This is a genomic window from Oligoflexus sp., assembly GCF_035638955.1.
Classification (GTDB): domain Bacteria; phylum Bdellovibrionota_B; class Oligoflexia; order Oligoflexales; family Oligoflexaceae; genus Oligoflexus.
Map to the genome: position 1 here is coordinate 1 of NZ_DASQYZ010000181.1, position 52,498 is coordinate 52,498.

43 protein-coding genes and 2 tRNA genes are annotated in these 52,498 nt (G+C 52.9%); 24 read left to right on the forward strand and 21 right to left on the reverse strand.

Going from position 1 to position 52,498, the window contains the following annotated elements; genetic code table 11:
• Positions 1-125: 125 nt before the first annotated feature.
• The 5 genes from VE954_RS16855 (at position 126) to VE954_RS16875 (ending at position 4,982) form a co-directional block, all read left to right on the forward strand.
• Positions 126-1,301: a S49 family peptidase gene (locus VE954_RS16855; protein ID WP_324954820.1), complete on the forward strand. Its 1,176-nt coding sequence runs from the start codon at positions 126-128 to the stop codon at positions 1,299-1,301.
• 5 nt (positions 1,302-1,306) lie between these two features.
• Positions 1,307-1,690 carry a head decoration protein gene (locus VE954_RS16860; protein ID WP_324954822.1) on the forward strand — a complete coding sequence of 128 codons (384 nt, stop codon included), beginning with the start codon at positions 1,307-1,309 and terminating at the stop codon, positions 1,688-1,690.
• A gap of 3 nt (positions 1,691-1,693) precedes the next feature.
• Positions 1,694-2,734 carry a major capsid protein gene (locus VE954_RS16865; protein ID WP_324954824.1) on the forward strand — a complete coding sequence of 347 codons (1,041 nt, stop codon included), beginning with the start codon at positions 1,694-1,696 and terminating at the stop codon, positions 2,732-2,734.
• Positions 2,735-2,745: 11 nt separating this feature from the next.
• Entirely contained in the window at positions 2,746-3,525 is a 780-nt protein-coding gene (locus tag VE954_RS16870; protein ID WP_324954826.1) for a Rha family transcriptional regulator, read from the forward strand.
• A gap of 275 nt (positions 3,526-3,800) precedes the next feature.
• The gene (locus tag VE954_RS16875) at positions 3,801-4,982 is read left to right on the forward strand and encodes a site-specific integrase (protein WP_324954828.1); all 1,182 of its coding nucleotides are present in this window, start codon (positions 3,801-3,803) and stop codon (positions 4,980-4,982) included.
• 91 nt (positions 4,983-5,073) lie between these two features.
• On the opposite strand, the gene VE954_RS16880 is transcribed toward VE954_RS16875, so the two are convergent.
• The 3 genes from VE954_RS16880 to VE954_RS16890 all read right to left on the reverse strand — a co-directional run bounded on the left by VE954_RS16880 (position 5,074) and on the right by VE954_RS16890 (position 5,640).
• A tRNA-Leu gene (locus tag VE954_RS16880) sits at positions 5,074-5,158 on the reverse strand.
• 7 nt (positions 5,159-5,165) lie between these two features.
• Entirely contained in the window at positions 5,166-5,543 is a 378-nt protein-coding gene (gene secG / locus VE954_RS16885) for a preprotein translocase subunit SecG (protein WP_324954830.1), read from the reverse strand.
• A gap of 21 nt (positions 5,544-5,564) precedes the next feature.
• Positions 5,565-5,640: transfer RNA gene (locus VE954_RS16890), tRNA-Phe, on the reverse strand.
• Positions 5,641-5,813: 173 nt separating this feature from the next.
• Between VE954_RS16890 and kdsA the strand changes: the two genes are divergently transcribed.
• Both kdsA and VE954_RS16900 read left to right on the forward strand, forming a co-directional pair.
• Complete coding sequence (gene kdsA, locus VE954_RS16895) at positions 5,814-6,677, forward strand: 3-deoxy-8-phosphooctulonate synthase (protein WP_324954832.1); 864 nt, start codon at positions 5,814-5,816, stop codon at positions 6,675-6,677.
• 21 nt (positions 6,678-6,698) lie between these two features.
• Positions 6,699-7,397: a TVP38/TMEM64 family protein gene (locus VE954_RS16900; RefSeq protein ID WP_324954834.1), complete on the forward strand. Its 699-nt coding sequence runs from the start codon at positions 6,699-6,701 to the stop codon at positions 7,395-7,397.
• A 236-nt stretch (positions 7,398-7,633) separates the two neighbouring features.
• Here VE954_RS16900 and VE954_RS16905 read toward each other — a convergent pair whose 3' ends face one another.
• From VE954_RS16905 to VE954_RS16935, 7 genes are all read right to left on the reverse strand, one after another.
• Positions 7,634-8,896, reverse strand: coding sequence for a type II secretion system F family protein (locus VE954_RS16905; protein ID WP_324954836.1), 1,263 nt, complete (start codon positions 8,894-8,896; stop codon positions 7,634-7,636).
• A 10-nt stretch (positions 8,897-8,906) separates the two neighbouring features.
• Entirely contained in the window at positions 8,907-9,992 is a 1,086-nt protein-coding gene (locus VE954_RS16910) for a type IV pilus twitching motility protein PilT (RefSeq protein WP_324954838.1), read from the reverse strand.
• Positions 9,993-10,001: 9 nt separating this feature from the next.
• Positions 10,002-11,729: a GspE/PulE family protein gene (locus VE954_RS16915; protein ID WP_324954840.1), complete on the reverse strand. Its 1,728-nt coding sequence runs from the start codon at positions 11,727-11,729 to the stop codon at positions 10,002-10,004.
• Positions 11,730-11,800: 71 nt separating this feature from the next.
• Complete coding sequence (locus VE954_RS16920) at positions 11,801-12,499, reverse strand: hypothetical protein (protein WP_324954842.1); 699 nt, start codon at positions 12,497-12,499, stop codon at positions 11,801-11,803.
• Positions 12,478-12,942 (reverse strand): hypothetical protein, encoded by a 465-nt coding sequence (locus VE954_RS16925; protein WP_324954844.1) that lies wholly within the window; start codon positions 12,940-12,942, stop codon positions 12,478-12,480. Before VE954_RS16925 ends, VE954_RS16920 begins: the two co-directional genes overlap by 22 nt.
• A 10-nt stretch (positions 12,943-12,952) precedes the next feature.
• The gene (locus VE954_RS16930) at positions 12,953-13,552 is read right to left on the reverse strand and encodes a cob(I)yrinic acid a,c-diamide adenosyltransferase (RefSeq protein ID WP_324954846.1); all 600 of its coding nucleotides are present in this window, start codon (positions 13,550-13,552) and stop codon (positions 12,953-12,955) included.
• A 113-nt stretch (positions 13,553-13,665) separates the two neighbouring features.
• Positions 13,666-13,977, reverse strand: coding sequence for an integration host factor subunit alpha (locus VE954_RS16935; protein ID WP_141736511.1), 312 nt, complete (start codon positions 13,975-13,977; stop codon positions 13,666-13,668).
• A gap of 337 nt (positions 13,978-14,314) precedes the next feature.
• Between VE954_RS16935 and VE954_RS16940 the strand changes: the two genes are divergently transcribed.
• The 4 genes from VE954_RS16940 to VE954_RS16955 are packed head-to-tail and all read left to right on the forward strand — an operon-like array spanning position 14,315 to position 19,011.
• Positions 14,315-15,235, forward strand: a complete 921-nt coding sequence (locus VE954_RS16940; protein ID WP_324954850.1) for an ABC transporter ATP-binding protein — start codon at positions 14,315-14,317, stop codon at positions 15,233-15,235.
• 21 nt (positions 15,236-15,256) lie between these two features.
• Positions 15,257-16,021, forward strand: a complete 765-nt coding sequence (locus VE954_RS16945; protein ID WP_324954852.1) for an ABC transporter permease — start codon at positions 15,257-15,259, stop codon at positions 16,019-16,021.
• A gap of 6 nt (positions 16,022-16,027) precedes the next feature.
• The gene (locus VE954_RS16950) at positions 16,028-17,659 is read left to right on the forward strand and encodes a Gldg family protein (protein ID WP_324954854.1); all 1,632 of its coding nucleotides are present in this window, start codon (positions 16,028-16,030) and stop codon (positions 17,657-17,659) included.
• Positions 17,659-19,011, forward strand: coding sequence for a DUF4340 domain-containing protein (locus VE954_RS16955; RefSeq protein ID WP_324954856.1), 1,353 nt, complete (start codon positions 17,659-17,661; stop codon positions 19,009-19,011). The genes VE954_RS16950 and VE954_RS16955 overlap by 1 nt, the downstream gene beginning before the upstream one ends.
• Positions 19,012-19,028: 17 nt before the next feature.
• On the opposite strand, the gene VE954_RS16960 is transcribed toward VE954_RS16955, so the two are convergent.
• Entirely contained in the window at positions 19,029-20,075 is a 1,047-nt protein-coding gene (locus tag VE954_RS16960; protein ID WP_324954858.1) for an NAD(P)H-dependent glycerol-3-phosphate dehydrogenase, read from the reverse strand.
• A 179-nt stretch (positions 20,076-20,254) separates the two neighbouring features.
• Here VE954_RS16960 and VE954_RS16965 point away from each other — a divergent pair, with 179 nt between their 5' ends.
• From VE954_RS16965 to VE954_RS16975, 3 genes are all read left to right on the forward strand, one after another.
• A complete protein-coding gene (locus VE954_RS16965; RefSeq protein WP_324954860.1) occupies positions 20,255-20,509 on the forward strand; it encodes a hypothetical protein in 255 nt (84 codons plus the stop codon).
• Between the two features lie 153 nt (positions 20,510-20,662).
• Positions 20,663-21,751: a hypothetical protein gene (locus VE954_RS16970; protein ID WP_324954862.1), complete on the forward strand. Its 1,089-nt coding sequence runs from the start codon at positions 20,663-20,665 to the stop codon at positions 21,749-21,751.
• A gap of 19 nt (positions 21,752-21,770) precedes the next feature.
• Positions 21,771-22,547: a prolipoprotein diacylglyceryl transferase gene (locus VE954_RS16975; protein ID WP_324954864.1), complete on the forward strand. Its 777-nt coding sequence runs from the start codon at positions 21,771-21,773 to the stop codon at positions 22,545-22,547.
• Here VE954_RS16975 and VE954_RS16980 read toward each other — a convergent pair.
• A complete protein-coding gene (locus tag VE954_RS16980; protein ID WP_324954866.1) occupies positions 22,544-26,005 on the reverse strand; it encodes a pyruvate carboxylase in 3,462 nt (1,153 codons plus the stop codon). The genes VE954_RS16975 and VE954_RS16980 overlap by 4 nt on opposite strands.
• A 154-nt stretch (positions 26,006-26,159) precedes the next feature.
• Here VE954_RS16980 and mfd point away from each other — a divergent pair, with 154 nt between their 5' ends.
• Genes mfd through VE954_RS16995 form a run of 3 tightly spaced genes read left to right on the forward strand, consistent with a single transcriptional unit; the run spans position 26,160 to position 31,645 of the window.
• The gene (gene mfd, locus VE954_RS16985) at positions 26,160-29,684 is read left to right on the forward strand and encodes a transcription-repair coupling factor (protein WP_324954868.1); all 3,525 of its coding nucleotides are present in this window, start codon (positions 26,160-26,162) and stop codon (positions 29,682-29,684) included.
• 9 nt (positions 29,685-29,693) lie between these two features.
• The gene (locus VE954_RS16990) at positions 29,694-30,692 is read left to right on the forward strand and encodes a peptidylprolyl isomerase (protein WP_324954870.1); all 999 of its coding nucleotides are present in this window, start codon (positions 29,694-29,696) and stop codon (positions 30,690-30,692) included.
• Positions 30,638-31,645 (forward strand): SurA N-terminal domain-containing protein, encoded by a 1,008-nt coding sequence (locus tag VE954_RS16995; RefSeq protein ID WP_324954872.1) that lies wholly within the window; start codon positions 30,638-30,640, stop codon positions 31,643-31,645. The genes VE954_RS16990 and VE954_RS16995 overlap by 55 nt, the downstream gene beginning before the upstream one ends.
• A 42-nt stretch (positions 31,646-31,687) precedes the next feature.
• Here VE954_RS16995 and VE954_RS17000 read toward each other — a convergent pair whose 3' ends face one another.
• A complete protein-coding gene (locus VE954_RS17000) occupies positions 31,688-32,740 on the reverse strand; it encodes a hypothetical protein (protein ID WP_324954875.1) in 1,053 nt (350 codons plus the stop codon).
• 82 nt (positions 32,741-32,822) lie between these two features.
• The gene (locus VE954_RS17005) at positions 32,823-34,349 is read right to left on the reverse strand and encodes a hypothetical protein (RefSeq protein WP_324954877.1); all 1,527 of its coding nucleotides are present in this window, start codon (positions 34,347-34,349) and stop codon (positions 32,823-32,825) included.
• A 184-nt stretch (positions 34,350-34,533) separates the two neighbouring features.
• On the opposite strand from VE954_RS17005, the gene VE954_RS17010 reads away from it, so the two are divergent.
• Both VE954_RS17010 and VE954_RS17015 read left to right on the forward strand, forming a co-directional pair.
• Positions 34,534-35,118: a prepilin-type N-terminal cleavage/methylation domain-containing protein gene (locus VE954_RS17010; protein WP_324954879.1), complete on the forward strand. Its 585-nt coding sequence runs from the start codon at positions 34,534-34,536 to the stop codon at positions 35,116-35,118.
• A gap of 3 nt (positions 35,119-35,121) precedes the next feature.
• Positions 35,122-35,829: a prepilin-type N-terminal cleavage/methylation domain-containing protein gene (locus VE954_RS17015; protein WP_324954881.1), complete on the forward strand. Its 708-nt coding sequence runs from the start codon at positions 35,122-35,124 to the stop codon at positions 35,827-35,829.
• A gap of 9 nt (positions 35,830-35,838) precedes the next feature.
• Here the strand turns inward: VE954_RS17015 and VE954_RS17020 are convergent, their stop codons facing one another.
• Complete coding sequence (locus VE954_RS17020; RefSeq protein ID WP_324954883.1) at positions 35,839-37,032, reverse strand: urate hydroxylase PuuD; 1,194 nt, start codon at positions 37,030-37,032, stop codon at positions 35,839-35,841.
• Between the two features lie 10 nt (positions 37,033-37,042).
• A complete protein-coding gene (gene uraH / locus VE954_RS17025) occupies positions 37,043-37,399 on the reverse strand; it encodes a hydroxyisourate hydrolase (RefSeq protein ID WP_324954885.1) in 357 nt (118 codons plus the stop codon).
• A gap of 203 nt (positions 37,400-37,602) precedes the next feature.
• On the opposite strand from uraH, the gene VE954_RS17030 reads away from it, so the two are divergent.
• Positions 37,603-42,264, forward strand: a complete 4,662-nt coding sequence (locus VE954_RS17030; protein WP_324954887.1) for a serine hydrolase — start codon at positions 37,603-37,605, stop codon at positions 42,262-42,264.
• On the opposite strand, the gene xdhC is transcribed toward VE954_RS17030, so the two are convergent.
• Genes xdhC through VE954_RS17045 form a run of 3 tightly spaced genes read right to left on the reverse strand, consistent with a single transcriptional unit; the run spans position 42,251 to position 46,906 of the window.
• Positions 42,251-43,078, reverse strand: coding sequence for a xanthine dehydrogenase accessory protein XdhC (gene xdhC / locus VE954_RS17035; protein ID WP_324954889.1), 828 nt, complete (start codon positions 43,076-43,078; stop codon positions 42,251-42,253). The two genes, VE954_RS17030 and xdhC, sit on opposite strands and share 14 nt — an antisense overlap.
• Positions 43,075-45,441: a xanthine dehydrogenase molybdopterin binding subunit gene (locus tag VE954_RS17040; RefSeq protein ID WP_324954891.1), complete on the reverse strand. Its 2,367-nt coding sequence runs from the start codon at positions 45,439-45,441 to the stop codon at positions 43,075-43,077. Before VE954_RS17040 ends, xdhC begins: the two co-directional genes overlap by 4 nt.
• Entirely contained in the window at positions 45,422-46,906 is a 1,485-nt protein-coding gene (locus VE954_RS17045) for a xanthine dehydrogenase small subunit (protein WP_324954893.1), read from the reverse strand. The genes VE954_RS17040 and VE954_RS17045 overlap by 20 nt, the downstream gene beginning before the upstream one ends.
• 180 nt (positions 46,907-47,086) lie before the next feature.
• On the opposite strand from VE954_RS17045, the gene VE954_RS17050 reads away from it, so the two are divergent.
• Positions 47,087-48,376, forward strand: a complete 1,290-nt coding sequence (locus VE954_RS17050; protein WP_324954895.1) for an NCS2 family permease — start codon at positions 47,087-47,089, stop codon at positions 48,374-48,376.
• On the opposite strand, the gene guaD is transcribed toward VE954_RS17050, so the two are convergent.
• On the reverse strand, positions 48,373-49,653 hold the full coding sequence (gene guaD / locus VE954_RS17055; RefSeq protein ID WP_324954897.1) for a guanine deaminase: 1,281 nt from the start codon (positions 49,651-49,653) through the stop codon (positions 48,373-48,375). The genes VE954_RS17050 and guaD overlap by 4 nt on opposite strands.
• 155 nt (positions 49,654-49,808) lie before the next feature.
• Between guaD and VE954_RS17060 the strand changes: the two genes are divergently transcribed.
• On the forward strand, positions 49,809-50,525 hold the full coding sequence (locus VE954_RS17060; protein ID WP_324954899.1) for a Mut7-C RNAse domain-containing protein: 717 nt from the start codon (positions 49,809-49,811) through the stop codon (positions 50,523-50,525).
• A 15-nt stretch (positions 50,526-50,540) separates the two neighbouring features.
• On the opposite strand, the gene VE954_RS17065 is transcribed toward VE954_RS17060, so the two are convergent.
• Positions 50,541-50,984 (reverse strand): DUF4383 domain-containing protein, encoded by a 444-nt coding sequence (locus tag VE954_RS17065; protein ID WP_324954901.1) that lies wholly within the window; start codon positions 50,982-50,984, stop codon positions 50,541-50,543.
• 305 nt (positions 50,985-51,289) lie between these two features.
• Between VE954_RS17065 and VE954_RS17070 the strand changes: the two genes are divergently transcribed.
• Both VE954_RS17070 and VE954_RS17075 read left to right on the forward strand, forming a co-directional pair.
• Positions 51,290-51,553 (forward strand): hypothetical protein, encoded by a 264-nt coding sequence (locus VE954_RS17070; protein ID WP_324954903.1) that lies wholly within the window; start codon positions 51,290-51,292, stop codon positions 51,551-51,553.
• A gap of 141 nt (positions 51,554-51,694) precedes the next feature.
• On the forward strand, positions 51,695-52,498 hold an 804-nt coding region (locus VE954_RS17075; RefSeq protein ID WP_324954905.1), incomplete at its 3' end, for a putative DNA modification/repair radical SAM protein.

Below are 52,498 nucleotides of genomic sequence, written 5' to 3' on the forward strand. Positions count from 1 at the left end.
AAACGAATCATAGCATCAAACCCTGATCTGTCAAGGCTCGCATGTTTTCCAGGGGCAAACACCCCGGGTCTCCCCAGCTGTCTCTACAAGTGTTATGTTCATCCCTGTGAAATGCGGGGTTAAACGTGTCTTTGCTTCTTAACTACATCCTGGGTTCCCACTGGTCAATGACGAATGAAGCTCTACGATCAATGATTTCTGTCGTCGAGAGACATGCCGGAAATCAGGCCTTGGAAAAGGTTCAAGGTCAAAAGCCTTTGGGCTCAGAGAAAGCAGCCATCCGGAATGGGGTGGCCATCATCCCCGTCCGAGGCCCACTTTTTAAACGCGCCAATCTCATGACCACTCATTGCGGGGCCTCAAGCTACGAGACAATCCTGAAAGACCTTCACCGGATGCTTCTGACTCCCGAGGTTAAATCCATACTTTTGGATATTGACAGTCCAGGTGGCGAGGCGAATGGATGCTCGGAACTGGCCGATGCCATATTCTCGGCTCGTGGACAGAAACCAATTTTCGCTTATGTGGGAGGAACCGGTGCCTCGGCTGCCTATTGGATTGCGAGCGCCTGCGAAAAGGTCTTTGCCGCTGATTCTGCCATCGTTGGCAGCATAGGTGTGCAGTCGATCATGCAGTCCAGCGCCCAGGATGGTCAGCTCCGCTTCATTTCCAGCCAGTCTCCCAACAAAAACCTTGATCCAGCGACAGAGGAAGGAGCCAGGGAAGTTCAGGGCGTTGTCGACTCCCTGGCGGAAATTTTTGTTGGAAAGGTGGCCCTCTATCGCGGGATCAGCCGCGCGCAGGTACTTGAACATTACGGTCAGGGATCCGTCTTTGTCGGCCAGCAGGCTCAAAGGCGAGGCCTGATCGATGTTATTTCAAACTTTGAGGAAGTTATTATGGACATTCAAACAGAGGAGAACCCACTGGGAGAAAATTCGGTCACAGTGGATTTCATCACAAAACATCACCCTGAAATCGGGGCTCACTTTGAGGAGGCTGGCCGGGAATCAGGACGGCAGGCCGAGAGGGAAAGGGTGGCCGGAATCCATCGGCTGACCACTGCCGGGGTTGATCCTTCACTGATTCAGCAGCTGATCTCAGAGGGGGTATCAGTGGAGAGCGCGGCTGTCAGAATTCTGCAGGACATCAGCAAATCAAGATGTGCCCTGGTCTCAGGATTTGCGGCAGCCGAAGATAAAATCAAGGGACTCAGTTCAGGAACCACAAGCCTGAGTCCGGAAGATGAACTCGATGCAGATCTGCGCCTGGCAGTTGCTCATGGAATCAGGACGAGGTAACGAATATGTACGGTGGACCAATGTTTGGGGATCTGGATAGCTTCAATCCACATGACCTTATCGCGGGGGATTTTCCTCTCAAGACTGAAGCAATCACCCTCGCCAAGGGCCAGAACCTGAAGAGGGGCTCGGTGCTTGGCCGGATCAAGGCATCCGGCAAGTTTGTCCTTTCCCGAAAGACCAACGAGCAGGCGGCGGCAATTTCTGACGGCAGTGAAATCCCTCTGAGGATTCTTGGCGAGGCTGTCGATGCCTCGGACAAGGATCAGGTAACAGTCGCTTACCGAACGGGATCTTTTCTAAAACAAGGATTGACCCTTCACGAAAGCCATGACTTTGGCGACATCAAATACGACCTGGAAACACGGTCAATTTTTATTGAGGACTGAAATTTGAATCGATCAATCTACTCGACTGAATATCTGATGCGCCTCGGTCAGCGAATCGTTGACCAGCCGCGTTACTTTCTTAACCGCTACTTCACCGAAGTCTGGACCCGTGATGAAGACGTGATCCTCTATGATGTGGAGGACCTGAGCGAGGGGATCACACCCTTCGTTCATCCCCTCCATGAAGGCAAGATCATGAAGCACCGTGGGTATCGGACCAAGTTCATTCGGCCCGCCTACGTAAAAGAAAAAGTGATCCATGACCCTGAGCTGCCGATCAAACGCATGCCCGGTGAAGCCATTGGCGGTGAATTATCGCCAGAACAACGCATGCGCCTCCATGTGATGAATGATGTCAACCGCTTGAAGGATCGCCTGACAAATCGCGAAGAGGTCATGGCCCACGAGATCATTAAAAAAGGTGGTCTTACCGTGATCGGTGAGGGATTCCAGGAGTACGTTGATTTCGGTCGGGACAAATCGCTGACCATCGATCAGGCAGCGATCAAAGCCGGCTACAAAAAGGACTGGGCGGATCCGGAATTTCCCATGACCGATTTTCTTGAATCGTGCAGCCGAAAGGTCTCTGAGCTTTCACTGAATAAGAGTCAGGCAACCGACCTGCACATGGGGTCCAAGGCCTGGGAACTTTTCCGACGAAACAAGGAGGTGATAGCTGCCGGTGACTTGCGTCGGGGTGTTGATATCACTCTTGTCATGACTCCCACCCAGCAGGCCGACTCCGTCCACTATAAAGGTCGCTTCGGGGATTTTGAAATCTTTGTCCACTATGGGACCTACCTGGACGGAACCGTGGAAAAAAGATTCTTCGAACCGGGCGAAGCACTCCTGACCGCAAAATCAGTGGGCGGAGCCCGATACTATGGCAAGATTCGTGACAGGAAGGCCAATATGAAGGCGATGGATTATTTCCTGAAATCCTGGGAAACCGAGGATCCTTGCCACACCTACATCATGATTCAAAGTGCGCCGCTGCTCGTGAGTCGTGACCCGAATACTGCCTGTCTCATGACAGTGGCTTAAGGAAAATGAATATGATCAATCAACACACTCAGGAAAACAAAATGCGAAGCCTTGTCCCAGTTGCCGAAGAACTCGTCTATGTGAAAGCCGAAACGCCCGTCACCAACTCTCTGAAGCTTGCCACGCATTTTGGAAAGAACCACTCTGATATCATTCGGGCAATCAAAAATAGAATCCGTAACTATTCGGAATTATTTGGTAACCGCAATTTTGCTGAGATCGATTACCTGGATCCTCAGGGTCGCAGGTTCCGCATGTACGAGCTGACTCAGGATGGGTTTTGGGCTGTGGTCATGGGGTTCACTGGTGAAGCGGCAGCGAAGTTGCAGGAGCTGTTCATCAATGAATTCAATCGACGTGCTGAAATCATTCAGAGCCTCAAAAAGTTCTGGCCTGATCAGAAGTCTTTGGCAGCTCCCAAAAAAGAGTATAACCATCAATACGGCTACCTCCAAATCAAGACCACTGCTGATGGCTACTCCGAGCAGGAATGGGTGTCGGGAGCAAAGACCATCAAGGAAATGAACGACATTGAAAATCATTCAAGACTGCAGCACAAGCGCATCAGCCTTGTCCTTGGAAATCTGAAGGCATTTATTCGCGGGCTGCATGAAAGCGATCGGTATAGCCAACGCTTCGTTGACCTTCTCGATGAGATTCAGGATCTGGCCGATCGCTGCAAGCCAAAGTCCTACGGCCCGGTGAGTGCCCAGGTTCCCATGTTCAACGACGACGGCATGTCCAATTTTCAACGTGAAAGTGATGATGGAGGTTTTCATGCTGCGTGCTAATAACCAACCCAACCCTACGCATGGGGGCTTCCCTTGAGATCCAGCGCCCGACATTCTTCCCGCGAGAGAGTCCTTGCAAATTCCTCTGCACTTTCGAATTCATCCGATGCTAAGATTACCCCGCTCTTTGACAATCTGGAGAATGAGCAGCTACTCACGGCAGAACAGTTGGCTGAAAGGCTCAACATTGCTGTGAAAACAGTAAGGAAATGGCGCTACGAAAACGTATTGCCGTTGGACTCGATGGTGAAGCTTCGCCATCAGGTTAGGTATAGGTGGGTAAAAGTTTTGGGATGGCTCAATGCGAAAGGAAAGCAATGAGTATCCATAAGACGAAGTTTGGAACGTATGAAGTTAGATGGCGATTAAATGGAAAGCAAAAGGCAAAGGGATTTAAGAAGAAAATAGACGCAGAAAAGTTTGAAGCCGGTCTAACCCTCGATATTGTTCCTGACGAGAGCAAGACGACTTTCGAAGAACTGGCACAAATTTGGCTTGATGATTATGCCTTGGTTCACAAATCGCCAAGCGCCATAATTCGCGATAAACAAATCCTTCGGGACTATCTACTCCCTGATCTAGGCAAAATTAAGCTTTCCCAAATCCAGCCCAAGCACATCGTTGAGATTCAATCGAAGTTGCACAAGCGAGGCATACTTAAGCCTAAAAGTATCAATAACATTACCGGACTATGCCATAAGATTTTTAGCGATGGTATTTACTGGGGCTATTTGAAGACCAATCCAGCGGTTCTGGTCAAACCTATAAAGCTAACTGGCGTTGACTACAATTGGTGGACGTTTGATGAGCGCGATAAGTTCCTGGCTTACGCAAAAATGCACAACTATCGGGTTTATAGAGTTGTATGTTTTGCCGTCAATACAGGGTTGCGTCGTGGGGAGGTTGAAGGCTTGCTTCGAGATTGCTTGGATTTCCATCGACGCGAAATAGTCGTTAAGAGAAATTTCTGTCACAAAACTATGGTACTCAATGAATATACAAAAAGTAAGCAAATTCGACGTGTACCTATGAATAGTGATGTCTATGATCTGCTCCTTGAATACCAGGGTTACGACCCAAAGCAGAGAATTTTCAAAGAAGAATTTCAGAATTTTTGTATCGATAGGTTTTATCCGACACAGGGAAAGGCAGGGGTTCAACGAATCACATTCCATGATCTGCGCCATACGTTCGCTTCGATGTTGGCGATGTCTGGCTTAAGTGTTTTTGACATTCAGATGCTGCTCGGACATTCGGATCTAAAAACAACAATGAGGTATATGCATCTTGCTCCAGGCCATCTCAGAGGCAAAACCGACGTGCTTATCCGCACACAAACTGAAAAAAATTTTGCCAGCGAATTATGTCATTATAGCGATGATCAAGTGCAAAAAGCTGCAATTAGGGAATCCCATGAAAGCACTTTGGAAGCACATGGCCACGCGACGGTGTTGTGAGATGTTCGGGAAATGTTCGGGTGAAAGAATTACCCTGAAAAGCAAAAAACCCAGCGGCTTTGCAGCGACTGGGTTTGATCGGGTAGACAAATGGTGCTCAGGGCGGGACTTGAACCCGCACGCCTTTCGGCACATGCCCCTCAAACATGCGTGTCTACCAATTCCACCACCTGAGCAATAGAATTAGGGTTTGTTCGGTTCGGCTTGGGGTGCTTGACCTTCAACTGGCGGAGCAACAGGAGCTGCTTCGGGTTGAGGCTGGGCAGCAGGAGCGGGTTGTTCTGTTTTGGTGCCGGCCTGCTCCAGGCGTTCGGTCAAACCAGTCTTACCAGAGCTTCCCTTGACCATCGTCAGTGCGATACTCGTAATCATGAATACGCCAGCCATTATGTATGTCAACTTGCCCAGGAAACTTGTAGCGCCAGCGGCACCGAAGAGACCAGTTGAGTTACCACCACCGAAAGCTGCGCCAACACCGCCAGAATTGCCACCTTGCACTATGATCACAACAATCATAAAGATAGCAGCAGCGATATGAACGACCGTAAGCAATATATCCATGTTACCACCGAAGGAACATAATGGTGGCTCCTCCCAGAATCGAACTGGGGACACGTGGATTTTCAATCCACTGCTCTACCGACTGAGCTAAAGAGCCACTTCCCAAAAGGGAGATTCGTAAATAAAGCAGTCCCGTTTTTCAGTCAAGACTTTCTTCTTGGAAAGCCAATTCCCGGCGGGAAGCTTGAGTTGCCTCATTCTCCCGACTAGAGTAACAGAGTCTGTGCCAATGGTAACCTTCTTTTCCTGACGCACTAGTGAAAGGACGCTATGAATACTGCACTCTTCAAACGCCAGCCCACCAAACCCGTCGTCATTGCCGGGCCGTGCATGGCGGAATCCTATGAACTTCTGGAAACCGTCTGTACCCAGCTGCACGGGCTTTCGAAGGAACTTGATTTTGATCTGGTGTTTAAAGCCAGTTTCGATAAGGCCAATCGAACTTCGATCAATAGCTATCGTGGGCCAGGGTTGGAGCAGACCTGCCGCTGGTTCTCGCAGCTCAAAGATAAATTCCCAGGTTTGAAAGTTTTAACGGATGTGCATGAAACCGCCCAAGTGAGCCAGGCGGCGGAAGTCATCGATGTCCTGCAAATACCGGCGTTTCTCTGTCGGCAGACGGATTTGGTCGTGGCCGCGGTGAAAACCGGACGCGCCGTGAATGTCAAGAAGGGCCAATTTCTGGCGCCGGAAAATGCCCAGCATATCATTAGCAAAGTGCTGGCCGCCGCCGAGGAAGATCAGCTGACTCCGGATTTTGCGTTAACAGAGCGAGGCGCCACCTTCGGTTATGGTAATCTGGTAGTGGATATGCGTGGATTGAAAGTGATGTCCGATCTCGGAGCTCCGGTGATTTTTGATATCACCCACAGTCTCCAGCTGCCGGCTGCTGGCGGTTCCAGTGGCGAAATCTCGGGTGGATTGCGCGGCTTTGCGCCGGTCCTGGCCCGGGCGGCCACGGCCACGGGTTATCTGGACGGCTTTTTCCTGGAAGTGCATACGGATCCAAGTAAGGCCAAAAGCGATGCCGCGACGCAGCTTTCGCAAAAACAGGCGGATCTCCTTTTGCGGCAACTGCTGCCCCTCTGGAAGCATATGCGGACTGTCACGGCTCACGACGGGGAATTCTTCTGATTTCAAACAAAGGAAGGTGGAATGAGGCTCAGCTGGCAGAAAATGCTTTTGGTCCTTGTTCTCGTCCTGGTTCTGGCCCTCTTCTTTTACCTGGATCTGGGCCGTTACTTCACCATCGCCCAGCTTAAAGAGACCAAGCAGCAGCTGCTGGACTATTACGAAACCCACCAGCTGACGACGATCGCGGTTTATCTTTTCATTTACATCGTTGCATCCTCGTTATCCCTGCCGGGCGCCCTTTCGTTAACGTTTGCAGCGGGCGCGATATTTGGACCGTGGCTGGGTGCGCTGCTGGCATCCGTGGCATCGACTCTGGGCGCGACGGGAGCTTTTCTTTCCGCTCGCTATCTCGTCGGCGCCAGTATCCAACGCCGTTACGCAGGACGATTGGAAGCGATCAATCGGGGGTTTCGTGCAGAAGGGGCTTTCTATTTACTCTCTCTTCGGCTGTTTGCTGTGATTCCCTATTTCATCATCAACCTTGTGATGGGCCTGACACCGATCTCGACCCGCACGTTTTTATGGGCCACGCAGCTCGGAATGCTGCCGGTGATTGTTCTTTATAGCTATACCGGCACCGAATTGAGTGAGATTGAAAGTGTGCGGGATCTGTTTTCGTTGCGGCTGATTCTCTCGTTTATTGCCATGGCGCTGTTACCAATCGTGGCTCGAAAACTGATACAATGGTGGAAAAGGCATCAAGGAGCCCGGAAGTCATGAGCGTTTCTGAGCGTCGTACGCGAAACCGTTGCCCCATCTGTCAGGGACCCACAAAGGATGTGAATGGCGACGACCGTTGCCGGAACTCACTCTGTTCGTACAATCATCAAAAGGAACTGTGCCCGCGCTGCAAACACCCGGGGCCGGAAGCCACAAAGTACGACAGTGACAGGCAATTTCATTATTTTTGTTCAGAATGCCACAATAAATGGATCAAGAGGGCCGATTAAGGCCTTTTACACCGTACCGGCCATGCCGAAGATCGGCAGATACATGGCAATGACGATGAACCCGACGATCCCGCCGATGACCACAATCATCAGGGGCTCGATCATGGACATCATCGCAGCGATGGCGTTGTCGACTTCCTCTTCATAGATATCAGTGACTTTTCTGAGGGTTTCATCCAGCGTACCTGTGGATTCACCGACCGCCACCATCGAGACCACCATTTTGGGAAAGAATCCGTCCTGGCTCAAAGGATCGGCAAAGGTGCTGCCTTTGGAGATTTCCTCGCGCACATTCAAAACGAAACTTTCCACCGACTTGTTGCCCGATGATGTGGCGCAGATCGTGAGCGCTTCGAGAATGGAGACGCCCGAGCTCAACATCGTGGACATGGTGGAACAGAAACGGCCGACGGAAATCTTGATCATGACTTCACCAATAATAGGTGCCCGCAGGATGGCCCGGTCAAAGGCCTTTTTGCCGTTATCCGTCTTCAGATAATATCGGAGTCCAAAGAATGCGGCCACTATAGTCCCGAGAATTTCCATCCAATTGTTCACCAGGGCATTGGACATATCCATCACAAGCTGGGTCAGAGCGGGAATTTCCTGACCGCTTTCGGTAAACTGCTTGGCGAAGCTTGGCACCACAAAAACCAGCAGCAACGTGACGACGGCGATCGCGACCACCACGATGATGAGGGGATAGGCCATGGCCGATTTCACCTGGGCTTTGAGCTTGGCAGCTTTCTCAATATAGGAAACGAGCTGTTTCAGAATAACATCCAGGCGACCCGAGGCCTCTCCGGCCCGGGACATGGCGATATAAAGGGAATCAAAGACATCAGGAAAGGGTTCCAGGGCATCGGTCAGGCTCGAACCCTGTTCGATGGCGCGGATAATCTTTTCAATGGTCTCCGCAAAATCGATCTTACGCTGTTGATCCCGGAGCATCTGCAGGGCTTGCAGCATGGGAATACCGTTTTCAATCATCAGTGAAAACTGCTTGGTGAATAGGCCGAGCTCACGGGTGGTCGGCAGCTGAGCGCCAAGCCTCAATTGAATGCTGCCATTTTTATCGCGATAGATAAAGCGGCCGAAACCACTGGTTTTGGAGCCCTCACCCAGGTCCGCTGCCGTTGCAGTGAGTTTCAGGATCCGCAGGCCCCGGTTGGATAGCATGGTTTTGGCTGCGTGCTTGGAGGACGCGTTTACCTCGCCGGACTTGATCTGACCGGTTCTGGATTTGGCTTTGTATGCGTACTTGGGCACTTTTTATCGCCTATCTGCGAACGCTTTTTTGTTTATTGTCACTCATCATTTCCTGAAGTTCGTCAGGAATGGGACTTTTCTGAAGAGCCAGCTCCTTGGTGATCAGGCGTCGGCTCACGAGATGATAGAGTGATTGATTCATGGTTTGCATGCCGCTGCCGGACTGTCCTGTTTGCATGGCGGAATAGATCTGCTGAATCTTGCCTTCCTGAACGAGGGCGCGGATCGCACTATTGATGCGCATGATTTCCATTGACATAACGCGGCCGCCGGCTTCCTTGGGCAAGAGCATCTGCGAGAGCACGGCCTCCAGACTCATGGCCAGCTGGGTGCGGACCTGGGACTGCTGATGCGGCGGAAATGAATCGACCATGCGGTTGATGCTGGAGATGGCGCCGTTGGTGTGCAGCGTGCCGAATACAAGGTGACCCGTTTCAGCGATGGTCAAGGCTGCAGAAATGGTCTCCGGATCCCTCATCTCACCAATCAGAATCACATCGGGATCCTGGCGGAGCACGGATTTAAGAGCCATGGCAAAACTTTGCGTATCCTCGCCAAGTTCCCGTTGATCGATGATGCAGTTTTTGTGCTGGTGCACGAATTCGATGGGATCTTCAATGGTCACGATATGATCGTAGCGGGATTCATTGATGTAGTTGAGCATGGCCGCCAACGTGGTCGATTTACCGGAACCCGTGGGACCAGTGACCAGGACCAGACCCCGAGGCAGATTGCAGAGAGTTTTCAAGAGGGGCGGGCTGCCGAGCTCATCCAGGGTATTGATTTTATGGGGAATAACGCGGAATGCGCCGGAAATGTGACCGGACTGATAGAAAATGTTGGCTCGAAACCGAGCGATGCCCGGTATGGAAAAGGAGAGGTCGAGCTCCTTGCGCTGCTCAAAAATCTTCTTTTGCGTTTCGGTCAGCACGCTGTAGCAGAGTTCCATGGTTTTTTGCGGCGTCATGGGCGGCAGATTCAAAGGAGCGATATGGCCATCGATTCGCAATCGCGGGGCCGAACCCGACGAGATGTGAAGATCACTGGCGCCCTGTTGCACCAGAGTCCGCAGCAGCTGTTGCATTGAATAGTCCATACATTACCCCTAGGCAGCGTGATGATTCGAAGTTTCATTTTCATCGTCAGAAGCTGTGTTGCTGACAACTTCCAAAGCGTCCATCTCGCCACGCAGCATTTTGATCAAACCATTCTGCCGCAAAGTGCGCATGCCTTGGCGCATGCCGATGGCTTTGAGTTCCATGGCTGGCGCCGTCCGCATGATCGCCGTGCGGAGGTCGTCGGTAATCACCATGACTTCATGAATCGCCACACGGCCTTTCATGCCGGTGCCGCCGCAGAGTTCACAGCCTTTGCCTTTATGGACTTTGGCCGTGGCCGCGACATCACGGGGCACGCCGAGGCTGACGAGATAGTCGGGTTTGATCGATGTATCGAGCATCTTGCAGTTGTTGCAGATACGTCGGGCCAGGCGTTGCGCGACCACGCACTGCAAGGCTGAAATCAAGTTAAAGGATTCCAGGCCCATGTTCTGGAGACGCACAATGGTATCCGCAGCACTGTTGGTGTGCAGGGTGGACAAAACCATGTGACCGGTCAGGGCCGCTTTGATGGCGATTTCCCCGGTTTCCTTGTCGCGCACCTCACCGACCATGATGATGTCAGGATCCTGGCGCAAGAAGGCTTTCAAGGCATCGGCAAAGGTGAGGCCAAATTCTGCGCGGATGTGCACCTGGTTGATGCCATCCAGTGTGAATTCGACCGGATCTTCGGCGGTCATGATATTGTCAGCGACCTGGTTGAGTTCGGCCAACGCCGAATACAGCGTCGTGGTTTTACCGGAACCGGTGGGACCGGTCACCAGAACCATTCCATAAGGCTTGTGAATGCTGTCTTTAAAGCGGCGCAGATCATCCGCTTCAAAACCCAGCTTGGTCATGTCCACCTGCAGGCTGGATTTATCAAGAATACGCAGAACCACTTTCTCGCCGTGCCAGGTCGGAAGTGTGTTGATACGAAAGTCGATGGGTTTGCCCTCGATCGTCACACTGATCTGACCATCCTGCGGCAGTCGCTTTTCCTCAATCTTAAGGCCGGCCATGACCTTGAAACGTGAAGCCATGGCGGCTTTCATGTTGGCTGGCGGCCTGGCTATTTCCTGCAGGGCGCCGTCGATGCGAAGGCGGACGCGCATATAATTTTCATAGGGTTCCACATGAATATCCGAGGCGCCGCGTTGCAAACAGGCCATCATAATGCGATTGATCAGGTCATTGACCGGACCGTCGTCATTATTGGAGCTGTCATCGATGACGAGGCGCTGCTCGGTGGGCTTGGTGCTGCGCGTCTGAGTCGCGTTGGTTTTGGTGAACTTATTCATTTCCAGATTGCGCTGGGGATAATAACGGGCCAGGGCTTTATTGATTTTGTCTTCAGACGAGAGAACGGTCTTGAGTGAATAGCCGGTTTTCAGCTGGAGAAGGTTGATCGTGTTCAGATCGTGCGGGTTTTCCACGGCCACGATGATGTTGTTGCCCACGCGATCAATTGGAATGGCTCGCGCCTGACGAGCCACCTGATCCTGGATCAGCTGGATAATATCATTGGGAATGTCCATCGCATCAAGATCAGCGATCTGGAGCTTGTGGCAATGCGCCCAGGCTGCCAGGAGTTTATTGTTGTCAGCTGCTTTCAGACGAATCAGCGCATGCACCAGAAGCACGTTCTTGGTGCGGGCGAGGTTTTCGGCTTCCGCCATGGTCTTGGGATCAACGCGCAGTTGGTTGATCGCAATGTCATGAAACTGCCTCAGCATGGGACTCCCGTCGTCTTAAGAAAGGCATACGACAGGTTTATCGGCATTCTGGGCTCAGGCTTTACGAAGGATCAGGACCGTAATTCCGCATACACCAGCTTGGGGTCCACATGCCGGAGGCGAGCGTGCTTGAGCTGCAGCCGGGCGCTGATCGCGAGGAAAGTTAAGCGCTCAAATCGCCCTTGTTTTTTGGCTTCTTTCACTGCTTTCACCAAAAGTCGATGCGAACGGGCAGGATGAAAAATGAGGCCATGGCTTAGCACGGGTGTGTCGTCCATGTGAAAAACAAAGCCCTGAAAGACATCGCTTTTGGCGATCCCATCAAAAAGCTCATCCGATTGCTTCTGAATTCGGATCTTATCATCCGAACAGAGATCCATCAGCACCAGGCCCGTACTTTGGACCTTGATGACTTTAAACAGGGAGTGCGTATAGCTATGGATGGGTGTCTCAGGATGCTTGTCACGATATAAGGCAAATGGTGTGGGTGGATTCTCAGGATCCAGCTTATCCAGGGGCCTAATAAATAGAAAATAATCGATGAAGTAACTCATCCGGCGGTGATAGCTTTCATCGTCGTGAAAGATCATGCCGGTCTGTGCAAAGAATTCTTCCTTGGCCCGTACCACTTCCTCAACGCCGAGCAGGTTCACCACCCAAGTGATGATATCTTCCCGCTCCTGATCGAGCGGACTGCGCCACTCGCCCCCCACGCTCCCATCGACAACCGGAGGAATGACCGAGATTTCTACGCTTTGACCAGACACCATTCGAGCACCTTTTCGCCTACGACGGGCAGTTGAAATCTGAGGGGAACCCATACATAGGCCTGACCCTCGCCACAGGACTGTTCCATTAAAGGAACGATCGTCGGTTCCACCGACGTCACACCGCGGATGACAATGTCTTCCAGCGGGATATAAACCCCATACGATAGAAAATGCCTTTGAATGAACCGCTGTCCATCCAGGGCGATCGTTTGGGGTTTGCTCAGGAGGCTGGTTAAATCCGGATCCTGCAAAAGAAGAGCACTGGCGATCCCGGCCTTGGCGGCCTGATGCGTGCTGACATAAAGCGCAGTGGCCCATAGCGGCGCCAGCCACCAACGGACCCGTGGTTTACGAGGAATCAGGCCTTGATCCGTGGTCGGTGAGTTCCCCGTACTTGTACGAGGCTCAGGCTCCGAAAAGAGTGGATTTGATTCGCCCATCACGCCAAAAACCTTACTTCCGCGTCGCCGCTGGCCGCTTCTGTTGCCAAAGGACTTCCGGGCAACCGAGTTGCTGGCTGATCAATCGGCCCATAACAAAGAGCCAATCACTCAATCGATTGAGATATATCTGAGTTTCCCCGCGAACGTCCGGTTCGTCAATACGAAGCCGCACCAGTTCGCGTTCCGCACGACGACACACAGTTCGTGCGATATGAGCGGTTGAATTGCAAACATGCCCGCCCGGCAAAACAAAATTCGCCAGTGGGGGCATGTTCTCATTGATCGTATCGATTTCCTGTTCCAAAGAGGCAACGTCTTCCGCGGAAACCACGCGCTGCTTATCGAGATTCAAATGTTTCGTGGGAGTCGCGAGTTCACCGCCTAGATCGAAGAGCTCGTTCTGGATGCGTTCCAGACTCTGATCCAGCCAGTGCGTTTGAAACTCCGGCTGCAATTTGATCTGATCGCGCAGCAGACCCATCCAGGAATTCAATTCATCCACAGTGCCGTAGGCTTCAAGTCGGAGCGCTGCTTTGGAAATCTTTTCCCCGGATGCGAGGGTGGTTCCACCCTTGTCGCCAATCTTGGTGTAAATTTTCGTGAGTCTCACGTACCGCCCTCCCAAGCGCTCTTCGCAATACTGTACGCTATCCACGACAGCATTGCGAATGGGATCGCATAGTCCGAGGGAAATTGTCCAGGGCTTTTGCAGCGCGGCCTGATTTACTCGTCGCCGGTAAGATGCGCGAATTCGCGGTTCACCTGATCACGCATTTTATCCGAAGGATGGAAAGTGACGACGCGCCGCGCGGAGATTTCGATCTTCTCGCCGGTATGCGGGTTACGGCCAGGACGTGAGCGCTTTTCCTTCACCGTCCACTTGCCGAAGCCAGATATTTTGACGTCTTTGCCATCTTCCAGCCGGAGTTTGACCTCTTCGAGAATAATCTCGAGGATCTCCTTGGCTTCTTTGACAGGAAAGCCAACCTTATCGCGAATCATCTCCACCAGGACATCTTTGGTCAAAGTAGCCATTACGAACCTCCGAGTTAGGCCAAAACGGGATCGCAGATTTCCCAAGTGCCTTCCATTGGATGAGTCTATCAAGTTCCAAAGTTTTCGGGAAGTATCGGATACCTAAAATTTTTTTGGGAAAGTGTGGGGCTGCGGCAGGGTTGTTCCGGTTCCACCTTAATTTGGAAAGGCTAAACGCTGGGGCGAGGTCCTGATGAAGCACCATTGACTTAAGGACTTCTCAGAATAACAATGCTTTTCTAAGGAAAGTCGCAGATCATAAGCCCGAACCGCCTTGGCCAGTGGGGTTTTGTGTTCTGCTCGCCCGTTTTTAGCAAATAAGTCTAGGAGGGTATGGATGATAGAAGTCGTCAGCTTGCGAAAGAGCTTCGGTGACGTTCCAGCTCTGACTGACATCACTTTTAAAGTGGAAAAAGGTCAGATCGTCGGGTTTTTAGGGGCTAACGGTGCCGGAAAGACCACGACAATGGACATTCTGTGTGGATGCATTGGTGCGGACTCTGGTACAGCCAGGATTGCCGGATTTGAAATCTCGGAAAACCCGATCGAAGTGAAAAAGAGGATCGGCTACCTTCCGGACGAGCCGCCGCTTCACAAAGAAATGAAAGTCGAAGAATTTTTGCTTTATGTGGGCCAGCTGCATGGCCTCACCAAAGCAAAATCGAAGCAGCGCGTCCATGAGCTGATGGAAAGGCTCGAGATCACCGACATGAGGAATCGTCTGATCGGACACCTTTCCAAGGGTTATAAACAAAGGGTGGGACTGGCTCATGCGTTGGTTCATGATCCTGATGTTTTGATTCTTGATGAACCCACCGAAGGTCTTGACCCCAATCAAATCGTCCAGATTCGAGAGCTGATCAAATCACTCCGCGGTCAGCACACCATTCTGTTCTCGTCCCATATTCTCTCGGAAGTGGAATCCGTCTGCGATCAAATCGTGATCGTCGATCACGGCCGTGTGGTCGAGCAGGGCACGCACCAGCAGCTCGTCTCCCGTCTGGAATCCGGTCGTCAGTATCAACTGCGGGTTCGCCAGGGCGCTTCGACTTTGGTGGAAAAGCTAAAGAGCCTGCCGGCCTTGAGCAGTCTTGCCCTGGACCCTGAAAATGAGCAGACCATCAGCTTCCGCACGAGTGATCAGGATCAGGTGCTGGACCGGGTTGCTCAGGAAGTCTTGAGCGGCGGGCACGGTCTGCAGGAACTGGCTGTGAAGTCGAAGAAACTGGAAGATGTGTTCTTCCAACTGACCCACTAATTCACCGGAGGAAGGTTCAGCATGGGAGCCGTACTGACGATTGCTCAACGCGATCTCAAAGCTTATTTCGCATCGATCAAAGGATCGGTGACGTTCTGGTTTTTACTAATTTTCATGGGTATGTTCTTTCAATCCTTCTGTAGTACATTTTTGGAGCTGCAAGGTCAGGCCATGCAGATGGGCGGCGAAGCCCCGAAGCTGAGCCAGCTTTTGACCGCGATCTTTCAAAACCTGCATTTTATTTTGCTCTTCGTCGTGCCAGCCGTGACTATGGCTTCCTTTGCTGAGGAAAAGAAGACCCAGGTGCATCGTCTTTTGATGACGGCGCCGGTGACATCCACGCAGATCGTGATCGGCAAGTTTCTGTCGGCGGCGGGTGTTTTGGGAATGGTCCTCCTGGCCTCGGCTGTTTTCCCCCTCTTTCTCTTTAAATATGGCAACCCCGAGCTGGGCCCCATTTTAAGTTCCTATCTGGGTCTGTTCCTTTTGATGTGCTCGCAGGTGGCCTTTGGCCTTTGGATCTCGTCGATGGTCAGCCATCAGTTCCTGGCCTTCATGTTTACCGTCTTTGGTCTGTTTCTGCTCCTGATCCTGACCTGGATCGCTCCCAACATTTCCAGCACGGGCATGATGGAAGAGTTTGTGAAATATCTCGCGGCCACCACGCACCTGGATAACTTTTTCAATGGTTTGATCACGGTCGCGGACGTCACCTACTTCGTCGCTTTTATCAGTCTCTTTCTGTATTTCACAAACGTCGCCGTTGAATCGCAGCGTTGGAGGTAATTGAAAATGCGCAGTGGACTTTTATTTCTGCCTTTTCTTGGGGTCTTTACCGCGGTCCTGGCCCTGGCGACCGGCCGCGCTTATAAGGAATTCCCGCTTGTCAGTATCATCCTCTGGGTCCTGGCCGCTGTGGCCTTTGGCGCCTGGATTGCTCTGGACCGCAAACGTTTGCACAGCAGCATGGTCAAACGCAAAGGCGCCCGTCACGGCCTGAGCCAGGGCTTGAGTGTGATCCTTGCTATTTTACTGGCCATTGGTGCTGGTTATCTAAGTCGTCGGGATCGCTTCAACAAAAGCGTTGATGTGACCCGGGAAGGTGCCAACACCTTGAGTGTTGAGTCCGAAAAGCTCGTGAGCCAGCTGAAAGAGCGCAAGGAGCCGGTCAAGGTTCTGGCTTTTTTCCAGGACGAGATGAAGAAGGCTCAATTTAGAAAGGTCCTTTCTCTTTATGAAAGGGAAGGGGGACAGTTTGAGGTGGAATACATCGACCCTCAGGTGGATCCAACCCGAGCCATGGCCGAAAACATAACAACCGCGGATACGGTGCTCTTTAAATTTGGCAAACAGGAATCCCGGCTGACCGCCTTCACCGAAGAAAAGATGAGCAATGCTTTGGTGCGGGTCATGAAGGAGAAGGATAAAACCATCTACTTCACCAAAGGCCATGGTGAGCCCGATCTGAACAGCCAGGAGGCGGTGGGTTACCAGGCAGCCAAGGCAGAGCTGGAATCCGAGCGTTTCGTGGTCAAGGACCTGAACCTTCTGGAAGCTGGGGCTGTGCCAGCCGATGCTGATCTTCTGGTGATTGCTGGTCCCAAGTATGATCTGCAAGCTTCCGAGCTGGCTCTTTTGGAAAATTATCTGAAATCGGCGCGGCCCCTTATGGTTCTGGTTGATGCTCTCAATCCCGTGCCCAACCTGAACAAGCTGGTCGAATCGGTCGGCTTCCGCTTCCAGGACGATCTTTTGATCATTCGCCCGGGTGATGAGCGTACGAAAATGCTGGGGCAAAACAATGCCATCGTCACCGACTTCGATAGCTTTTCACCGGTCACCGCCGATTTTGTGAAGCGGGGCGGTGTCGCACTGATGACGCCGAACACCCGCTCCATTGAAATCGTCAATGAGAACGCGATGCAGCTGAAGCCGATTGGCCTGGCCAAAACCTCGCCAATCATTGTTCGCATCAAGGGTGTGAAAACCGAGACCGATCTCCGTTCGCTGACTGAAGATCGTGTGGTGGACGGCACGTTTGATGTCTTCGGCGTCGCCAGCGGTAAAGTGGGTGGTGATAAGGTTGCCACCAATGAAGCCAACAAGGATGCCCAAAGCGATGTCAAGACCGATGCCCAGGCCGCAGCGGCCAAGGAATTGCGGGTGTTCGTGGGCGGCTCAGCCCAGCTGGCCAGCAACGTCGGAGCGCAGCGTCAGGAGAATATCGATCTCTTTCTGAACGCGATCAACTATCTGACCCAGGATGAAGACTTCATCGCGATCCGGGCCAAGGATAGTGATCGCAGCACGCTGGAGATGACCACAGCTTCGAGTCAGTTCCTGCTGCTGTTCCTGGCTTATGTTTATCCCACCACCTTCCTGGGTGCTGGTATCTTCCACTGGATGCGGAGGAGGCGAGCCTGATGAAAACCTTTTTCAAGCCGCTGATATTCATTGCCGTCCTGTTGGGACTCGGTAGTGTCGCGTATTGGGATGAGTGGCAAACCAAAAAGGACACCAAGGAAAAGGAGCAAAAGAATAAACTCCTGACCTTTCAACCCGATCACATTGTTAAGATGGATTACACCAAGGTCGATGAAGGCCGTACGGTTCAAGTGCAATTGGCCAAGGAAGGGAGCCAGTGGAAAATGCTGGCGCCGCTCGCCTACGCCGGTGACAGTGAAGGTGTAGGCCGCCTTTTGAAAACCTTTGAAGACCTGCGCTTTGAAAAAAGTTTCGAAGCCTCGGCGGACAAGCTGAAGGAATTTGGTCTGGAGCAGCCGAAGATTGCCCTGGCTGTGACGGACAAGGATGGCAAGACCACAAACATTCGTATTGGTACAAAAAGTCCAGTCGGATACAGTAGTTACGCCAAGGTTGATGAGACGAATACGGTTTATCTCGTGAATCACTATGCGTACACGGCCAGCAATAAGGAAGTTTTTGATTTCCGGGACAAGAGTCTGCGTTGGCCGAACATGGATCAGGTGAAAGCGATTGGTTACCAGTATCAGAATGAAAGTCTCATCACTCTGAAACGCCAGGACAAGGACTGGATGATCGAGACGCCTAAAAAATTCAAGGCGGATGCAGCGGGCGTCAAGGATTTCCTGAATTTTTTTCAAGGCCAACGCGTGGCGAAATTCATGGATGATCCTGCGCCAGCCCTGCGAGATGCCTTGACCGGCAAACGCGCAGGCACGACCCGTCTGGCCACTGTGGTTCTGACAGGAGCGGATGATCAGCTGACCCAGTACGCATTTTTGGAAAATGGTGAGGACATTTACACGACCTTACCTGGCTATGACGGCATCATTGTGCTCGACCGGAAGATCAAGGAAGGCTTGAAAAAATCGCTGGCGGATTTCCAGGATAAATCCATCTTCAGCTACAATTCCACGGAAGCGACGGAAGTCGACGTGGATGGCAAGCTTTTTGTGAAAAAGGACAATGAGTGGCAGACCAAGGAAGGCGGTGACAAGGCTGACTTCATTCGGCTGCTGCTGATCGACTTTGAGTTTGCCAAGGCTGACGTGGTTTTGACCAGCGAGGAAGCTCCGGCGTTGACGAAGGGCGCCCCCCTGCACACCACGAAGATTTCCTTCAAGGACGGCAAGTCGGTTGATTTCTCACTTTGGAAAATCGAGGGTGATCCGGAGCATGTGGCCTTGAGAGTGGGAGCTGATCGCTTCTACAAGGCCACGCATGCTTTGCTCGAAAACTTTACCGCCAAACCCAAGCTGAGTGAAAAACTTCAGCCGGATGATCAGGGTTGAATCCGCGGCCGCACGTCCTAGGCGTGCGGCTTCGATGGCAACTGCACTTCCGCTTTCATGTCCCGATGCAAAAGCCCATACAGCGCTTCGGAAATGGTTTTGCCTTGAAAGAGGACCCCATAAACAGCGCTGATGATGGGCGTATCCGCTCCCAATTTTTGGCTCAGATTGTAAGCCGCCCGTGCGGTCCATACCCCTTCCGCCACCGAACCCAGCGTATTCAGAACATCATCGAGTTTTTCGCCCTGACCCAGACGGTAGCCGACGGTGAAGTTCCGGCTTTTTTCCGACGTACAGGTCAGAAAAAGGTCACCGACACCGCCAAGTCCCATAAAGGTTAAAGGCTGAGCCCCGAGCATGGCGCCCAGGCGGGTGATTTCAGCCAGGCCACGGGTCAGGAGTGCGGCACGAGCATTCTGCTGCATGCCGAGTCCCACCGCCGCTCCAGCTGCAACGGCAATCACGTTTTTCAAGGCACCGGCCACTTCGAGTCCGATCGGATCATCCAGCGTATAGACGCGGAAGTAGGCCGTATGAAAAAGTTCCTGGACCTTGATGCAAATCTGCTTATCCATGCAGCCGACGGAAACAGCCGTAGGCCTTTGCTCCGCGACTTCAATCGCAAAACTGGGGCCGGAAAGTATGGCTGTGCGGGTGGCGCATTGATCACCAAAGACCTGCTGAATGATATTGTATGGAAAACAGAGGGTATCGTTTTCGATGCCCTTGACGGCACAAATAATGACACAATCGTCGCGGAGACGGCCCTTCAAGGTTTCCAGCACGCGCCGAAGAGATTGTGTGGGAATGGCCAGGAGCAGATATTCCGTGTTGCGGAGAAGCTCATCACTCAGTTCGGTGGTCGCGCTCAGTTGAGGCGATAAATCGATGTGGCTCAGATATTTGGGATTGCGATGCTGCGTGTTGATGCTATCAGCGAGCGCCTGGGAACGGCCCCACATCACGACCGGCGTTCCTTTTTGCGCCAGGTGATGCGCAAGGCAGGTCCCGAAATTGCCGGAGCCCAGAACTGTGATTTTGGCTGGAGTTGAGATATTCGACAAAATGCCCCCACGTCGAAAAGACCTTAAATTCAACCTACAAAACTCGATCATAGGGGAGGGCTTCCGGCGAAGCAAGCGCAGCCTCGTGTGCAAGACCCCTGGTTTTTCGGTCTCTTTGGCTGTAATTTAGCTGCGAGTTGTGTAGCCTGAGGCCCCTGTCCTTCAGTTGGGTGGACCTGATGATTTTATTTCTGATCCTGAGCCTTTTTCTGCTCATGCGTTTGAAAAAGGTCAAATACCTTCCTTGGTGTTTCCTGCCCCTGGTCATCGTGCAGAATGAAGTCTGGCTCTCCCAGGCTCCTGATTTCTGGCTGGGAACGACCCTGGTGCTTTTGAATATTGGCTGGCTGGTGCTGCTGTCCGCGGCTGTCGCTCGGAAATGGCCGGACTGGGATGAAATGACAATGGATCGATTGCGTCGGTTGAAAGGGTGATATGAGAGGGATCCTGCAAGCACTACAGGTTATCGGTTCGATTCTGAGCACCAAGATGACTGGCGATTCATCCAAGCAGGTACGGATTGTCCTGCTGACTTTCATTGGGCTCGCCCTGCTTGGCTTCTGGATGCAAGGGACAGGAGCGCACCGATGAGTCTGCCGAACTGGTTTTATCCCATCATGATGGTGTGGCTGGTGGCTGTGCCGGGTTTCAATCTCCATGTAAGCGAGGTTTCTTCGCGCCGCAGCACCTGGACCATGCTGATGGACACACTTTTTCTTTTACCTTGGATCCTGGCCCTGTTTTTAGATGAGCCTTTGGCAGCCTGGGTCGGCGTTGAGGTTTTGATCCTGATCCTGCTGTTCGATCTGCTGTGGAAAAAACCCAGTGAAGCCTTGCGGGAAGCCTGGATCAAGATCAGCCTGAGTTCATTTTTAAGCTGGCTCCTGATCGGCACCGCCGTGGCTCTTGCAGGCGTTCATCCCATCGTGGAAAATCTTTTTTATCCTTTGCCCTCGGTGGAACTTGATCGCATACGGCCGGTTTTGGCTGGTTTCTTGTTTCTGATCGGTCTCTGTTTAAAGCTGGGTTTGCCGCCTTTTCAGCAAGGCATGATCGACCTGATGGATGTCGCCAATCCCGAAGACCACCGCCGTTGGGCCCTGCAAATGCGTTGGGCTTTAGCCTTTGCCGCCTGGCAGCTGATGCCGCCAATCGTGGGCGCTCTGAGTTCCTTCAATCAACAGCTTTTTGCGGCCGTGCTGGTCCTTGGCTGGTTGGGTGCTTTTTTAGTGTCCAGCGTGCAGGCCAGCGTGCAGCGAACGCTGAGCTATATGGGAACTCTTCTGGTGCTGCCACCGCTCCTGCATTTTTTATTTATGGATCCAGGCATGGGCATGAACGGACCCGAAACCACGGTGGTTTGGATTATGACCATCCTGGGATTTTTGGGATTGGGTTGGGTTTATCAGGACTGGCCAAGGTCGACTCTGCAGGAGGATCATCTGCTTTTATGGACGGATCGGGATTCACCTTGTGCCGTTCCTGGCTGGTTTTTTCGGTTGCGACTTTGGATGGTTTGGAATGTTTTGGTTTGCCTCGGTTTGACCGCGCTCGCCTGGATGCAGCAAAGGTGGGCCATGGGTGTCCTGCTGCTGGTGCTGGCGCTTGCAATCCTGGCCGCCGCCACGCAACAGCTGGGTATTGCCACCTGGAAGCAGCAGAATCATAGATCCTGAGATACCACGGAGCTTGCGCATGTATCCGATCCTTTTCCAATGGGGAAATTTTATTGTTCCGAGCTGGCATGCATTTTTTGTGCTGGCGGCTCTTTTGGGCTGGTGGACCCTCAGCCTGTGGCGGCAACTGGCCTGGCCGGAAGGTCATGCGCGTTCGGTGGATTCCCTCTTTTTGATTTCCTATATCTCGGGCTATGTGGGGGCGCGCGGGCTGTCGATTCTGTTGGAAGGGGAGACGCTTGCCGATTTTTTCCAACTCGGCAGCATGACTTTATATGGCGGCATTCTGCTGGCGGCTTTGACCTCCATTCTGTATGCCTACTGGAAAAAGCTTTCGGTCATTCGACTGGCGGATCTGGCCTTGCCGTCCTTGATGCTCGGCATTGCTGTTGGCCGCATCGGTTGTTTTTTAAATGGGGATGATTATGGCAAACCCCTCGCCGATCAGGTGAACATTCCGTTTTGGGCCGTGAAGTTTCCCAACCTGGGCGATGACCTTTACCGTTATCCGGTTCAGCTGGTTGAAACGGTCGTCTGCGGGACCATTGCCGGTTACGGCTGGTCGAAACGAACCCTGCTGAAACGTCGACCGGGTGAAATCGGAACCATTGGGATTGTGGGCTATGCGATCACCCGTTTTGTTCTGGAATTCTATCGCGGCGATGATCGCGGTCACCTTGTGTCGGATATACTGTCACCGGCCCAGGTCATCAGCATCGCTGTGATCCTGGCCTGGGCCGCCGTCATGATTTATATCCGGTATACGCAACCGGTTAGCGAGCAGGATCAGGTTTAACCTTCCAGCTCGATCAAAAGATCCCCTTCTTCCACAAGCTCGCCCTTGCTGACCAGCACTGACTTGATGCTGCCGCCCGTTTTTGCGCTGATGGCATATTCCATCTTCATCGATTCCGTGACGATCACGACCTGGGCTTTTTCCACTTTCTGTCCAGGCGTCACGCGTACCTCCAGAATTTTCCCGGGCATCGGTGCCCCGATCTGAAGCGGATTCATGGAGTCGGCTTTCGGGCGGTTTTTCGTCGGGGCCGCCACGGCCTCGTCAAGGATCTCCAAAGTCCTCGGGTAACCATTGAGTTGGAAGAAGACCCGGCGCACACCATCGCGATTGGGTTCGGTGACGCCGGAAATACTGATAATCAGGGTTTTGCCAGGTTCCAGCTCAACGTCGATCTCACGATTCATGGGCAATCCGTAAAAGAAGACGTCTGTGGGCAAACCAGCCACATCACTGTATTCCCGGATTTCTGTCACGTATTCCTTGAAAACTTTAGGATAGAGGCGGTAGGAAAGAACATCGCGATCGTGCGGTGCCATCTCCAGCAGGCGGGTCAGTTCCTCACGGGCTTTGTCGAAACTATCGTCTTCTGCAACAGGCGGTTTTTCCGGAGCGGATGGATTGGGCCCCAGAATCATGGCCCGCAGTTGTTCAGGAAAACCACCGAAAGGCACACCCATGTGGCCTTTGAAAAAGCTAATCACCGAATCCGGGTAATCCAGGTTCGGTTTCTTGTCCATGAATTCCGGTCCGGATAGCCCATGTTTTTGCAGCAGCAAAGCCATATCACCCACGACCTTGGATGAAGGCGTGACCTTGACGATATTGCCAAACATCGTGTTGACTTCCTGATAGCGGCGCGTCAACTCGTAAAATTCTGTGGCCTTCACGCCCACTTTTTGCGCCTGATCGTAAAGGTTACTGTACTGCCCGCCAGGAATTTCATGTTCATAAACATCGGTCGAGGTCGCCTTGATGCCCGGATCAAACGCATGATACTGGGCCCGCACGGCTTCCCAGAAGCGGCTGAGTTCATCCAGATGTTTGATGGAAAGGTCAGGAGCGCGTTCGGTGCCTTCCAAGCTGGCAACGATCGCATTGATGCTGGGCTGGGAGGTAAGGCCCGACATGGAACTCACGGCACCATCGACAATATCACAGCCCGCTGCCGCGGCTGCCAGCAGCATGGCTTCTGAACTGCCGGACGTCGCATGGGTATGCAGATGAATGGGAATGCTGATATTTTCCTTCAGGGCCTGAATCAAAACAGAGGCCGCCCGCGGTCGCAGAAGGCCGGCCATATCCTTGATGCAAAGGATATCCGAACCCATTTTTTCGAGCCTTTTGGCAATATTCACGTAATAAGGAACCGTGTACTTTTCGTTGCTCGGGTCCAGGATATTGCCCGTATAACAGATGCAGGCTTCAGCAATGCCGCCGCGCTTTTTGACTTCATCCATGGCCACGGCCATCTGCTCGGGATTGTTCAAGCAATCGAAAATGCGGAAAAGATCGAGCCCGGCTTCCTTGGTCAGACGTATGAAGTCACGGATCACCCACTCGGGATAGTTGGTGTAACCCACTGCATTGTCACCGCGCAGCAGCATCTGCAAAAGGGTGTTGGGAATCTCCTCGCGCAAATGAGCCAGACGTTCCCAGGGATCCTCTTTCAAAAAGCGCAAACAGGTATCAAACGTGGCGCCACCCCAGCATTCCAATGAGAAAAATCCGGGTGTGGCCTTCGCATAGAAAGCTGTGGATTGAAAGATGTCATGGTTCCGGAGACGCGTGGCAAAGAGCGACTGATGCGCATCACGCATGGTCGTGTCCGTGATCAGGAGTTGCTTGTGCTCCTTGATCCAGGTCTGCAGGCCCTTCACCCCTTTTTGATCATAGATCTGCTTGGCCGTGACCAGATTGGAATCGGGAAGACCCTTGGTTTCAAGTTTGTAATAATCCGGTTCACGAGGATTGACCTTGGAATGGAGCTTATGGGGATTGTTAACGGTGACATTGGCAATGTACTTCAGAATCTTGGTCGCCCGATCCCGAGGCTCTTTGATGTCGAAGACTTCGGCATGCTGTTCCAGGAAACTCGTATCGATCGTGCCCTTGGCAAACATCGGGTGCGAAACGATGTTAAGGAGCAGGGGAATATTGTGTTTAACGCCGCGGATACGGAACTCATTCAAGGCTCGAATCATCTTCTGCACGGCACCATAAAGGTCAACGCTGTGCGCCGTGACCTTGACCAGAAGCGAATCATAATAAGGCGTCACGATCGCGCCTGATTGACCAAAACCTTCGTCCAGGCGAATACCAAAGCCCTGCGCCGGTCGATAAGCCAGGATCACGCCCGTATCCGGGGCAAAATTCCTGGCAGGGTTTTCCGATGTCACGCGGCATTGAATGGCCACACCCCGTTGTTTGACATCATCCTGGGAACGGATGCTCATGGTCGGGTGACTCAGACTTCGGCCGGCCGGCAGCATGATCGACATCTGCAGAAGATCGACTCCGGTGATCATTTCCGTCACGGTATGCTCGACCTGAATACGCGGGTTCACTTCCAGGAAATAATGCTGGCCGTCGGCTGCAACCAGAAACTCAACGGTGCCGACACCTTGATAGCGCACGTGCTGGCCTATTTTTACCGCATCGCGCAGCAAGGCTTCGCGGGTTTTGGACGTGATACCCAGGGCCGGTGCAATCTCCACAACTTTCTGATGGCGTCTTTGCACCGAGCAGTCGCGTTCGAAGAGATGGATGACCTGACCGTTTTTGTCACCGGCGATCTGCACCTCGATATGCTTGGCCTGCTGAACATTCTTCTCCAAATAAACTTCCGAACGACCAAAGGAACTCATCGCTTCCGATCGTGCCCTTTGGAAGGCTTCGACCAGTTCGTCTTCATTTTTCACGGCGCGAATGCCTTTGCCGCCGCCACCCGAAAGTGCCTTGAGGGTCACCGGATAGCCGATTTCGGCACAGAAACGGCGTGCCTCCTCGAGCGTTTCCACGGGATGCTCGGTTCCCGGAATAACGGCCACCCCTGACTCCCTTGCAACCTGTTTGGCAGCGAGCTTGTCACCGAACAGACTCAAAACGTGCGCTGAAGGTCCGCAAAACAGAATGCCATGATCCGCGCAGGCCTTGGCGAAATCAGGATTTTCGGATAAGAATCCATAGCCTGGGTGAATGAAGTCGATGTTTTTTTCAACAGCGAGATCAATGATTTCCTGCCAATTCAAATAAGCGCCCAGCGGATCCCCTTTTTTCCCGACTTTATAAGCCTCGTCGGCTTTGAAGCGATGGACGGAAAAGCGATCCTCATGGCTATAAAGGGCCACGGTTCGCATGTTGAGTTCGGTGGCGGCGCGAAAGATACGGATGGCGATCTCGCCCCGGTTGGCAACCAGTAGACGTTTGTTCGCTATGACCTTGCCTTTTGTTTCCATCGTGTCCTCATAGGGATTGCACTCTGTGCGATACGCGGAGGGTGAAATTTCTCGTTTAGACTCTTATAGTATTTCCCGAGGTGTCTCAAGCATCCGAGCTGAGGGCTTCAGGGTTTTTTCCAAAGACGCACGACAAGGTAGAAGTCAAGTGCAAGTGCATTCGAGTATATTAAGTCTTTACGACAGCCTATTGGCGCCGGAACAGCTGCGGAAAAAGCTGCAGATCATGGGTTTGCAGGAAGGACAGAAAAGTTGGTTGGCGTCAGCCCTGGCTCATCATTATCAATTTTCACCAGCGGATGATGGCTGTCTCATTCTGGTCGTGGCCGATCCCAAACGCCTTCATGAGTGGCAGGAGCTCCTGCGGGTCAACTGCAATCTTGAGGACGAAATTCCCAATCTGCAGGCCCTCTCGCTCTGGGGTGTGCAGCGTCACGCCAATCAAAGCGATCTTCGCCACCAACGCATGCGTGTCCTCTGTGGACTCCAGTCGCAACATCAACGCCTGCGCCTGGCCCTGGTGTCCTTTGCGGGACTTGTTCAGGAAACCTGCGATCCCGAGCAGCTGGTCGAAGCACTTCTTTATCTGCAAAAGGACCAGGACTACGACGTGGATTTTATCCTCAGTCGCCTGCAGGAGCATGGATATCGGCAGGTTGCGCAGGTGGAGGAAGCGGGTCAATACGCTGTTCGTGGCGGTCTTTTGGATATTTTCAGCCCGGCGGCGGAAGGCCCGATGCGACTTGAGTTTATGGCCGATACCCTGATCAGCATTCGGCGGTTTGCCGCGGAAACCCAGCTGTCGATGGATCACTGTGACGGATTTTGGCTCGCTCCGGTGTGGGAGGAGGTTTTGCCGCGGGAACGCCGGTCCGCCGATGCGCAAAAGCTCTATGAGGCTTTGCTCGATCAGGATCTGCATACATCTGATCGCCAAGGGCTGGTCGATGCGTTCGCGGCCGGGCATGCGATCGGAGATATTCCCCTCTTTTTGCCTCTTTTTCGCGAACGAAGGGGCGCCTGCCTCCTGGATTTCATGCGATCGCAGGACCGCCTCGTCTTTGTCGACTCGCTCGATCTATGCCAGGAAAGGCTGCAGCAGTTTTTGCAGAAGATTCAATCCGAGTATGCGGATGATCGCCTGGCGAAACGACCTTCGCTCGATCCGCAGGAACATTTCCTATCCATGGCCTCGTTTCAGGCGAAACTGCAGGCGGCGCCGTCCACCGTGGAATGGGGTCATCCGATCGAAAGGGAGGGGGTTGAAACATGGCGCCTCGCCAGTCTTCTGCCCACCGACCTGGTACCGCCGGCGGCCACGGAAAAGGCCAGTGTGAACTTTTGGATGGAGCGTCTCGCCGATTTTGCCAATACCGCGAGGCAGTGTCTGGTCCTGGTTCGGCAGGAAGAACATATCCTCCGCATGAAGAGTGTCCTGCAGCATCATCATATTGCTTTTTCCATCCTCACGGAAAAAGGTGTCGCGAGTCTGAAGGGCCGAAACAGGTGGAAACAGCCGATTGCCATTGCTATCGGCAACGTCCCGCAGATGTTTTGGGAGGAGCGGGAAGCCCTCCTGATCCTGCCCGAGCACCAGATTTTCAGCGAAAGCTATCAGGTTGCCAAACGCAAACCCAAATCCTCGGCCAATGCTTTTAAGTCATTTAATGATATCGAGCCGGGCAGTCTGGTCGTTCATGTGGATCATGGCATTGGTCGTTATATCGGCATGCGCACCATGGAGGTGGCCGGCGTCAAAACCGATTTCCTGATCCTTGAATATGCCGAGCAGGATCGACTCTATCTGCCTGTGCATCGCATGAATCTTCTGCAGCGTTATGCGAGCAAGATTGATGAGGACCTGCAGCCCTCGGTCGATAAACTGCAATCATCGGGCTGGCAAAAACGCAAAGCCAAGGCCCGTAAAGCCATCCAGGATATGGCGGATCACCTCCTGCGTATTTATGCGCAAAGAAAACTGGAGAAGCGTGATCCGTTCAGTCCTCCATCGGATATCTACTATCAATTCGAAGCTGATTTTACTTATGTGGAAACAGCCGATCAGCAAAAAGCCATAGACGAAGTCAATGCCGACCTTTCGTCCGAACAGCCCATGGATCGGCTGGTCTGCGGGGATGTGGGATTCGGCAAGACCGAGGTCGCGTTACGCGCGGCCATGCGCGTGGCTTTAGACGGCGGTCAGGTGATGGTCCTGGCGCCGACAACGCTCCTCAGTTATCAGCATTACGAAACCTTCCGGGCACGGGTGAAGAACTACGGGATTGAAGTGGGAGTCGCCAATCGATTTGTTCCGGCCGGGCAGATGCGGCAAACGCTGGCGGCTTTCAATGAAGGCAAGCTGGATATTCTGATTGGCACGCATCGCCTGCTTTCCAAGGATGTGAAACCGAGCCGGCTCGGACTGCTGGTCGTGGATGAAGAGCAGCGCTTTGGAGTGGGGCATAAGGAAGCCATTAAAAACATCAAGGCCTCGTGTGACGTCCTGACTCTGACGGCGACCCCGATTCCCCGTTCCCTTCACATGTCGCTGCTGGGGATTCGGGATATTTCCGTGATTGCCACGCCACCGACCGAGCGGCTCGCGATCCGGACCTATGTCGCGCCTTTCGAAGAGGAATTGATTCAAAAGGCCATTGAACAGGAAATTTCCCGCGGGGGTCAGGTCTTTTTCGTCCATAACCGGGTCCAGGATATCGTCGAGGTCAAAAATTTCCTGCAAAAACTGCTGCCCCACGTGAGTATTGCGATCGCTCATGGCCAGATGCAGGAAAACAATGTGGAATCGGTTATAATAGATTTCATTCAGCAGAAATATAAGGTCCTGCTCTGCACGACCATTATCGAGTCCGGGATCGACATGTCCAACGTCAATACCATTATCATCAATAATGCCGATAAATTCGGCCTGGCTCAGCTGTATCAGATGCGGGGCCGGGTGGGGCGTTCGAGTCGGCAATCCTATGCCTGGTTTCTGACCAGAGGGGCTCTGGCGGATCGTGATGATGCGCGGCGCCGTCTGGAGATTCTTGCGGCCCATACCGAGCTTGGCGTGGGCTTTCAGATTGCCAGCTACGATATGGAACTGCGCGGCACAGGCAACCTCCTGGGCGGTGAGCAGAGCGGTCACATCGCGGATGTGGGCTTTGATATGTATATGGAATTGCTGGAAAAAGAAATGGATGCGCTGCGTGGCCGCGAGGTCGAGCCCGAGATTGATCCCGAAATCAAACTCCCCGTTTCTGCGTCCCTGCCGGCCACCTATGTCGCCGAAGAGAAACAGCGCCTCTGGCTGTACAAGAATCTTTTCAGTGCCCGTGATGTGGCGGAAGTCGAAGCTCTGGTGCACCAGTCACGGGATCGCTTTGGAGTGCCACCGCCTGATGCGCAAAACCTCTTCCAGGTCGCGGCTCTGAAAGTCATCCTGCGAAAACTCAGGGCTCAGCAGCTGCAGCAGTTGCGCGAGGGACTTTTTGAACTACGGTTTGCGCAGCTCAAGGAAAATCATATCGGTCGTTTGACCGAAGCCACCCAGAAGCATGCCGGGACCATCAGCCTGACCGCTGACTTCCGTCTTATGATTCACCTTAAACAGGTCCCCCCTGGGGCCAGCCTGCAGCGTCTCATTGAAGTTCTGCTGCCTTTGACCCTGGATGCATAAGGAGTTTCGATGTTCAGGAAACGTTACGTGATTTTGGGTGCCTGGGTCGCCTGTTTCCTGGTTGGTTATTTCACATGGAAGATCTTTCATACCGGCACCTTGTTTCTGGGGAAGCAGGCTGAGGATGGAACCTTGGAGGATTTGGATTTCACCGTTTATGTCGGTGATTATTTAATCACGCCTCAGGACATTGAGTGGGAATATAATTTTTATCTGAAGCAACTGAATGCGGCTCCCAGCGCGGAAGGTGGAACCGGACAGGCCAAGGCCCCGGAGAAGCCGGTTTTTGAACTTTATAATAAGATCATGGCGGACCTGATTGAGCGCAAACTGCTTTATCAGTTCATTGCCTCGGATCAGAAGTTCAACATCAATGAGCCCAGCCGTTTCACGCATTGTCTTGAACAGTGGACCAGCACGGTCCGTGAGCAGGGCGATCTGTTTGGTCATGAGAAAACTCGCAATCAGCTGAAGTCCATGCTCTGTGAAAAAGATATCCTGCATCAGTATTTGAAAGAGCGCATCGCCGGTCAGATCGTGCTGATGGAACCCGAGATGAAAGAATACTACCTGACGCATAAAAGTGAGTTTCACGAACCGACCCGCGTCAGGATACGTCAGATCGTGCTGGCCTCTGAAGCCGAAGCAAAAAAGGCCCGGGCTCGCGTGAATATCCATAATTTCGAGAGTATAGCCCGTGAAGTCTCGATTTCACCCGAGGCCAAGGAGGGGGGACTGCTGGGTCCTTTTGCCAAGTCCGATATGCCTTCGGTTTTCGAGGTGGCTTTTGAAATGACGCCGGGGGAAATCCAGGGAATCTTAAAGTCAACTTATGGTTTCCACATTATTATGCTAGATAGAAAGTACCCCAAAGCTGATCTGAGCTTTGAAGCCGCCAAAGGGCGCATTCAGGAAATCCTGAAGAAAAAGCGACAGGACGAGGAATATAAAAAATGGGTAGAAATGGCTCTGAATACCATACCAATCAAGTCTTCGCGGGCGCTGTAAGGCGTCACATTGTCATTGGTCTGCTGCTCCTCAGCTGCCCTTTGATGGCGGCTGAGCAATTGATCGATCGACTGGCTGCCGAAGTGAATGGCCATGCGATTACCGTGAGCGAAGTGCAGAGCAAGGTTGAAAAAGGCCCGTTGGTCGAGGTCTCGCCCTGGCCAGCCCAGGAAAATGATCCGCCGGCCAAGGTCGCCATCCATGATCTCATCAATAAAAAATTGATCATGCAAAAAGCCGATGAGCTCGATATCGAGGTCACCGACGAAGCCTTGAATGAGGAAATTAAAAGCTTCCTCACCCGCCGCAATCTCACCCGCGAACAGTTGATGGAAGCGTTGGGTCAGCAGGGCATGACCTATGATCAGTACCGCGATGACTTTCGCACGCAGATGATCATCAATCAGTTTCAGGGTCGTGAAATCATGCCTCAGGTGAAAATCACCGATCGTGATGTGCAGAGCTTTTACCTGCGCAACTCAGGAACCATGGCGGAGAATATCCGTCTGACCCTGCGCCAGTTGCAGATTGCCGTGCCGTCGGGTGCGGTGGACGCTGTGAAAACCGGCAAAAAGCAGCTGGTCGAAAAAGTGTATCAGGAAATCGAAGGCGGCATGCCTTTCGAAAAAGCTGTGAAAATTTATTCTGATAATGAATCGGCGCGCGAAAACGGTGGGCTCATGCCCCAGGTTTTCCTGAAGGACCTTGCGCCGCTGTTTCAAAACGCCATTCGTGAACTCGATGAAGGCCGTTACACAAGGCCCATCGAAACACCGATGGGGTATTCCATATTCTATGTGTCCAAGCGTGAGTTCTCGGGCAGTGATGAATACCTGAAGATGAAACCGCAACTTGAAAACCAGCTTCGCCAGGAGGAGATGAATAAGCTCCTCAGCAAGTGGCTGGAAACCCAGCGCCGCCGGTCTGATATCAAGCTGAAAGATAACGTTTAAGGCTTCGTCTTGGCGCAGGCGGTCTAATTCCGCCTGATCCATTTAGAACGAAAATTGCGGAATCCAGTCTGTTGCGAAATCCACTGCATTCTGCCAGCTTTGTTTGACAAAACCCAGTTCACAACCCCACGGACTTTTTAAAAGCTGTCCAAGCTCCCAGCCTGCCTCATCGCTATCATGCACGAGAAAGTCACGCTTGATGTCATCAAAAGTCTCTATTTTAAGTCGATTTTCAATCACCGTTTTATCTTCATTGTTTTTGAAAACCAGAAGACCCGGTTTCATTTCGATGACCTGATTTGTGCTGACACAGCTGAACCAGTTCCAACTATGCAACAGTCCATTATGAATTTTAGTGTCCACATCGTGTCGAATCCATTCATTGGATGATCCATTCGCCTTGTGTCTGATCAGGCTATGGACCTCCTTATGACCGTTTTTGTCCATGGAATAAATGGTCTCGTACTGCTCCGATACCTCATGCCAGTAGCCCGAACGATCGACCGATTCGTAGGGGAGCTTGGCGAATTCTTTCTGGCGCCATTGCACAAGGCTAATATAGGAAAGTGCGACGATCATAAGAGCGATCGCAGCCTTAAAACTGTAGATCTTGATAAATTTGCGTCGGCGATCGGCACGCTGCATCCGGAAATCGGCCGGCAAAAGGCCCACGCTTCGCTCCACAAGACTGGCGAGATAGAGGTGGCCGCACAGAAAGGTCCAAAACCAATCGCCTTGCATGCGAGTTCTGTTGTGAATCTTGCTGCGAATAACAAAATCCCAAACGGTCATCACCAGAAAAACACTCGGCAGGGATTCATTGAGAATGAAGAGAGCACCCAGCAGAAGAATCCACTCCAGGCGCGAGAGCCGATCCCGGGAATGCAGGGCATACGTGACCTTCAGGCGCCAGTAGATCGAATAGGCAAAACCAGTCAAAAAGTCATATAAAAGGATCCTCGTCCAAGGTTCCCGACCAATGCTGTCCCGTCCGTAACTGTTCCGTTCGGCAAAAAAAAGGCTCAATAGTCCGATTAAACAAACAATTTCCAGGATCGAGAAGAAGATATCGGTATAGCCGAACGGTTCAAACATCGCGCTGTCGTCCTCTTCAAAGTAAGGTCATCAACGGAACGTTTGAAGGAACGAAATCATGCGGAAAGATTGCAGCAGGCTCCTACCAAAGGTTTGGCAGCTGCGGCATGTCAAATAACGTAGAGGACGGCAGTGTCGCGAGCTGACTCTGCCACTCATAAGATGGTACGAGGAGGCCTTCCACATTCATAAGGCGATCCCTTGCCGAACGTGGTGAGTTCAAGAATACATCATAGACTTTGTAGCCTTCGGCGGGTCGGTAAGCACGGTTCCCTACCACGGTTTTCCAGGAGGCATCGGCTGCGGGCAACTGATCACCGGCGCGCAGATCCTGGGCCAGGACAAGCCCCCGCTGGCTTAGGAAAGGATGATGACTGGTGACATGCACGACGCTGGAACCAAGATCGAGGGCAACCATGGAACTCGTGGGCGCCGTTTCGTGAATATGGACGATCGAGGCCGCTTCCTTGAATTGAGGATTCCATACACGATCACCAAACTGGAGCTGGGATATTTTTTTATGCGAACCATCGGCAAGCTGAACCAGAGTCTCGGAACCCCATGAATCGGCCTCGGTATTGAGAGCAGGCCCCATATTCACGTGGAGTCCCGCCGTACATTTGCCAACGGTGCCGTCCGGCCCCATCACATTCAATTCCATCCAGCTGCTGCTGGTCGCAACAAATGTTACGTCGCGAAGCTTGGCATTTTTCGCCTCAACGCGATTGGCGCCGGGATAGGGAATGGCCTGAGAGTTTTTGGGGATCGGGCCGCCGGCAAAGCTCAAGGGTTGGGTCGAGCCGGCCATTTGCTGAATATTGGCATCGACGATCACGCCGTTACCAAAGAAATGGGCCGTAACCGTCTGGCCCACATCGGTATCAAAACTCCAGGCGAGAGCGGCTCCCGAGCAGCTTCCAAAAACGGCAGGCGTTTCGATGACGACAGGCTCACCTGTTTTGGGGTCGAGCACCGGCAGCCCTGTTTTGGGATCGCTTGCGGGTTGCTTGACAGCCGCTTTTTTAAGACAGGTGAAGGGCTGGGTGGATGGTGTTCCGGTAAAACCAATCATACAGTCCGGAGTCGGTGGCGGCGGCAGGTTCACCGTTGCTGTGGAATTGATATCCTTGTTCGATTTGGTCAAAGCCATGCCGACGGTGGTTTTGGCTTTGACATCGGCATGGGTGATTAAATAGGGTCGCGCCGGATTCTTTTTTTCCAGCTGCACGGATTTGATTTCGGTGGCCGTTTTTGTGCCTTGAGGATTGCCATGATAGGATGTGGAAAAGATCGTAATCGTGTCCGTCGCGCCTTTCCAAAGATTATTGGGTGTGGCTTTCGAACTCACGACCATGCGAGCATTATTCACCGGCAAATAAGGATCCGGAAAAATCGCGGGAGTTGTGCCTGCCGCGAGTGCCTGATAAACGTTGAAGGCATTGAAGTTCATATCACCAGCTTCCTGGCCGGCATTGCGTACATCCGAAGCCTTAAGCACGGATTGCGAGCGAAGCATATTATAGCCGCCCACAACACCAGCGACGCCTGCTAGAATAATAACCAGGCCCATCGTGCTGAAGCCGGATTCCCGGTGGCTTGAGCTTCGCATAGCGTCTCCTGAGTTTTGGCAGTTGGCTCCAGGTATCAGAATCGGTCGGAGCGCTCGGGCACTTAACTGCCTTTGCCAAGCAGTTGAAATGGTTTATAAAATTCTGGAAAAAGCGCGACCCCTAAACGTGACCGCGCTTTCTGTCGAAGAGCAGAGGCCCCCGTGTGAACCATCGAGGAATACCTTGAAAGTTGAATCAAATTCAGGATTTAGCCTGGTTGAAATGCTGATCGCCGTAGCCTTGCTCGGATTGATTGGTATGGGAGTCAGGCAGATGATGCTGAGGGCGCAGCAAAGCAGTATGCGGGATAATTTGCGTAAGAATCATGCTGATGTTTCCCAGGAACTGAGCGGCCGTCTGAATCACTATTTCAAACGGCACACAGCCAGGACTGTCTCCGCTCCGAACCAACTGAGCCTGACCCTGCCGAGTGGAGTGGTGGTGATTGAGACGATCTGTGTGAAAAACGATTTGGCTTTTCAAGCGCCTGACGCCCTGCTGAATCGCTGTAAAAAGTGCGACTCATCGCAACGGCAGGTGACTCGCATTCAGGCCAAGGATAAGACCCAGTTGATTCCCAGCGGGACCCAGAAACCTGATATGCCGGCTGCAGCTTCGGTCTGTTTTAAAAATGGATCGGATCCCGACGAAGTCGAAATCATCACGGAATTGCTGGTCGTGGATCCGATTACCCGTACGGATAAGAAAGTCAGTAAGTTTGAGAGTCTCCTGATCAAGGATGCGAGTTCCTTTACTTCATTTGAGTAGCCCATGCGCGTGGTCCGTCCATCACAGGCAGGTTTTTCACTGGTAGAAGCCATGGTTTCCCTGGTGCTCCTCAGTATCGTCGGTTATTTCATCATGGCTTCGCAAAACAAAGCGCAGAAGATCATGTTCAAGGGCACCAGTCGGGATGCTCACACCCAGATCGTTTCCGTGGTGAAAAGCAAATCCAGCAAAACCCTCCAGCAAATCCTGACGACGGCCAATACCAATCCTGCAGGTCTGGCGACACTCCTCAATGCTGATCTGAACCTTGGGGAAGGGATTGGTCTCAATTGGGCCAAGCCCGCAGGGAATAGCAAGATTGTAACGATGCAATACCTGGCACAACCTGATCCCGTAGCCAAGGCAGCCCTCGACGCCTGCCGCCAGTCCAAATCGTATTTGAAAGCGTGGCAAGGCCCGGAGCTTCCCCTGCGCCTCGCGTCGTCGCAGCTGATGTTCTGTGGGCAAATGGTGATGCCAGCCAATCCTGATAACAACTATGGCTCGCAGAATATGGCTCAAGCCAAGGTGGGGTTTCTGGCCCTGGATGTGTCCTTGACGAAAGTCATCGATGGCACGTCGATACCCCTGTCGCAGTTTGGGGCCGGTGGCACCCTGGCTACTGTTACGTGGACCCTCGTCTGGAGCTATGAAAAAGGCAAGGACAATGTCCAGCAGTTTCGCAAAGGCATTTATCACATCGTGCCTTGATCACGTTACTTAAGGTGCTGCACTTCGGCTTGCAAACCAACGCGAAATCTCGGCCCGCTCATCTTCGGTCATATGTGTAATGTTGCCGAGCGGCATGATTTTGGTCTGCACGGTCTGAATAAAAATGCTGATCGCATGTCGTTCCACATCGGCTGAATTTTCCAGGATGACCCCTTTGGGTGCGGGCCCGCCCATCAAGACAGGTTGGGTGGCGTGGCAGCCTGTGCAGCGGGCTTGAACGATTTCCATGATGCGCTGTGTATCGGGAACAGCGGCATCCTGCGCTTGAACAGGCTTAGGTACGGGTGCGATCCAAAACAAAACCCCGACCATGATGGCCACGCCGCTCAACGGGAAGTACCAGTTGATTTTCTTTTTATGTTTCAAAAGAAAAAATTGCCGAATCAAAACACTTGCCACCATCATGAGAACCAGGACCAGCCAGTTCATCGGATGGTTATACATCAAGCTGTAATGGTTCGAGAGCATGGCGAAGAGCACTGGAAGAGTTAAGTAGGTGTTATGAACACTGCGTTGTTTGCCACGTTGTCCATAGATTGGATCCACTTTCTCACCGGCACGCATGGCTGCAGTCACACGCCTTTGGCCCGGAATAATCCAAAAAAAAACATTGGCCGTCATTATCGTGGCCAGCATTGCGCCCACGATGAGAAACGCGGCGCGGCCCTGAAAAATTTGCGTTGCCAAATAACTGGCCAGCGCGATCAGAAGCGCCAGAGCCCCGGCCACGAACCAGGGCCGTCGTCCTAGAAAACGGCAGATGCCTTCATAAACCAACCAACCCGCCACCAAAAATCCGAGCGAGATTAGAACGGCCGTGGATTCCGACATCGCAAAAATCTGCGGATCGATCATATAGGTGCGAGCGTTCATCAGGTACAGGGCAATAAAGAGCGCAAACCCGGAAAGCCACGTGGAATAGGATTCCCAGTAAAACCAATGCAAATTGGGCGGCAAGGATGGGGGCGCTACCAGATATTTTTGTGGATTATAGAAGCCGCCGCCATGAACGGCCCAGAGCTCGCCATCGACACCCTTCTGCAGAAGATCAGGGGCCTGCGGTTTTTCCAGGCTGTTATCAAGCCAGACGAAATAAAAGGAAGCGCCGATCCAGGCAATAACCGTGATCACATGCACCCAACGCAGCAGCATCAGGGCCCAGTCCATCAAATAGGATTCCAACGAAACCTCCTCAACTGCCCCGGTAGGTGGAATAGGACCACGGTGATACAAGCAGGGGAACATGATAATGGGATGCGGCGTCCGCTATGCTGAAGCGAATGCTGATGCGGTCGAAAAAGGGTGGTTCACTGACTTTGGCCCCGATTCTCAAAAAGTAGGGCGCCACTTCAAAAACCAATTCAAAGGTGCCGGCTTTAAACTGGGGCCCCTGCAAGAGAGGTTCCGCCGTGCGGCCATCCTGATTGGTTACAGTTTGACAAATTTTTTCCAGTTGTTGGCCTTCACGCACCTGATAGAGTGTGATGGTCAGGTCAGCCGCGGGCTTGCCGTGTGCCGTATCCAAAACATGTGTAGTGAGTCGGCCCATGGATGGTCTCTTTCCTGTTGCGGGAATACGGATCCAGCGTCAGCTTATCGAAGCCCTCTGGACTGGTCAAGGACGAACCACGATCAGGCTTACAGGGCACACACAGGTTTTTTGTCGATGAATCATCATTCCGATTCATGCGAAGATAAGAGGGCTAACCTGCGCCCTTGTAACGGATCAGGAATCAATTATCGAGGTGGCCCATGTCCGATATTCCCTATTATGAAAAATTCCTGTCACCGGGTTTGAAACGATACCTCCTGCAGCGAGCCACACCCGTGTCCGGCCGTTCGGGGCTCATGGGCGTGGGGCCATCCGGCGGTCTGGAAACGGCGGACGCCCTGCAATTTCTAAGTGAACTGCATGATGAGCTGCTGCACGATCTGAACCTCGTTCTGGAATCTCGGGACGCGGATCGGGCCTTTATTGACCAAAGATGCCTTGCGCTCACACTTTTTAACGAAGAGCAGCAGCGGGATTTTTTATCGCCCGCTTATCAAACTGTTCTGGGCCTGGAAGATGGCAATGGCCGCATCGTGTTTGGGCCAAAGCGTCCTGATTATGTCAAGCTTGGTGGTGAGCCCATTGCGCCTCTCCCGCCTTACCTGCAAGGTCCGCATGTCACGCTCTTTGGGCCGCCAGACACAGCGAAGATGGCGATTAATGCGGTCAACTCCTATCATCGCAAATTGCCGAATGAACCCGCGATTGTGGAAGAAATCCTGCGCGACTGCCCTTATCTGCCCAAGTGGGGTGCGGATGATGAAGATTCCAAGACGCCTTTGCGCAATGATTTGATTGCAGCGGGTGAAAATCTGAGCCGCTGTTTTGATGGAACCTTGACGGCAGCGGATGAAGGCAGCGGGAAAAAGTATGAACTCCGCAAGGATCGCCCGGCCTTGCCGATCAAGCGATTCCCTGGTCTGGCCTTGCCTTGCGCGTTTCTCTTTAAAGGTGAAACGCCGGTGCCTTTGCATCTTTACGATTTTGCCCTGCATGTCTTCCATAATTGGCAAAGGCCCGAAGCCCTGGTATTTTATGTGCCCAAGCTCGAAACAGAAGACGAAGCTCGTTACATCCATCGGATGGTGTCGGCCACCGAAACCAAACTGCAAAAGCTGCATGCATCTTATCAAAAGGGCACCATTCGCCTGATGATCGTTTTGGAAAATCCGCGCGCCATCTTTCGCGTTCATGAGATCATGGATGCGCTGTATCCTTACTTCGCCGGCGCTTCCCTCGGCTGGCACGATTATCTGGCCTCGACCGCGCGCCTTTTCAAGGAGGATAGGAATTATCGCATCCCCTCCAAAACAGACCCGAACATTGTGATTCGCTACATCAAGGCCTCGCATCGGCTGCTGGCTGATGTGGTCGGCCCCCGCGGTGGGATCAAGGTTGGTGGCATGTATGGAGTTTTACCATCCTCATCGGACCTCGCCAGTCCTTCGTTTCAAGTGACTTTGAAAGGTTACATGAAAGATGTGATCACGCAATTGAAGAGGAAACTTTCAGGCTTCTGGGTCGCCCATCCCGATTTCGTGCGGATTGGGCTGGCGCTGGTGGCGGCCTGGGAGAAGAGGCAGGCTGGACAGACCGGGCATTTGCAAACGCTGATTCAAAGCCTGCTCCTGGCGCCACATGCTGAAGAGGTTCAGCGTTTTGTGGATGGGCCGGATATCGAAGGCCTCGATCCGGATCATCCTCTCTACGCGCGTTCTTTGATCGTCACGGATTTGAAAGTGGACGAAAACACACGCAATCATAGACCGGAAGAGATCCGTTATAATGTTTTCCAATGTCTGCAGTATCTCGCCGACTGGCTCGCCGGCAACGGCTGTGTGGCGCTTCCCGCCAGCCTGGAAGGTATTCCTGTCCGCGTCATGGATGATCTCGCGACCACCGAGCGCTCGCGCTGGGAAGTGTGGCACGAGATTCGACACGGGCGTTTTCCGTTGCATGATTTTCTGCGGATCGCCTTTGAGGAACTGACCTTTATCCGCAAGGATCTTTCCCATGCGCAAAAGATTGTGCAGGTGAAATGGAACGAGCACACAGCTCAATGGTATCCAATCGCCTTCAAACTCATGCTGCGTTTCATGACCGATGAGAAACCTGTGGAATTTGTCAGCGAACTTCTTTTGCCTTTTACCGTGGACGAGCTGCGTAAATCGGATGATCCGTGGCAGGCCTTGGAAGCCATCGATCCTGATCGGTTGACCTTTGAACCTTCGATCGAGCGTTTTATTACCTGGTTCGAATGTCTCGGTCATCAGAATTTTGCCGCGGTCATGTCCCGCGCCCTTGTTCCCGATTTGGCCCAGGGAGAAAATCTCGTAAAGAAGTTGAGTTTCGAAGAGCTTGTCGCGGCCGCAGCTTTTCATGGCGATATCGGGGAATCCAAAAAGACCCTGGATTCGATGGCAGCCCAAGAGCAGTCTGCCGTCTTTCAGGACGAGGACGCGATTCGAATGGAACTGCAAAAAATGGGACAGGACTATAAACAGAAATTTGGGATCAAGTTTCTGGTCTCGGCCCAAGGGAAAAGCGGCAAGGAGCTGCTGGATGTCCTCAAGCAAAGAATCCATAACACCAAAGAGCAGGAGCTGGACAACGCCCGGACGGCTCTTTGGTCCATTGCCCGAAAACGTTTTATGGCCAGTCCCTATGCGGCTCGTCTTGAGATTTTTCCGAAGTTGAAGGCCAAACATAAAATTGCATCGGCCATGATTTCACTCCTGACCCCCGATGCACGACAGGATCTTTGCCTGGATGCTGACGAACAGACCTGGTTTGAAGTGGCTTCGCTGAGCAAGTCTGTGGCCTCAGCCTTTGCGCTGGAATACTTTGCCAGGAAAGGCTTCAGTCTTCACAGCCCGGTGAACCAACTGCTTGCGCAAACAAAGTCCGATTTTCGTTTGCCAGGTCCCTGGGGCGATCAAGTGACGCTTGCTCATCTGATGAATCATAAGGCCCTGAACCTGCATTATGTGAAAGGTGTACCTGCTTCCGAATCCATGCCGCCTATCAAGGATTTTTTGCGAGGCAACTCCAGATACGGTTATGAACCTGTCGCCGTCATCAATCCTCCGGGGGAAGTGTTCAAATATTCCGGCGCCGGATTTTTAGTGCTGGAGCATGTGATCCAGGAGATGGAAGGTCGACCCATCGATGCCATCACGCGCCCTTTTCTGGATGCCCTCGGTATGCAGGATTTCAGCTTTCAGCAGGAAACCATCCCTGGAAAAATTTACGCCGATGGCCTGCGAGACGATGGGCAGCTGGTACCAGGACGGCGGCTTATGTTTCCAGCCTTTGCAGCCGGAGCGATGGGGACCAGTGCCGCGCTGGGAAAATTCCTGACTCATCTCGGCCAGGCCTACCATAATCTGGAAGGTTCCGGTCCCCTATCGCACGACACGGCACGGCTGATGCTTTATGGAACCGATCAGGGTTGTCAGGACTTTATGGGTTGCAACATGGGCCTTGGTGTATTCGTGGCAGAAGCCGGTGATAATCGTCTCGCCATCCATCAAGGTGCCAATGATGGATTCCGTTGTCTTTATCTCTACTGCTTTGCAGGTCCGGACCGTGGCAAGGGTGTGGTTACGCTCTGCAATGGTGATTTCTCGGGTGTCCTCTTTAATGCCGAGGTGGCCCAGGAGGCCTTGAAACTCCTTGATATGCAAGGTGTGGACTTCGCTCAATTTGCCAGCCGTTTTGATCCCAGCCGCCTCAAGCCCGAGGAAGTGGTCAACATAGGTTATCGTGAGCTGGTGTTTAAAGCCTTTTATCCGCGCCTTCCCGAAGCCATTCTTCGTCAAGGCACGCCATCGCCCTTGGCGTCGTTCAATCTTGTGACGGGCGCCCGTATGGTGAAGGTCAGCAATCAGCTGTTTGGCCGCGCCGAGAATCTCATCAGTCCTTACGAACCTGCCTTTGATCCAGCGTTATTCGGCAAGGAAGGCAAGATTATGGATAGCTGGGAAACGGTTCGACACAATGCCCGGCCCTATGATGAGCTGATCCTGGACCTGGTCAAGCCCGGGCCGATTCGTTATGTAAGGCTTTCCACTCAGTTTCATCTAGGGAATCAGGCGGCCTTTATTCGTTTGATGGGATTCAGTTCTGGTCATTGGTTGGAAATACTTCCTATGACTCCCATGGAAGGCCACGCTCAACTTCTGATCGATCGAGGGTCTGATAGCTCCGTTTATACCAGCATTCGGGTTCAAAATTACCCGGACGGTGGCTTTACCCGACTTGGACTCTACAGCGATCTGCCGGCAGCGGAAAGCCAACGATATAAGCCACTCAGCGAGGCGCGTTGCGAGCGTTTCCCTGAGGCTATCCCTCAAACCAGAAAACCCATGAGTCTGCCTTATCACGCTCAGCCAAAGGATATGGAAGCCAATCGCGCCCGTCTCAAATCCGGTGACCGCGTGAATGTTGCCTCGGCAGCCCTGGGAGCCACGGTCCTGCGTGCATCCAATGAACACTACGGTCCTGCCATTCAGGTGGTTTCACCTTACCGGCCTTTGAACATGTTCGATGGTTTGGAATCGGCTCGCAGTCGGAAACCGGGGCATCATGAAGAGGTCGTGATCCGTCTCGCGAAGTCAGCTCGTCTCGAAACCCTGGTCGCCGACTTTACGTATTTCGTCAACAATAACCCTTTGGAAATGTCCGTGCAGGGGCAATGGGGAGACGAATGGGTGGACCTTGTGCCACGCACCTGGGTCAAAGGTTTCGCAGGCAGCCAAAAATTATGGAACATTCAGGATGAAAGGAAATTTGAGGTTCTGCGGGTTCAAACCTTTCCTGATGGTGGCCTGAACCGTCTGCTGGCCTTCAGCCGCTGGTAGAAATTTTGCCGGCTGATCGACTGATGGAAACTCCTGGTGTGTCACGCGCCAGGAGCAGCTGGGCTGTGATGCTAATGGCAATTTCCTCGGGCAGGCGTGATCCCAGATCCAAACCGATGGGACAATGCAAACGTTGAATATGCTCGGGATCCAAGCCGGCTCGAGCCAGATCCGCTTTGATCGCCCGGGCTTTGACTTTGCTGCCAATCGATCCCACAAAGGGCAGATCATCACGAGCCAGAAGAACCTTGAGAACAGGCAAATCTGTTCCATGACCCATGGTGATAACAGCGCAGAAGGTGCCTGGGGCGAGATCTGTGGCAAAAGCTGCCATGTCATCCACTGTGTGACGCGTAAAATACGGACCCTCAGGCAGGCGTTCAATCCAATCCTGTCTGGTATCGACACAGGTCAAGCGACAGTTCAAAGGCAGAAGCACGCGGCAGAGGGCCTGCGCGACATGGCCTGCACCAAACACTGTAATATTCCACGCTTTGGCTCCAAACACTTCGAACAGCAAAGTGGCTCGACCCCCGCAGGACATGCCAATATCCTTTTGCAAATCCCAATCGCAAATCGTTGGAGATCTTTGCTGGTCAGGATGCTCCAGAATCCTGCGCGCTTCCAGAATAGCCCGATTTTCCAATTTTCCGCCACCTACAGTCCCTTCCGCAAGACCTGCAGAGGTTATCAACGCTTTGGCTCCAGGTTCCTGAGGAGCATGCCCCATGCTGGTGAGCATTGTGCAAACCACAAAGGCTTCACCCTGCTCGCTGAGTTCATGCATACGGCGGAAAAATTGGGGCGTTGTCACGGAGCTTTCTCCCACCTGGCGAATCGCTCCGGATAAAGCGCCCGCAGAATACGCTCACGGCTTGCGGGAATGGGCAGGGACGTGACCTGGATCGCATTCATGATGGCCGCCCAGACCGAAAAACTCAGCAGCAGAGGAGGTTCCCCTACCGCCTTGCCCCTATGCATCGTGCGAGGCTCATCCGATTGCAAAAGATCCACACGGAAATCTCGCGGGATATCGTGCACAGATGGGATTTTATAGGTACTCGGTGCATGAGTCAGAAGGCTACCCTTGGCATCATAGACCAGCTGTTCCGTTGTCACCCAGCCCATGCCCTGGATGAACGCACCTCGAATCTGTCCGACCTCAAGGTCGTAGTTGATAGGGCGGCCCAAATCCATGAGAATATCAGTTCGCAGGACCTTCACTTCACCCGTGCGCCGATCGACTTCGACTTCGCTGCAGGCCACACCTTGACTGTAATAAAGAAACGATGTGCCTTGACCCGTGACCTTATTGAAGTCGAGACCTTCCGTTTTGAAAAAGCCATACTCGCTCAGAGAAACCCTATTAAACCAGGCTTCCCGAATGACATCCAGCAAAGGCAGGGAACGCTCCGGCTGATCCTTGGCAAATACGCGGCCACCCTCAAAAACAATGGGTCGGGTCAACGGCCTGTCCCAGACCATGTCCTGGCGCGTCCCGGGTCCAATCGTGCGACTCGGCCAAAGTTCAGGATCAAGTTCAACCAAAGCGGCAAAGACTTTGCTCAAGCGTTCTTTTAAAGGCTGACACGCCACCAGAGCGGCTGAACCATTCAGATCGGTCCCGCTGGAAGCGGCCGTAGCCGAGGTGTTGGCGTTTTTATCGGTTTGCGTGGGCATAACCCGAACCGCCGACAGGTCCACGCCAAATTCGGCGGCCACCAGACTGCCAATTTTAGTCTGAACCCCTTGACCCATTTCCACGGCACCTGTCGAAACCTGAAATGTTCCATCCCGATGCAAAAGCACCAGGGCATTGCCCTGATTCAAAAAGCGCGTGATAAAGGAAATCCCGAATTTGACCGCAGTCAGTGCGATCCCTCGCAAGGTTGGAGATTTCGGGTCCGCCTGCTCCTTGATCTGCTGACGGCGCGCTCGATAATCACAGCGTTCCGCCAGTGTTTCAAATAAAAGGGGAAGAGCATTCCCTTCCACATGCTGACCGTAAGGAGTGGTGTTACGGTGCGGATGCTGATAGACGTTTTTCAAACGCACATCATACGAATCCATTCCCAAATGATGCGCGATGGCTTCGATGGCCTGTTCAATCAGAGCCACACCCTTGGGTCCTCCGAATCCACGGAAGGCTGTGTGCGGATGAATATGCGTGCGGCAGACCTGGCCCCGCAGGCGAGCAGCTGGAATAAAATAGGCGTTGTCCACGTGAGTCAGCGCGCGTTCCATGATGGCTGTCGAAAGATCGGCACAGGCACCGCCATCGGAATAGAGATGGCCATCGAGCGCGATAATCTCACCTTCATCAGTGAAACCAATATCGTAATGCACCTGGAAGGGATTGCGCTTCCCGGTGATCATCATGTCCGTGTCCTTGTCCAGGACCAGACGGGCTGGTCTTTGACAGGCTTTGGCCACCAGGGCTGCATAGACAGCGATCGGCGCCGCCTGAGTTTCCTTGCCACCAAAGCCACCACCAAGCCGCTTCACAATGCAGACGACATCCTTGTGCGACAGTCCCACGGCTTCTGCGACCAGATGCTGAACCTCGGTGGGATGCTGGGTTGAGGAATGGATTTCCATGACCCCACCATCACGAGGATAGGCAATGGCGGCTTGATTTTCCAAATAAAAGTGATCCGCCCCATCGATCTGAATTGTCCCCTGAAGCCGATGCGGCGCCGTTTCCAAACCCGGTTGCCAGTCGCCGCGTTCAATTCTTCGTTCCGCGCCGATGAAACTCTGTTGCGCCACGGCCTCATCAATCGAAAGAATGGCCGGAAGGACTTCATAGTCGACCCGAATCTCCCGCAAGGCAGCCTGCAGAATAATCGGATTTTCAGCTGCGACCACGAGGACGACGTCACCCACGAAATGCACTTCATCGACGGCCAGAAAATTTTGATCCTGAAAGATACTGCCCCAGGTATTGTGGGCCAGCGCTTTATAATCAAAAATCCACACCTGTCCTTCCCACTTTTGCACCCGGCTGACATCGATGGAGACAACGCGCGCATGGGCATGCGGACTCCAGATCAAACCCACGGTCAACTCGCGAGCCTCACGCGGTCGATCATCCACATATTCAGCGGAACCTCGCACGTGACCATGCGCGGATTCGTGCGCGGCTCCTGGAGTGGGTTTAAGAATGGGCGGCTGCATGCTCCACCTCCTGGCGCTGCATGATCTCATCACAATACTGCTGAAAGTAGCCCTGCACGAGCAGACGTCGATAGGCCGAGCTGCCCCGATGATCCGATAGGGGCTGAATGGATTCCTGTAGAATCCTCTGCGCCTCATCCACAAGGACCTGATCCAAAATTTTATCCTGCAGGAACGCTTCCACCTTGGGCAGGCGCAGCGGAATAGCGGCTACACCCCCAAGGGCCAGGCGAGCCGACTTGATCACGAGTCGGTTATCCTTGCGATTTCTTTTTAAGTCAAAGAGCATAGCCATACTCACCGTCGAGATATCCAGATCCTTGCGTGTCGCAGCCTTATAGAGCCGCAACAGCTCCGTTTTCTGCGGCGCACGAAAGGCGACTGAGCTGATCCACTCATCATCTTTTAAAGCCAGCTTCCGATAGCCCAGGAACAGCTCGGTCATGGGAATGTCCCTGGTTCCGCGTTTTTTGGCAACGGTTACACTGCCGTCAGCGACCAGCAGAAAGGGGAGAGTGTCACCAATCGGGGAAGCATTGGCAATGTTGCCGACCAGAGTCGCGGAATTTTTAATCTGCGGCGACGCAAAAACATTCAGCAGCGAACTGAATTCAGGTATGCCTTTGGCGCAACGTACCCTGACTTCCTCCAGCGTGACTTTGGCTCCGAATTGATAAAGGGAGCCCTTCTGCGTGGATTGATAAAGCTCAGGGACCAGATGCAGACTGATGATATCACCCAGCTGGCGCTTGCCTTTATTGAGCTGGACTCCAAGGTCGGTGCCTGATGCGAGCAAGCTGGCCTTGGGATATTTTTTAACGAGCGTGCTCACATCAGCAAAGTGCACAGGAGCCAGGATTTTACCATGAGGCGTCGTGACATCAACGGCGACCGATTGGGTTTCTTTGAGCGCCTTGACCACGCGGCTTGTCACAAATCGTTCCGCCAGGGGCGGCAGGCTCTCGGGATCCAGACTTAATGCGGCTTCCACGATAGGGGTATAACCCGTGCAGCGGCATAGGTTTCCCGTCAAATGATTTTTTACTGTTTGGGCATCGGGTTTTGTGGTGCATTTTTCAAAAAGTCCACACAGCGCCATCACAAAACCTGGCGTGCAGTATCCGCACTGACTGCCTTGCTGCCGAACCATGGCGTCCTGAACGGGAGAGAGAGTCTGGTCCTGAGCCAACGCTTCCACGGAAATCAGGTGCGATCCATCCAGTTGAGCCAGCATGGTAATGCAGGCATTGATGGGTTCGAAGCGCAGCTCGCGCACCTTGCCAGTCCCAGGAAAAGCCCGCAAAACGGTGCAGGCTCCACAGTCTCCTTCGGCACAAACGATCTTGGTTCCACTCAAGTAAAGACGGGTGCGGAGGTAATCAGCCAGCATCATCGAGGCGTCCGCTCCACTCACCTCGTGGATGGCGCCGTTCAATGCAAAGCGAAGAAAAGAGCGTATCGACATATAAGGCAGTCCTTGCTGGCTCAATCATCAAAATAGTCGCTAAAAGTGAGGCTACAGGATGCAGAATCGAAGGTCAACCGACACAGCGGCGCCTGTTTTGGATTTGCACAGATTGCAGGGCTATGCAATTGTTTGGGGCTGTTGGAAATGGAAGAATGCCCTTTTGCGAACGAGAATCGTATGCATAACGCACCCAGTCACAGTTCAGTCCCTTCGCTTCGAGCCGATCTCATCGGTGGTCTCACAACGTTCCTGACCATGGCCTATATCGTGGTCGTGAATCCCGCGATTCTCTCGACAGAGGGCACGGGCCTGCCATTTGCCGGTGTGATGACGGCCACCATTTTGCTGGCAGCAAGCATGAGTATCCTGATGGGACTCTATGCCAAACTTCCCTTTGGCGTGGCGCCGGGCATGGGGCTCAATGCGTTCCTGACGTTCAGTGTAATTTTAGGCCGGCAAATTCCTTGGCCGGTGGCCATGGGTTTGGTCTTCTGGGCCGGCGTCATGTTTTTACTGCTCAGTGTGCTGCCGGTGCGGATGGCCATCGTGGGCGCGATACCAGCCCATCTGCGTGCGGCAGCCGCTATGGGTATCGGCCTTTTTTTGGCCTTTATCGGCTTAAAGAATGCGGGTCTGGTCGTGGCGGATCCGGTCACTTTCGTAAAATTTGGAGCGTGGACCACATCGAGCACGCTGGCCGCATTTGGCCTTTTTGTAATGGCCGTCTTTCTGCAGAAGGGCTGGCCGATCGCCTTTTTGCTCGGGATATTTGTCGTGACTGGGCTGGCTGCCTTGCTGGGTCTGGTTGCCATTCCTGAACAGCTGGTCAGCACCCCGGATTTTTCCAGCACGCTTTTTCAACTGGATATTCTCGGTGCGTTGCGGGTGGAATACCTTGCTGTGATCTTTGCCATTATGATGACGGATCTATTCGATTCAATTTCGACGCTGTCGGGTGTATCGCAAGCGGCTGGGCTGGTGGATGAGAAGGGTGAACCTAAAAATTTAAAGCGTGGATTGCTGGTGGATGCTTGCGCCACATTCATGGCTGGTATTCTGGGAACATCAGCAGGCACGGCTTACATCGAAAGTGCGGCGGGCATCGAGGCCGGTGGCAAGACCGGTCGAGCCGCCGTCGTCACGGGTCTTCTGTTTTTGCCCTGTTTGTTTCTTGCGCCTCTCGCAGGTGCTGTCCCCGGTTATGCCACAGCCCCAGTTTTGATTCTGGTGGGGGCTATGATGATCAAGGGCGCTGCCCAGGTTTTCAAGTCGAATCGTTACGAAGACCTGATTCCCAGTTTCCTGGCGCTGGTGCTCATTCCTCTCACCTTCTCGATCACCCAGGGTCTTTTGTGGGGCCTGATCAGTCATGTTCTGCTTTATGTTTCGGCCGGCCGTTATCGTGAACTCTCGATCGCGACCTGGATCATGGCCGCACTTTCAGCTTTGCTGCTGTGGCTGCATTAAGTGGATCGTAATTCTTTACCATTCACCCAGACCGATTCCACACATCGGTCATCGGCAAGATGAATCAACGCGGCGAGAATTTCCGCAGGGCTGTTACTGATCTTAATGCGCCGGTCCAGTAAGGGCCGTGCGCGCACATCGATGACCTGAAAATCAGCCTGATAACCCTCTTCCAATGAACCAAGATCAGACAGGCCTAAACCTTGCGCCGCTTGTAAGGTCGCAGCTGCCAGAAGATCCACGGGCTGGATGATCTCGCCCCGCAGCGCCGCCACCTTATAAGCCTCATTCATCGTCTGCCAAAGGGAAAAGCTGGTTCCAGCGCCGACGTCAGTACCGAGAGAGATGGGGACGCCATGCTCCTCCATTTTTTTCCAAGCAAAGAGTCCACTGCCCAAAAACAGATTCGAGGTCGGGCAATGACTGATCATGGTTTTGTGCTGAGCCAGGCGCCTGATGGCGTCGGCTTCCACGTGAATGCCATGGGCTAGAATTGTGCGACTGCCAATCAAGGCAAAGGACTCGTAAACATCCAGATAGTCACGCGCCTGGGGAAAGAGTTCCTGAATCCAGAGAAGTTCGCCAAGGTTTTCTGCATAGTGAGTTTGAATATAGGTATCCGGATATTGGGCATGAAGCTCGCCCAAGGCCTGCATCAGATCCGGCGTGCACGACGGGGCAAAGCGCGGTGTCAAGGCCAGGGCCAGCCTTTGATCAAAACCGTGCCAGCGCTGCAGCAAGGCCTTCTGCTGAGCGATATCATCCGCCAGAGGCACGAGCAGAGCGTCGGGAGCGTGCCGATTCATACTGGTTTTACCGATAATACCACGTAGCCCGCGTTGCGCAAAAACTTCAAACAAAAGATCCGTCACGTCATGATTCGAGCTGCTGTAAACACAGGCGAGCGTGGTGCCATTGCTCAGCAGCTCATCCACAAACAGATGAGCGGCTCGGAGCATAAGATCGGATCGACCCCGATAGCCGATTTCCGTGGGGAATGTATATTTTTCCAGCCAGGGGAGCAGGGAGTGAGCCATGGAGCCAATCATGTCCATTTGTGGAAAATGGATATGGGTGTCGAGAAATCCAGGGATCAGGAGCCGGTCCTGATAGTCGATAACGGGAGCTTTGGGATGGAGCTTCTGCAGCGCGGCGAGCCCGCCTTTGGCCTGGATTCTGCCGTGATCATCGATCAGCAACGTGGTCTGGGGGCTATATTCCAGTTGCACAGGGCTGGTCGGAAGGCAGTGCAGAAGATTTCCGGTCACAAGCTGCATAGGACACCGCATGAAGTGGGTTGCTGCAGAAACGGCTCAATGTGTTGGTTTTCGACGCATCTGCCATCGGCTATTATCGCGACTGAGGACACGGCAGGTCAAGGCCTACCTGACCAGGACCAGGCTTGAAAAGGCCGTCACGACAAGGAGAATCCATGGACTCGACGTCGGTAACAATTCGTTTCCATGAAGAATTGAATGACTTTCTCCCGCGGCATCAGCTGCAGAAGGATATTGCGGTCACATATCAAGGGCGACGTACCATCAAGGATTTGATTGAATCGCTTGGCGTTCCCCATGTCGAAATTGATAGGGTGCAAACGCACGGCGTCACCGTCGACCTGAATTATATTGTTCAGGATCAGGATAACATTCACGTGCATCCGGGATTTCAGTTCGTCACGTCCCCGCGATTTGTAGTGGATGACAATGTGGCAAAGCTATGTCCCCTGTTGCGGATGCTGGGGTTTGATACCCTGTATGCCCAAGGTGCCACCGACGCGTCCATTGCAACCATTTCCAAACAGGAGGAGCGCACCATCCTCACCCGCGATAAAGGTCTTTTAAAGCGGAAGGAGGTTCATTCAGGCGCCTATATTCGGTCGACGCGACCCCAGGAGCAGCTGCGGGAAGTGGTGGTTCGCCTCAAACTTCAAGATTTCTTCCAGCCTTTCACTCGCTGTCTGAGCTGCAATCAAGCTCTGGCTCGGCTGACCGAGGAGGAAGCGCAAGCGAACCGACAGATTCCATCAGGGGTGAGAACATGGACAAACGAATTTTTTCAATGCACCGGCTGTCACAAGGTCTTTTGGAAAGGCAGCCACCATGAAAGCATGGAAAAATTGATTCGCCAGATTCTCACCAGTCCCTGAGCCTTATCGTGCTTCTTATCCATGAACGGTTGGAGTCTGCCCATGAATGGTGTCGGTGGAAGCACGGTTGGCAAAGCCAAAATAAGCGGCAACAGCAGCGGTCAATGCGTGCAGCCAAACGTCATGCCCGAACAGGGGAAGGTAACCACCCAACACATTCAAGCCTGGGACCAGACCCATGACGGCAAGGACTCCATAGCCGACGGCCAAGGATTTCGAATAGCCACGGGCACTGGCGAAGTTGCGGTAGGCCATGAGACCCCAGATCCCAACCGCGATGTGCACGATGTTATGCAGGACGTTGATAGGGAAGAGTCCAAAGAGATAGCCATACGATCCTTCCAGAGCAAGGTTTGGTGCGTGTCCGGGAGGCATCATCCGAAACGCGGGAACAAAGCCGAGAACACCAATGACTAGAAAAAGAATGCCTGCGACGAGAGCGAAATTTTTTGTCTGCATATAAAATCCCTTTCTTTGCAAGTGGCTGACAGGCGATTCTATTCCAGTTTTGTGCCAAGGGATTGCCAGTCATATTTACTCCAAAACTTTGCGGAAAAATGGGGAAATCCACGAGCTCGTATGGACGATCCTTTATTACCTGAAAAATAAATATCGTTCGAGATTTCCAACAAGGCCTGATTCCTGACCCTATTACTCGTCGCAAAACGTCATGAATATTTCGGGCCCCTTGGACGAAGACTTCTGAGTTCGTCAGCCAGCATCGTTGTTGGCTTCGCCATGTGATTTACGAAGGAGTCTTCACTATGAAAAAATCGGTCCTGGCCCTCACATCCTGCATTCTGATTTCGATGCAGGCCTTCAGTGCACCGAAACCCAAGGTGGCCATTTGTCATTTTGATGAAGAAGAAGCGGCCTGGGTTGCGATATCAATTTCCGAGCAAGGCGCGGCTGCCCACTTGCGTAACCATGATGATGGAGCGCCCGGAGCTGCCACAGCTGTTTCAGGAACTCAGCTCGATGCCAACTGCGCCGCAGCAGCTGCCGTAGAGCCAGACCCAGCTCAATAAGCTCGATTAGAGAAGGCTTAAAAAGAAGGCTGCCAATCACGGTTGGCGGCCTTTTGCCATTCTGCGCAACTCTTGCAAAAAAAATACCTTTGCATGTTGAATCCATAATTTATTATGGTAATCTTCCCATGGGAGGTCCCCATGGAAATTCGCTCGAAACTTGCCATCCTCGCCGACGCTGCCAAGTATGATGCATCCTGCTCCAGCAGCGGGATTCAGCGTAAGAACGTCCCGGGCGGCCTGGGCAATTCCGAAGGCATGGGAATATGTCACAGCTACACCCCGGATGGGCGTTGCGTTTCCCTGCTCAAAGTACTGCTCACCAACTTTTGTGTTTTTGACTGCACCTATTGCATCAACCGCATCTCCAGCGACGTCAAACGTGCCAAATTCTCAGTCGAGGAACTGGTTTGGTTGACCATGGAGTTCTACAAAAGAAACTATATCGAAGGGCTGTTCCTGAGCTCCGGCGTGATGAAAACCCCGGACCAAACGATGGAAGAGATGATCGAAGTCGCCCGGCGCTTGCGGGTGGATCATAAGTTTCAAGGTTACATTCATTTAAAAGCTGTCGCGGGGGCTTCGGCGGAACTCCTCCAAAAGGCGGGGCTTTGGGCCGATCGTTTAAGTGCCAACATCGAGCTGCCGAAGCAGGCGGACCTGGATCAGCTGGCGCCGGCCAAAACTCATGAGCAGATTGAATCGGCCATGGATTCCATTGCCACGAAAATCGAGGAAGTCAAAGCCGATCGAAAAACTCTGAAGTCGACGCCCGCCTTTGCGCCCAGTGGCCAGACCACGCAGATGATTGTGGGTGCCACGCCCAGCACCGATGCCGATATCCTGGCCACGGCCTCGCACCTTTATAAGGGTTTTTCCCTGAAGCGGGTTTACTATTCGGCCTTCAGTCCTATTCCAAGTGGTGATCCACGCCTGCCTTTGCAA

What these genes read in the sequence shown, in the direction of transcription:
- VE954_RS16860 (WP_324954822.1), top strand. Translation starts at nt 1,307, where the DNA reads ATGTACGGTGGACCAATGTTTGGGGATCTGGATAGCTTCAATCCACAT.
- VE954_RS16870 (WP_324954826.1), top strand. Translation starts at nt 2,746, where the DNA reads ATGATCAATCAACACACTCAGGAAAACAAAATGCGAAGCCTTGTCCCA.
- secG (WP_324954830.1), bottom strand. Translation starts at nt 5,543, where the DNA reads ATGGATATATTGCTTACGGTCGTTCATATCGCTGCTGCTATCTTTATG.
- kdsA (WP_324954832.1), top strand. Translation starts at nt 5,814, where the DNA reads ATGAATACTGCACTCTTCAAACGCCAGCCCACCAAACCCGTCGTCATT.
- VE954_RS16900 (WP_324954834.1), top strand. Translation starts at nt 6,699, where the DNA reads ATGAGGCTCAGCTGGCAGAAAATGCTTTTGGTCCTTGTTCTCGTCCTG.
- VE954_RS16910 (WP_324954838.1), bottom strand. Translation starts at nt 9,992, where the DNA reads ATGGACTATTCAATGCAACAGCTGCTGCGGACTCTGGTGCAACAGGGC.
- VE954_RS16915 (WP_324954840.1), bottom strand. Translation starts at nt 11,729, where the DNA reads ATGCTGAGGCAGTTTCATGACATTGCGATCAACCAACTGCGCGTTGAT.
- VE954_RS16920 (WP_324954842.1), bottom strand. Translation starts at nt 12,499, where the DNA reads ATGGTGTCTGGTCAAAGCGTAGAAATCTCGGTCATTCCTCCGGTTGTC.
- VE954_RS16935 (WP_141736511.1), bottom strand. Translation starts at nt 13,977, where the DNA reads ATGGCTACTTTGACCAAAGATGTCCTGGTGGAGATGATTCGCGATAAG.
- VE954_RS16940 (WP_324954850.1), top strand. Translation starts at nt 14,315, where the DNA reads ATGATAGAAGTCGTCAGCTTGCGAAAGAGCTTCGGTGACGTTCCAGCT.
- VE954_RS16945 (WP_324954852.1), top strand. Translation starts at nt 15,257, where the DNA reads ATGGGAGCCGTACTGACGATTGCTCAACGCGATCTCAAAGCTTATTTC.
- VE954_RS16950 (WP_324954854.1), top strand. Translation starts at nt 16,028, where the DNA reads ATGCGCAGTGGACTTTTATTTCTGCCTTTTCTTGGGGTCTTTACCGCG.
- VE954_RS16955 (WP_324954856.1), top strand. Translation starts at nt 17,659, where the DNA reads ATGAAAACCTTTTTCAAGCCGCTGATATTCATTGCCGTCCTGTTGGGA.
- VE954_RS16965 (WP_324954860.1), top strand. Translation starts at nt 20,255, where the DNA reads ATGATTTTATTTCTGATCCTGAGCCTTTTTCTGCTCATGCGTTTGAAA.
- VE954_RS16970 (WP_324954862.1), top strand. Translation starts at nt 20,663, where the DNA reads ATGAGTCTGCCGAACTGGTTTTATCCCATCATGATGGTGTGGCTGGTG.
- VE954_RS16975 (WP_324954864.1), top strand. Translation starts at nt 21,771, where the DNA reads ATGTATCCGATCCTTTTCCAATGGGGAAATTTTATTGTTCCGAGCTGG.
- VE954_RS16980 (WP_324954866.1), bottom strand. Translation starts at nt 26,005, where the DNA reads ATGGAAACAAAAGGCAAGGTCATAGCGAACAAACGTCTACTGGTTGCC.
- VE954_RS16990 (WP_324954870.1), top strand. Translation starts at nt 29,694, where the DNA reads ATGTTCAGGAAACGTTACGTGATTTTGGGTGCCTGGGTCGCCTGTTTC.
- VE954_RS16995 (WP_324954872.1), top strand. Translation starts at nt 30,638, where the DNA reads ATGGGTAGAAATGGCTCTGAATACCATACCAATCAAGTCTTCGCGGGC.
- VE954_RS17000 (WP_324954875.1), bottom strand. Translation starts at nt 32,740, where the DNA reads ATGTTTGAACCGTTCGGCTATACCGATATCTTCTTCTCGATCCTGGAA.
- VE954_RS17005 (WP_324954877.1), bottom strand. Translation starts at nt 34,349, where the DNA reads ATGCGAAGCTCAAGCCACCGGGAATCCGGCTTCAGCACGATGGGCCTG.
- VE954_RS17015 (WP_324954881.1), top strand. Translation starts at nt 35,122, where the DNA reads ATGCGCGTGGTCCGTCCATCACAGGCAGGTTTTTCACTGGTAGAAGCC.
- uraH (WP_324954885.1), bottom strand. Translation starts at nt 37,399, where the DNA reads ATGGGCCGACTCACTACACATGTTTTGGATACGGCACACGGCAAGCCC.
- VE954_RS17030 (WP_324954887.1), top strand. Translation starts at nt 37,603, where the DNA reads ATGTCCGATATTCCCTATTATGAAAAATTCCTGTCACCGGGTTTGAAA.
- VE954_RS17040 (WP_324954891.1), bottom strand. Translation starts at nt 45,441, where the DNA reads ATGCAGCCGCCCATTCTTAAACCCACTCCAGGAGCCGCGCACGAATCC.
- VE954_RS17045 (WP_324954893.1), bottom strand. Translation starts at nt 46,906, where the DNA reads ATGTCGATACGCTCTTTTCTTCGCTTTGCATTGAACGGCGCCATCCAC.
- VE954_RS17050 (WP_324954895.1), top strand. Translation starts at nt 47,087, where the DNA reads ATGCATAACGCACCCAGTCACAGTTCAGTCCCTTCGCTTCGAGCCGAT.
- guaD (WP_324954897.1), bottom strand. Translation starts at nt 49,653, where the DNA reads ATGCAGCTTGTGACCGGAAATCTTCTGCACTGCCTTCCGACCAGCCCT.
- VE954_RS17060 (WP_324954899.1), top strand. Translation starts at nt 49,809, where the DNA reads ATGGACTCGACGTCGGTAACAATTCGTTTCCATGAAGAATTGAATGAC.
- VE954_RS17065 (WP_324954901.1), bottom strand. Translation starts at nt 50,984, where the DNA reads ATGCAGACAAAAAATTTCGCTCTCGTCGCAGGCATTCTTTTTCTAGTC.
- VE954_RS17070 (WP_324954903.1), top strand. Translation starts at nt 51,290, where the DNA reads ATGAAAAAATCGGTCCTGGCCCTCACATCCTGCATTCTGATTTCGATG.